This window comes from Vogesella alkaliphila, assembly GCF_014652475.1.
Taxonomy (GTDB): domain Bacteria; phylum Pseudomonadota; class Gammaproteobacteria; order Burkholderiales; family Chromobacteriaceae; genus Vogesella; species Vogesella alkaliphila.
Map to the genome: position 1 here is coordinate 318,278 of NZ_BMYW01000003.1, position 51,761 is coordinate 370,038.

The 51,761-nt window shown below is 66.6% G+C and carries 48 protein-coding genes and 4 tRNA genes (1 of these 52 cut by a window edge); 30 read left to right on the forward strand and 22 right to left on the reverse strand.

Annotated elements, in window-relative coordinates; translation table 11 throughout:
- The 3 genes from IE100_RS07020 to IE100_RS07030 all read right to left on the reverse strand — a co-directional run.
- Positions 1 to 2,522 carry the 5' portion of a bifunctional diguanylate cyclase/phosphodiesterase gene (locus IE100_RS07020; protein ID WP_189373379.1) on the reverse strand. It extends 640 nt beyond the left edge of the window, so only the first 2,522 of its 3,162 coding nucleotides appear in the window; it begins with the start codon at positions 2,520 to 2,522; its stop codon lies off the left edge, out of view.
- Positions 2,522 to 3,346, reverse strand: a complete 825-nt coding sequence (locus IE100_RS07025; protein ID WP_189373380.1) for a phosphate/phosphite/phosphonate ABC transporter substrate-binding protein — start codon at positions 3,344 to 3,346, stop codon at positions 2,522 to 2,524. Before IE100_RS07025 ends, IE100_RS07020 begins: the two co-directional genes overlap by 1 nt.
- Before the next feature lie 283 nt (positions 3,347 to 3,629).
- Entirely contained in the window at positions 3,630 to 5,651 is a 2,022-nt protein-coding gene (locus IE100_RS07030) for an NADPH-dependent 2,4-dienoyl-CoA reductase (protein WP_189373381.1), read from the reverse strand.
- Positions 5,652 to 5,963: 312 nt separating this feature from the next.
- On the opposite strand from IE100_RS07030, the gene IE100_RS07035 reads away from it, so the two are divergent.
- Complete coding sequence (locus IE100_RS07035) at positions 5,964 to 6,308, forward strand: zinc ribbon domain-containing protein YjdM (protein WP_189373382.1); 345 nt, start codon at positions 5,964 to 5,966, stop codon at positions 6,306 to 6,308.
- 52 nt (positions 6,309 to 6,360) lie between these two features.
- The gene (locus tag IE100_RS07040; RefSeq protein WP_189373383.1) at positions 6,361 to 6,930 is read left to right on the forward strand and encodes a carbonic anhydrase; all 570 of its coding nucleotides are present in this window, start codon (positions 6,361 to 6,363) and stop codon (positions 6,928 to 6,930) included.
- 139 nt (positions 6,931 to 7,069) lie between these two features.
- Here IE100_RS07040 and topA read toward each other — a convergent pair whose 3' ends face one another.
- The 4 genes from topA to IE100_RS07060 form a co-directional block, all read right to left on the reverse strand.
- Complete coding sequence (topA, locus tag IE100_RS07045) at positions 7,070 to 9,364, reverse strand: type I DNA topoisomerase (RefSeq protein ID WP_189373384.1); 2,295 nt, start codon at positions 9,362 to 9,364, stop codon at positions 7,070 to 7,072.
- Between the two features lie 135 nt (positions 9,365 to 9,499).
- A complete protein-coding gene (locus IE100_RS07050; protein ID WP_189352788.1) occupies positions 9,500 to 9,958 on the reverse strand; it encodes a Smg family protein in 459 nt (152 codons plus the stop codon).
- Positions 9,959 to 9,976: 18 nt separating this feature from the next.
- Positions 9,977 to 11,086 carry a DNA-processing protein DprA gene (gene dprA / locus IE100_RS07055; RefSeq protein WP_189373385.1) on the reverse strand — a complete coding sequence of 370 codons (1,110 nt, stop codon included), beginning with the start codon at positions 11,084 to 11,086 and terminating at the stop codon, positions 9,977 to 9,979.
- Complete coding sequence (locus IE100_RS07060) at positions 11,083 to 12,099, reverse strand: LysM peptidoglycan-binding domain-containing protein (protein WP_189373386.1); 1,017 nt, start codon at positions 12,097 to 12,099, stop codon at positions 11,083 to 11,085. Before IE100_RS07060 ends, dprA begins: the two co-directional genes overlap by 4 nt.
- A 114-nt stretch (positions 12,100 to 12,213) precedes the next feature.
- On the opposite strand from IE100_RS07060, the gene def reads away from it, so the two are divergent.
- The 8 genes from def to IE100_RS07100 all read left to right on the forward strand — a co-directional run bounded on the left by def (position 12,214) and on the right by IE100_RS07100 (position 20,725).
- Positions 12,214 to 12,717: a peptide deformylase gene (gene def, locus IE100_RS07065; RefSeq protein WP_189373387.1), complete on the forward strand. Its 504-nt coding sequence runs from the start codon at positions 12,214 to 12,216 to the stop codon at positions 12,715 to 12,717.
- A gap of 73 nt (positions 12,718 to 12,790) precedes the next feature.
- Positions 12,791 to 13,711, forward strand: a complete 921-nt coding sequence (gene fmt / locus IE100_RS07070) for a methionyl-tRNA formyltransferase (RefSeq protein ID WP_189373388.1) — start codon at positions 12,791 to 12,793, stop codon at positions 13,709 to 13,711.
- Positions 13,712 to 13,768: 57 nt separating this feature from the next.
- The gene (gene htpX, locus IE100_RS07075) at positions 13,769 to 14,623 is read left to right on the forward strand and encodes a zinc metalloprotease HtpX (RefSeq protein ID WP_189373389.1); all 855 of its coding nucleotides are present in this window, start codon (positions 13,769 to 13,771) and stop codon (positions 14,621 to 14,623) included.
- Positions 14,624 to 14,707: 84 nt separating this feature from the next.
- Positions 14,708 to 15,955 carry a 16S rRNA (cytosine(967)-C(5))-methyltransferase RsmB gene (gene rsmB, locus IE100_RS07080; protein ID WP_189373390.1) on the forward strand — a complete coding sequence of 416 codons (1,248 nt, stop codon included), beginning with the start codon at positions 14,708 to 14,710 and terminating at the stop codon, positions 15,953 to 15,955.
- Positions 15,918 to 16,529, forward strand: a complete 612-nt coding sequence (locus IE100_RS07085; protein WP_189373391.1) for a DUF4390 domain-containing protein — start codon at positions 15,918 to 15,920, stop codon at positions 16,527 to 16,529. The genes rsmB and IE100_RS07085 overlap by 38 nt, the downstream gene beginning before the upstream one ends.
- Entirely contained in the window at positions 16,529 to 18,640 is a 2,112-nt protein-coding gene (locus IE100_RS07090) for a sensor histidine kinase (RefSeq protein WP_189373392.1), read from the forward strand. Before IE100_RS07085 ends, IE100_RS07090 begins: the two co-directional genes overlap by 1 nt.
- Positions 18,640 to 19,908, forward strand: coding sequence for a sigma-54-dependent transcriptional regulator (locus tag IE100_RS07095; RefSeq protein WP_047966614.1), 1,269 nt, complete (start codon positions 18,640 to 18,642; stop codon positions 19,906 to 19,908). The genes IE100_RS07090 and IE100_RS07095 overlap by 1 nt, the downstream gene beginning before the upstream one ends.
- Positions 19,909 to 19,960: 52 nt before the next feature.
- On the forward strand, positions 19,961 to 20,725 hold the full coding sequence (locus tag IE100_RS07100; RefSeq protein WP_189373393.1) for a HesA/MoeB/ThiF family protein: 765 nt from the start codon (positions 19,961 to 19,963) through the stop codon (positions 20,723 to 20,725).
- A gap of 63 nt (positions 20,726 to 20,788) precedes the next feature.
- Here the strand turns inward: IE100_RS07100 and IE100_RS07105 are convergent, their stop codons facing one another.
- The 5 genes from IE100_RS07105 to IE100_RS07125 form a co-directional block, all read right to left on the reverse strand.
- On the reverse strand, positions 20,789 to 21,280 hold the full coding sequence (locus tag IE100_RS07105; protein WP_189373394.1) for a peroxiredoxin family protein: 492 nt from the start codon (positions 21,278 to 21,280) through the stop codon (positions 20,789 to 20,791).
- A 34-nt stretch (positions 21,281 to 21,314) separates the two neighbouring features.
- Positions 21,315 to 21,725, reverse strand: a complete 411-nt coding sequence (locus IE100_RS07110; protein WP_189373395.1) for an acyl-CoA thioesterase — start codon at positions 21,723 to 21,725, stop codon at positions 21,315 to 21,317.
- A gap of 89 nt (positions 21,726 to 21,814) precedes the next feature.
- Positions 21,815 to 22,177: a VacJ gene (locus IE100_RS07115; RefSeq protein WP_189373396.1), complete on the reverse strand. Its 363-nt coding sequence runs from the start codon at positions 22,175 to 22,177 to the stop codon at positions 21,815 to 21,817.
- Positions 22,178 to 22,190: 13 nt separating this feature from the next.
- A complete protein-coding gene (locus IE100_RS07120) occupies positions 22,191 to 23,030 on the reverse strand; it encodes an energy transducer TonB (protein ID WP_189373397.1) in 840 nt (279 codons plus the stop codon).
- 50 nt (positions 23,031 to 23,080) lie between these two features.
- Complete coding sequence (locus IE100_RS07125; protein ID WP_189373398.1) at positions 23,081 to 23,545, reverse strand: Dps family protein; 465 nt, start codon at positions 23,543 to 23,545, stop codon at positions 23,081 to 23,083.
- A 76-nt stretch (positions 23,546 to 23,621) separates the two neighbouring features.
- On the opposite strand from IE100_RS07125, the gene IE100_RS07130 reads away from it, so the two are divergent.
- The gene (locus tag IE100_RS07130; RefSeq protein WP_189373399.1) at positions 23,622 to 23,924 is read left to right on the forward strand and encodes a DUF167 domain-containing protein; all 303 of its coding nucleotides are present in this window, start codon (positions 23,622 to 23,624) and stop codon (positions 23,922 to 23,924) included.
- Here the strand turns inward: IE100_RS07130 and IE100_RS07135 are convergent.
- On the reverse strand, positions 23,910 to 24,350 hold the full coding sequence (locus tag IE100_RS07135) for an FxsA family protein (protein WP_189373400.1): 441 nt from the start codon (positions 24,348 to 24,350) through the stop codon (positions 23,910 to 23,912). The genes IE100_RS07130 and IE100_RS07135 overlap by 15 nt on opposite strands.
- Before the next feature lie 15 nt (positions 24,351 to 24,365).
- On the opposite strand from IE100_RS07135, the gene cutA reads away from it, so the two are divergent.
- The 4 genes from cutA to IE100_RS07155 all read left to right on the forward strand — a co-directional run bounded on the left by cutA (position 24,366) and on the right by IE100_RS07155 (position 25,067).
- Positions 24,366 to 24,689, forward strand: a complete 324-nt coding sequence (cutA, locus tag IE100_RS07140) for a divalent-cation tolerance protein CutA (RefSeq protein WP_047966605.1) — start codon at positions 24,366 to 24,368, stop codon at positions 24,687 to 24,689.
- Positions 24,690 to 24,811: 122 nt separating this feature from the next.
- Positions 24,812 to 24,887 (forward strand) — tRNA-Lys (locus tag IE100_RS07145).
- A 13-nt stretch (positions 24,888 to 24,900) separates the two neighbouring features.
- Positions 24,901 to 24,976: transfer RNA gene (locus IE100_RS07150), tRNA-Lys, on the forward strand.
- A gap of 15 nt (positions 24,977 to 24,991) precedes the next feature.
- Positions 24,992 to 25,067 (forward strand) — tRNA-Lys (locus IE100_RS07155).
- Between the two features lie 134 nt (positions 25,068 to 25,201).
- On the opposite strand, the gene IE100_RS07160 is transcribed toward IE100_RS07155, so the two are convergent.
- The 4 genes from IE100_RS07160 to wrbA form a co-directional block, all read right to left on the reverse strand.
- Complete coding sequence (locus IE100_RS07160) at positions 25,202 to 26,263, reverse strand: HD-GYP domain-containing protein (protein WP_189373401.1); 1,062 nt, start codon at positions 26,261 to 26,263, stop codon at positions 25,202 to 25,204.
- Positions 26,264 to 26,405: 142 nt separating this feature from the next.
- Positions 26,406 to 28,301: a sensor domain-containing diguanylate cyclase gene (locus tag IE100_RS07165; RefSeq protein WP_189373402.1), complete on the reverse strand. Its 1,896-nt coding sequence runs from the start codon at positions 28,299 to 28,301 to the stop codon at positions 26,406 to 26,408.
- A 210-nt stretch (positions 28,302 to 28,511) separates the two neighbouring features.
- Positions 28,512 to 29,483, reverse strand: a complete 972-nt coding sequence (locus IE100_RS07170) for a TerC family protein (RefSeq protein ID WP_189373403.1) — start codon at positions 29,481 to 29,483, stop codon at positions 28,512 to 28,514.
- 262 nt (positions 29,484 to 29,745) lie between these two features.
- The gene (wrbA, locus tag IE100_RS07175; RefSeq protein WP_189373404.1) at positions 29,746 to 30,339 is read right to left on the reverse strand and encodes an NAD(P)H:quinone oxidoreductase; all 594 of its coding nucleotides are present in this window, start codon (positions 30,337 to 30,339) and stop codon (positions 29,746 to 29,748) included.
- Between the two features lie 44 nt (positions 30,340 to 30,383).
- Here wrbA and IE100_RS07180 point away from each other — a divergent pair, with 44 nt between their 5' ends.
- A complete protein-coding gene (locus IE100_RS07180) occupies positions 30,384 to 31,610 on the forward strand; it encodes a YihY family inner membrane protein (protein WP_229800268.1) in 1,227 nt (408 codons plus the stop codon).
- Here IE100_RS07180 and IE100_RS07185 read toward each other — a convergent pair.
- The 4 genes from IE100_RS07185 to ispB all read right to left on the reverse strand — a co-directional run bounded on the left by IE100_RS07185 (position 31,541) and on the right by ispB (position 33,649).
- A complete protein-coding gene (locus IE100_RS07185) occupies positions 31,541 to 32,401 on the reverse strand; it encodes a DUF3025 domain-containing protein (RefSeq protein ID WP_189373405.1) in 861 nt (286 codons plus the stop codon). The genes IE100_RS07180 and IE100_RS07185 overlap by 70 nt on opposite strands.
- Positions 32,402 to 32,408: 7 nt before the next feature.
- The gene (locus tag IE100_RS16505; RefSeq protein ID WP_268245115.1) at positions 32,409 to 32,534 is read right to left on the reverse strand and encodes a hypothetical protein; all 126 of its coding nucleotides are present in this window, start codon (positions 32,532 to 32,534) and stop codon (positions 32,409 to 32,411) included.
- Positions 32,535 to 32,591: 57 nt separating this feature from the next.
- Positions 32,592 to 32,666, reverse strand: a tRNA-Arg gene (locus tag IE100_RS07190).
- A gap of 11 nt (positions 32,667 to 32,677) precedes the next feature.
- A complete protein-coding gene (ispB, locus tag IE100_RS07195; protein ID WP_189373406.1) occupies positions 32,678 to 33,649 on the reverse strand; it encodes an octaprenyl diphosphate synthase in 972 nt (323 codons plus the stop codon).
- 183 nt (positions 33,650 to 33,832) lie between these two features.
- On the opposite strand from ispB, the gene rplU reads away from it, so the two are divergent.
- The 8 genes from rplU to IE100_RS07235 all read left to right on the forward strand — a co-directional run bounded on the left by rplU (position 33,833) and on the right by IE100_RS07235 (position 42,072).
- The gene (gene rplU / locus IE100_RS07200; RefSeq protein ID WP_189373407.1) at positions 33,833 to 34,144 is read left to right on the forward strand and encodes a 50S ribosomal protein L21; all 312 of its coding nucleotides are present in this window, start codon (positions 33,833 to 33,835) and stop codon (positions 34,142 to 34,144) included.
- 13 nt (positions 34,145 to 34,157) lie between these two features.
- Complete coding sequence (gene rpmA / locus IE100_RS07205; RefSeq protein WP_047966597.1) at positions 34,158 to 34,433, forward strand: 50S ribosomal protein L27; 276 nt, start codon at positions 34,158 to 34,160, stop codon at positions 34,431 to 34,433.
- A 162-nt stretch (positions 34,434 to 34,595) separates the two neighbouring features.
- Positions 34,596 to 35,801 carry a GTPase ObgE gene (gene obgE / locus IE100_RS07210; RefSeq protein ID WP_189373408.1) on the forward strand — a complete coding sequence of 402 codons (1,206 nt, stop codon included), beginning with the start codon at positions 34,596 to 34,598 and terminating at the stop codon, positions 35,799 to 35,801.
- 42 nt (positions 35,802 to 35,843) lie between these two features.
- Positions 35,844 to 36,281 carry a hypothetical protein gene (locus IE100_RS07215; protein ID WP_189373409.1) on the forward strand — a complete coding sequence of 146 codons (438 nt, stop codon included), beginning with the start codon at positions 35,844 to 35,846 and terminating at the stop codon, positions 36,279 to 36,281.
- A 75-nt stretch (positions 36,282 to 36,356) separates the two neighbouring features.
- A complete protein-coding gene (locus IE100_RS07220) occupies positions 36,357 to 37,646 on the forward strand; it encodes a hypothetical protein (protein ID WP_189373410.1) in 1,290 nt (429 codons plus the stop codon).
- Positions 37,643 to 38,344 carry a hypothetical protein gene (locus IE100_RS07225; RefSeq protein WP_229800269.1) on the forward strand — a complete coding sequence of 234 codons (702 nt, stop codon included), beginning with the start codon at positions 37,643 to 37,645 and terminating at the stop codon, positions 38,342 to 38,344. The genes IE100_RS07220 and IE100_RS07225 overlap by 4 nt, the downstream gene beginning before the upstream one ends.
- Positions 38,344 to 41,154, forward strand: a complete 2,811-nt coding sequence (locus IE100_RS07230) for an AAA family ATPase (RefSeq protein ID WP_189373411.1) — start codon at positions 38,344 to 38,346, stop codon at positions 41,152 to 41,154. Before IE100_RS07225 ends, IE100_RS07230 begins: the two co-directional genes overlap by 1 nt.
- A 180-nt stretch (positions 41,155 to 41,334) precedes the next feature.
- Complete coding sequence (locus IE100_RS07235; protein WP_189373412.1) at positions 41,335 to 42,072, forward strand: M48 family metallopeptidase; 738 nt, start codon at positions 41,335 to 41,337, stop codon at positions 42,070 to 42,072.
- Between the two features lie 75 nt (positions 42,073 to 42,147).
- Here the strand turns inward: IE100_RS07235 and IE100_RS07240 are convergent, their stop codons facing one another.
- On the reverse strand, positions 42,148 to 43,296 hold the full coding sequence (locus tag IE100_RS07240) for a glycerate kinase (protein WP_189373413.1): 1,149 nt from the start codon (positions 43,294 to 43,296) through the stop codon (positions 42,148 to 42,150).
- A gap of 145 nt (positions 43,297 to 43,441) precedes the next feature.
- Between IE100_RS07240 and IE100_RS07245 the strand changes: the two genes are divergently transcribed.
- The 6 genes from IE100_RS07245 to IE100_RS07270 all read left to right on the forward strand — a co-directional run.
- Complete coding sequence (locus IE100_RS07245) at positions 43,442 to 44,308, forward strand: MBL fold metallo-hydrolase (protein WP_189373414.1); 867 nt, start codon at positions 43,442 to 43,444, stop codon at positions 44,306 to 44,308.
- Positions 44,309 to 44,674: 366 nt separating this feature from the next.
- Complete coding sequence (locus IE100_RS07250; protein ID WP_189373415.1) at positions 44,675 to 46,108, forward strand: high affinity choline transporter 1; 1,434 nt, start codon at positions 44,675 to 44,677, stop codon at positions 46,106 to 46,108.
- Between the two features lie 125 nt (positions 46,109 to 46,233).
- The gene (locus tag IE100_RS07255; protein ID WP_189373416.1) at positions 46,234 to 47,133 is read left to right on the forward strand and encodes a DMT family transporter; all 900 of its coding nucleotides are present in this window, start codon (positions 46,234 to 46,236) and stop codon (positions 47,131 to 47,133) included.
- A gap of 22 nt (positions 47,134 to 47,155) precedes the next feature.
- Positions 47,156 to 47,560 (forward strand): carboxymuconolactone decarboxylase family protein, encoded by a 405-nt coding sequence (locus IE100_RS07260; RefSeq protein WP_189373417.1) that lies wholly within the window; start codon positions 47,156 to 47,158, stop codon positions 47,558 to 47,560.
- Positions 47,561 to 47,674: 114 nt separating this feature from the next.
- Positions 47,675 to 48,172 carry a thiol peroxidase gene (gene tpx, locus IE100_RS07265; RefSeq protein ID WP_189373418.1) on the forward strand — a complete coding sequence of 166 codons (498 nt, stop codon included), beginning with the start codon at positions 47,675 to 47,677 and terminating at the stop codon, positions 48,170 to 48,172.
- Positions 48,173 to 48,922: 750 nt separating this feature from the next.
- A partial coding sequence (locus IE100_RS07270) for a DUF4347 domain-containing protein (protein ID WP_229800270.1) occupies positions 48,923 to 51,761 on the forward strand: 2,839 nt, incomplete at its 3' end.

Here is a 51,761-nt window from a genome sequence, read left to right on the forward strand (position 1 = left end):
TCCTCGTGCATGTCGCGGATGAAGGACTGGTCGATCTTCAGCTTGCCGGCCGGCAGGCGCTTCAGGTACAGCAGCGAGGAGTAGCCGGTGCCGAAGTCGTCGAGCGAGAACTCCACCCCCAGCTCGCGGCAGGTGGCCATCAGCGCGCCGACGCGGGTGATGTCCTGCAGCGCGGTGCTTTCCAGCACCTCGATCTCCAGCATCCCGGCCGGCAGCGCCGGGTATTCCGCCAGCAGCGCCGCCAGCCGCTCGGCGAAGTTGTCCTGCTGCAGGTGGTGGGCGGAGATGTTGACGCTGACCGGCAGCGTCATGCCCTGCGCCTGCCAGGCCTGCATCTGCGCCAGCGCGCTGCGGATCACCCATTCGCCGAGCGCGATATCCAGCGCGCTGCCTTCGGCGTCGGCCAGGAAGTGGGCCGGGGTCAGCAGGCCCTGTTCCGGGTGCTGCCAGCGCATCAGCGCCTCGGCGCCGACCACGCTGCCGTCGCGCATATTGACCTTGGGCTGGTAGTACAGGCACAGCTCGCCGTGCTGCAGCGCCTGCGCCAGCCGTCCCAGCCCTTCCTGGCGGAAGCGGCTCTGGCGGTCGTGCTCGGCGTCGAAGATCTGGTAGCCGTTGCGGCCCTTGTCCTTGGCCTGGTACATCGCCTGGTCGGCGTGGCGCAGCAGGGTGTCCGGGTCCTGCTCGTCCTGCGGATACAGGGTGACGCCGATGCTGGCCGAGATCTCGATGCGGATGTCGCCCAGCTGCACCGGGTGGGCGACGGTGTCCAGCACCCGCTGCAGGCTGTGACGGCAGGTCTGCAGGTCGGGCAGGCCGGACAGCAGCAGCACGAATTCGTCGCCGCCCAGCCGCGCCAGGGTGTCGCCGCCCTGCAGCGTGTGCTGCAGCCGCTCGGCGACCTGCACCAGCAGGCGGTCGCCGACCTCGTGGCCGTAGCGGTCGTTGACCGCCTTGAAGCCGTCCAGGTCCATGAAACAGATCGCCAGCCAGTGGCCGCTGTGCTGCGCCTGGGCGATGGCCTCCCTCATGCGGTCGGCTAGCAGCACGCGGTTGGGCAGGTGGGTGAGCGGGTCGTGGTGCGCCATCTGCGCCAGCCGGTTTTCCTGTGCCTTCATCACCGTGATGTCGGCGAACACGGCGATGTAGTGGCGCACATTGCCGGACTGGTCGTGGATCACCGACACCGACAGCAGCAGCGGCGCCACCTCGCCGTCCTTGCGCCGGTTCCAGATCTCGCCCTGCCAGTGGCCGCTGCTCTGCAGCTTGTCGCGCATGGCGAGGTAGAACACCGAGTCGTGGCGTGCCGACTGCAGCTTGCGCGGGGTATGGCCGATCAGCTCGTCGCGCTCGTAGCCGGTGATGCTGCAGCAGGCGCGGTTGACGTCCAGCAGCCGGCCGCGGGCGTCGGCAATGATGATGCCGTCGTGGGAGTGCTTGAACACGCCGGCCAGCAGCCGCAGCCGTTCTTCGGCGCGGGTCTGCTCGGTGATGTCGTTCCAGGCGCCGATGATGCCGGCGATCTCGCCGTAGTCGTCGTAGAACACGTCCTTGGACAGGATCACCTCGCGCCGCTGCTGGCGCTGGGTGACGATGCTGGCCTGGTAGTCGAGGTGGGGCTGACCGGCCAGCAGCGCGCTGTCGTGCAGGCAGTGCACGGTGGCGATGTCGGCCGGCCACAGCTCGGCCGGGGTCTTGCCGCGGATCTCGATGCGGGTGTAGCCGGTGACGCGGGTGAAGGCGGCGTTGCAGCCGAGGAAGCGCCCCTGCGCGTCCTTGTAGAACACCGGGATCGGGATCGCCATCAGCAGCATGTCGGCGAAGCGCTGGCTCTTCGCCCAGTGCTCGTCGGCGGACTGCACCGCCGCCGCCATGCGGTTGAAGGCGACGCCGAGGCGGCCGATCTCGTCATGGCGGCTCTCCGGCGCCCGCGTCAGCAGCTGGCCCTGCCCCAGTGCCTCGGCGGCCTGCGCCAGGTATTGCAGGCGCCGGCTCAGCCACAGCGTGACCCAGATCATCCAGCCGGTGGCGAGGATGATGCCGGCGACGATCAGCGGCCCGGTGCGCTGCGCGAGGCCGGCCAGCAGGCGGCTGGTCTCGCTCTGCCGCAGGCCGGCCTGGATCTGGCCCTGGCTGATGTTGAAGCGCAGGTCGAGGATGTCGTCGGCGCTGTCCTGCAGCGAACGGTCCGCCTGCGGCTGCACGCCGTCGGCGAGGCCGGCGCGGGCCAGCTCCTTGCCGCTGGAGTCGCGGATGATCAGGTAGGCGATGTCGCCGCCGTGGCTCAGCTCGCCGGCGATCTCCTGCAGCGTGATGAAGTCGCGTTCCAGCAGCGGCGCGATCAGTGCAGCCTGCAGCTCGCTGTGCAGGCTGCGGCTGCGCAGCTGCGCCTGTTCCACCGCCATGTCCTGCAGCACGCGGGCGCTTTGCCAGGCGATGCCGGCAAAGACCAGCAGCTGGATCAGCAGCAGCACCGGGATGATGGCCCATTTCAGCGAACGGGGACGCAGCGGCAGGCGCATTATCGCAGCAGCCCTTTCAGGTCGCGGACGTATGGGTCCAGCGCGCGCATGTCCGGCTCGCCGACCGGACGCAGGCCGCCGTGGTTCAGGTCGCGGCTGAACGCGCGTCCCTGCGGCGTGTCGTTGGCGAAGGTCAGCAGCTGTTGCTGCAGCCGCGCCAGCCGCGCATCGCCGAGGCGCTTGTGGCCGAGGTACAGCTGCGGCGTGGTGTGCGGCAGCCGGGCCAGGATGCGGATCTTGCCGCCGATGTCGCCGCCGAACTGGTGCAGCGCGCTGACCGAGATGATGGCGGCCGCCGACTCGCCGCTCAGCAGCGCCGCCAGCGAGTTGGCGTGGCTGCCGGTCGGCCGGATGACGATATTGTTGCCGGGGACGAAGCCGGCCCGGCTCAGGTAGCGCTGTGCCGCCAGGGTCAGGTTGGCGAGGCGGTCGCTGGTCGACACCGTCTGGCCGCGCAGCTGCGCCAGCTCGCGAATGCCGTCACGGCGGGTGACCAGCAGCGGCTCCAGGTCGGTCAGCGGTCGCGCCAGCGGCCGGTAGTCCTGTTCCAGCTGCGCTAGGCGGCCGAAGTAGGGCGAGGTGGCGATGATGTCGTAGCGCCCCTGGCGCGTGCGTTCGAGGAAAAAAGCGTAGTCGGCGGCGCTTTCCAGCGTCACCGGCTGCTGCAGGCTGCGTTCCAGCTCGGCGCGCAGCGGCTCGTACAGCGTGGCCAGCTTGCGGGCCGACATATAGGGCACCACGCCCAGCACCAGCGCGGGGGCGGCGTGCACGCTCGCCAGCAGGCACAGCCACAGCAGGCCGGCGGTCAGTAGGTTCTTGGCCATCCATCCAGTCTCGTTATCGTTGGGTCGGCGCGGCACGCCATGGACCCGATGGCATGATTGTTGATGACAATGGAATTTAATTGCGCGATTGCCCCGCTCATGATGAAGCAAATACGGGGCGGGCGCAAAAAAGGGAACTGATCTGGCGCAAACGTGGTGCGAAATCTATCGAAATGTCGCGTTGCAGCAAAATGCCTGAATCATGACGTGTTGCGGCCAACCCTGGTGCAAGGTTGGCCGCAATGGGGGGAGGGCGGCGCCGCTCACGCGCGCCAGCCGGTGCTTAGATGCGCGCCGCCAGTTGAGCGCCCTGGTCGATGGCGCGCTTGGCGTCCAGCTCGGCGGCGACGTCGGCGCCGCCGATCAGGTGCACCGTCTTGCCGGCGTCGATCAGCGGCTGCTGCAGTTCGCGCAGTGGGTCCTGCCCGGCGCAGATGATGATGTTGTCCACCGCCAGCACCTGCGCCTCGCCCTTGATGGTCACGTGCAGGCCGGCATCGTCGATGCTGTCGTAGCTGACCCCCGGAATCATGGTGACCTGCTTCATCTGCAGGCTGGCGCGGTGGATCCAGCCGGTGGTCTTGCCCAGGCCGTCGCCGACCTTGCTGCTCTTGCGCTGCAGCAGGTAGATCTCGCGCGGGCTGGGGTGCGGCTGCGGCCCCTGCGGCGCCAGGCCGCCGGCGTGCGCCAGCTGCATGTCCACGCCCCACTCGCGCATGAAGGCGGCAGGATCCAGCGAGCTGGACTTGCCCTCGTGGCTGAGGAATTCCGCGGTGTCGAAGCCGATGCCGCCGGCGCCGATGATGGCCACCCTGCGGCCAACCGGTTTGCCGTGCTTGAGCACGTCGAGGTAGCTCAGCACCTTCGGGTGCTCGATGCCGGGGATGGCCGGCAGCCGCGGCGCGATGCCGGTGGCGAGGATCACCTCGTCGAAAGCGGCCAGGTCGTCCGCCGTCACGCGCGTGTTCAGGCGCAGCGTGACGCCGGTCAGCTCGATGCGGCGCGCGAAGTAGCGCAGCGTCTCGTGGAACTCCTCCTTGCCGGGAATGCGCTTGGCGACGTTGAACTGGCCGCCGATCTCGGCGGCGGCGTCGAACAGCGTCACCGCGTGGCCACGCCCGGCGGCGATGGTGGCGAACGCCATGCCGGCCGGGCCGGCGCCGACCACCGCCAGTTTCTTCGGCGCGGCCGTCGGCAGGTAGTTGAGCTCGGTCTCGCGACAGGCGCGCGGGTTGACGAGGCAGCTGGTCAGCTTGCCCTGGAAGATGTGGTCCAGGCAGGCCTGGTTGCAGCCGATGCAGGTGTTGATCTCGTCGCCGCGACCCTGTTCGGCCTTGAGCACGAACTCCGGGTCGGCGAGGAAGGGCCGCGCCATCGACACCATGTCGGCACAGCCGCCGGCGAGGATGTCTTCCGCCACCTCGGGGGTGTTGATGCGGTTGGTGGTGATCAGCGGGATGCCGACCTGGCCCATCAGCTTTTTCGTCACCCAGGCGAAGCCGCCGCGCGGCACGCTGGTGGCGATGGTCGGCACCCGCGCCTCGTGCCAGCCGATGCCGGTGTTGATGAGGGTGGCGCCGGCTTTTTCCACTTCCTGCGCCAGCTGCACCACCTCGTCCCAGCTGCTGCCGTCGTTGACCAGGTCCAGCATCGACAGCCGGTAGATGATGATGAATTCGGCGCCGACCGCGGCACGCACCGCGCGCAGCACCTCCAGCGCGAAGCGGATGCGCTTGTCGAAGCTGCCGCCCCAGTCGTCGGTGCGCTTGTTGGTGTGGCGCACGATGAACTGGTTGATCAGGTAGCCTTCCGAGCCCATCACCTCCACGCCGTCGTAGCCGGCGTCCTGCGCCAGCTTGGCGCAGCGGGCGAAATCGGCGATGGTGCGCTGGATGTCGTCTTCCGACATCTCGCGCGGGCGGTAGAAGTTGATCGGCGCGCAGATCGGCGACGCCGACACCAGGTTTTCCTGGTAGCTGTAGCGGCCGGTGTGCAGGATCTGCAGCGCGATCTTGCCGCCGGCGGCGTGCACCGCATCGGTGACGATACGGTGCTGCGGCACCTCGTGCGCGTCGGCCAGCATCGACGCGCCCTCGGCGACGCGGCCTTCCTCGTTGGGGCCGACGCCGCCGGTGACGATCAGGCCGACGCCGCCGCGCGCGCGCTCGGCGTAGAAGGCCGCCATCTTCTCGAAGCCCTGCGGCGCCTCTTCCAGTCCGGTGTGCATCGAGCCCATCAGCACGCGGTTTTTCAGCGTGGTGAAGCCCAGATCCAGTGGTGCCAGCAGGTGCGGATAAGCCGTCATGGTGTTGCCCTCGTGTTGTTTGCGGCCTTGCGGCCAACGTTGGCCGCAAGGCAAGTTGTTGATTATTGGTATGGTGTCAGCCTTGCTGGCGAAGATACTTACTGATCAGTAAGTTGTCAAACCCGCCAGGCGCCGGTGCGGCGGGACGGGGCGTGCGCGGCGACCGGTAACGACAAGACTGCGCCTTTTGCTGGCGAAACCGGGGGCGGCTGGCGGATAATACGGCACTCGTAAAGACCGCATCGTTTGCAGGGTTGTTGTTCCTTCCCGGGCCGGCGCGGCGGCCGCCACATTCAGAAACATAGGTACAGCATGACTAATTTGCCCCAATGCCCGCAGTGCGGCTCGGAATTCACCTACCAGGACGGCGCGATGTTCGTCTGCCCCGAGTGCGCGCATGAGTGGTCCGCCGATGCCGCGGCCACGGAAGAGGCCGAGCCGCAGCGCGTGGTACGCGATGCCAACGGCAATGTGCTGCAGGACGGCGACAGCGTGACCGTGATCAAGGACCTGAAGGTCAAGGGCTCGTCGCTGGTGGTCAAGGTCGGCACCAAGGTGAAGAGCATCCGCCTGGTCGACGGCGATCACGACATCGACTGCAAGATCGACGGCATCGGCGCGATGCAGCTGAAGTCGGAATTCGTCAAGAAAGCCTGATCCGCCGCGCCGCAGACGCTGCGGCAGGGCAGGACACGAGAGAGGGGATGCGATGTGCCAGGCACAACACTCGCCGCTGGCTGACTGCCACGGCAGCGCGGCGCGGCCGGTCGGCCGGCGCCAGTTCGTGAAACTGGCGGCCATGGGTGGCGCCGCGGCGCTGCTGGGCAGCTTCCTGCCGCGCACCGCGCACGCCGCCGGCGGCACCGAGGCGCTGCTGCTGTCGTGCATGGACTACCGGCTGGTCGACGATACCGAGCGCTTCATGGCCGGCAAGGGCATGAAGGACAAGTACGACCACATCGTGCTGGCCGGCGCCTCGCTCGGCGCGCTCACCGGCAAGTTCCCGGCGTGGAATACCGCGTTCTGGGAGCACCTCGACGTCGCCATCAGCCTGCACCACATCCACAAGGTGATGCTGCTCGACCACCGCGACTGCGGTGCCTACAAGGTGGTGCTGGGCGAGGACTTCGGCCAGGCGCCGGACAAGGAAACCCGCGTCCACGCCGAGACGCTGATGGCGCTGCGCAAGGCGATCCTGCAAAAGCATCCGCAACTGCAGGTGGAGAGCTACCTGATGGCGCTGGACGGCAGCGTGCAGCAGATCGTGCCCCGCGCCTGATCCCGCGCTGATTCCGACACCGCCGCCCGGCCCTGCTTCGCGGCGGTTTTTCTTTGCGGCCAACGTTGGCCGCAGCCTGATGCCGGGCAAGAAAAAACGCCGCTGGGTGTCAGCGGCGTTGTCTCGAGGCGGAACCGGATCAGGCCTCGGCCTTGCCTTCCGGCGGCGCGATCTGTTCGGCGTAGCCGCACTCCTTCTGCGGGCACACCTTCTCGGTGCCGCGGCGCTTGGTGGTCTTGATGGTCAGGATCGGCCAGTGGCACTGCGGGCACGGCTCGGCCACCGGCGGGTTCCAGGTCGCGTACTTGCACTTCGGATAGGTGTTGCAGCTGTAGAACAGCTTGCCGTAGCGGCTCTTGCGCTCAATCAGGCTGCCGGTCTTGCATTCCGGACACTGCACGCCGGTGTCGCGCGGTTTTTCCAGCGGCTCGATGTGCTTGCACTTCGGATAGTTGGCGCAGCCGATGAACTTGCCGTAGCGGCCCTTCTTGATGTGCAGCTCGCCGCCACAGTCCGGGCAGGTGCGGTCTTCGATGATGGTCGGCGCCTCCGCCTCGGCGGCGGCCTGTTCCGCGGTTTCGCCCACGTTGCGGGTGTAGTCGCAGTCCGGGTAGCCGGTACAGGCGATGAAGCGGCCACGCTTGCCGAACTTGATCGACAGCGGCTTGCCGCATTTCGGGCAGGCTTCGTCCAGGCTTTCGGTGGTGACCTCGGCGCGGCTGATGCCCTCCTTCTCCACGATCTGCTTGTGGAAGCCCTTCCAGAAGCTGTCCATCACCGGCACCCACTGGCGCGTACCGCTGGCGATCTCGTCGAGCTGGTTTTCCAGCTTGGCGGTGAAGTTGTAGTCGACGTACTGGGCGAAGTGCTCGGTCAGGAACTTGTTGACGATGTCGCCGGTGTCGGTCGGGTAGAAGCGCTTCTTGTCCAGGATCACGTACTCGCGATCCTTCAGCGTCGAGATGATGCTGGCGTAGGTGGACGGGCGGCCGATGCCGAATTCTTCCAGCGATTTCACCAGCGAGGCTTCGGAGAAGCGCGGCGGCGGCTGGGTGAAGTGCTGCTCGCCGTACAGCTTGTCCACCGGCAGCGTGTCACCTTCGGCCAGCAGCGGCAGCTTGGCGTTTTCCTCGTCCTCGGCGTCGTCCACGTCTTCCTCGTACACCGACAGGAAGCCGGCGAACACCAGTACCTGGCCGCTGGCGCGGAAGATGCCCTCGCCGACGGTGATGTCCACGCTGGTGGTGTCGAACTTGGCCGGGGCCATCTGGCAGGCCAGGGTGCGCTTCCAGATCATGTCGTAGAGCTTGAACTGGTCGGAGGTCAGGAACGGCTTCATCGCCTCCGGCGTGCGCAGGATGGAGGTTGGCCGCACCGCCTCGTGCGCCTCCTGCGCGTTCTTGGACTTGTTCTTGTAGGCGATCGGGTTCTTCGGCAGGTGCTCGGCGTCGAAGCGCTCGCCGATGTAGCCGCGGATCTCCTCGACCGCCTCGGCCGCCAGCGCCACCGAGTCGGTACGCATATAGGTGATCAGGCCGACGGTGCCCTGGCCGATGTCCACGCCCTCGTACAGCTGCTGCGCGGTGCGCATCGCGCGGTCGGTGGTCATGCCCAGCTTGCGCACCGCCTCCTGTTGCAGTGTCGAGGTGGTGAACGGCGCGGCCGGGCTGCGCGATTTCTTTTTCTTCTCGATGCTGCTGACCACCGCGTCGTGGCCCTGCAGGCGGGCCAGCACGCCGGCCTGCTCCGCCTCGTTCGGCAAGGCGAACTGGTCGAGCCTGTTGCCGGAGAGCGTGGTCAGCTTGGCGCTGAACTTGGTGCGGCCCTTGTGGCTGTCCAGGTGTACCGACCAGTATTCCTGTTCGACGAAGGCCTTGATCTCGTTCTCGCGCTCGCAGATCAGGCGCAGCGCCGGGCTTTGCACGCGGCCGGCGGACAGGCCGCGGCGGATCTTCTTCCACAGCAGCGGCGACAGGTTGAAGCCGACCAGGTAGTCCAGCGCACGGCGCGCCTGCTGCGCGTCGACCAGGTCCTGCGCGATGGCGCGCGGGTTGGCGATGGCGTCCAGCACCGCATTCTTGGTGATCTCGTGGAATACCACGCGCTGCGCCGTCTTGTCCTTCAGCAGCTTTTTCTTGTTGAGGATTTCGACCAGGTGCCAGGAAATGGCCTCGCCTTCGCGGTCCGGGTCAGTCGCCAGATAGACGTGGTCCACCTCGCCCACTGCCTTGACGATGGCATCAACGTGCTTGCTGTTGCGCGCCACGACCTGGTATTTCATCGCGAAGTCTTTCTCCGGATCGACGGCGCCGTTCTTCGGCACCAGGTCGCGGACGTGACCGTAGGAGGCGAGGACTTCGAAGTCCGGACCCAGGTATTTTTTCAGCGTTTTCGCCTTGGACGGCGATTCGACAATCAGCAGGTTTGAGGGCATAACGGTCTGTTTTCGGTAGTGCGCCGGGGGGCACGACAATATTGTGTATTCATCAAACAAAACAAGAGCGCAAGGTTTGCGCTCTTGATCGGGCGTTTTTCCGCTGCGGCCAACCTTGAGGCGCGCAGCCGGGGCTTACTGCATCGTGGGTTCGCCGTGCAGCGCGCACAGCAGGTCTTCGCCGAGCAGGATCGGTAGTTCCGCGCCTTGCGCCCACAGCACCATCAGTGCCGCCAGCTTGGCGCTGGGCAGGGAGATCTCGTCGTCCGGCATCGCCAGCAGGCGGTCGATCAGCATTTCGCGCTGCGCCGGTGACAGCGCGCCGTTGGCTTCCAGGAACAGGATCAGGCCGCGGATCTCGCCGCTGAGGCGGGCGTTTTCTTCCGCGCTGAAGCAGCGGAAACCGCTGCCGGCATCGGCGCCGTCGTAGCTGCCGTCGTTGAGCTGGTTCAGGCCGTCCAGCCAGTCCAGTGCGTCGCTGATTTCCTCGTTTTCAAAGCCGGCCGCCGCCAGCTGGCGACCGAGGTCGTCACGTTCCGGGCAGGCTGCAGGGTCGTTGAATTCTTCGAGAAGATAGGCGAGAACATCAAACATCGTTATTTAATCATCGGGTTAGGTGGGACGGCTTGGCGCCGGTGATCGGCGCTGGTAGCGCCCGCCGTCCAGACTTTCGATGTGTCCGGCCAGCTCAAGCTCAAGAAGCATCGCGTAAAGCTCCCCTGCCGTCAACTTGAGTCGTGCCGCCAGGGTGTCGCTGTCGACCGGGTCGTAGCCGATGGCGGCCAGCAAGGGGTGGGCGGCGGCGTCGCCGGCGGCGGGCGTGGCCGCGGCGGCGGTGACGGCGGCGGAAGGCAGGCGGCCGATCTCGTCCAGCACGTCGTCGGCGCTCTCCACCAGCCGGGCGCCGTCCCGGATCAGGCGGTGGCAGCCGCGCGCCTGCGGGTTGTGGATGGAGCCGGGGATGGCCATCACGTCGCGGCCGGCTTCCAGCGCCAGCCGCGCGGTGATCAGCGAGCCGCTCTGTGGCGCGGCCTCGACCACCAGGCAGCCGCGGGCAAGGCCGGCGATGATGCGGTTGCGCTGCGGGAAGTGGCCGGCCAGCGGCGGGGTGCCGAGCGCGAACTCGGACAGGATCAGGCCGTGGCCGGCGATGCGGTGTGCCAGCTCGCGGTTGCGCGCCGGATAGACGCGGTCGATGCCGGTGCCGATCACGGCGATGGTGCTGGCCGCCTCGGGCAGCGCGCCCTCGTGCGCGGCGGCGTCGATGCCGCCGGCCAGGCCGCTGACGATGCTGTAGCCGTGTGCGGCCAACCTTTGGGCAAAGGTGCGGGCGTTGTCCGCGCCCTGCGGCGTGGCGTGGCGGCTGCCGACCACCGCCAGCATCGGCTGCGCGAGCAGGGCGCGCCGGCCGCGGGCGAACAGCAGCGGCGGGGCGCTGCCGGCCTCGGCCAGCTGGCAGGGGTAGTCGTCGTCGTTGAGCGTCAGCAGGTGGCAGTCCGCGCCTTCTGCCCACCGCAGCGCGGCGTCGGCGGCGCGGGCGCCGTCACCGGCGTCCAGTGCCGCCAGCGTCTTGCCGTCGAGGATGTCGCGCAGCTGGCCGTGGCCGGCACGGAGTACATGGCCGGCATCGCCGAAGCGCTGCAGCAGCTGCAGGAAGCGTTGCGGGCCGATGCCGGGGGTCAGCGCCAGCGTGGTCCAGTCGAGCAGGGAGTGCGGGCTCACGGTTGTGCGATGCGGTCCTTGACCAAGATAGGCTGGGTGGCGTCCAGCACCAGCGCGTAGGACGCCTTGTTGAACACGCGGAACACGATCAGGCGGCCGACTTTCTCGCTGGGCAGGGTCACCTGCTGCTTCTTGTCGACGCTGATCTGGCGCGGTGCGCGGTAGATGCCGAACACGTGGCCGACCTCGACGCCGTCGCGCGCGCCGCGGTTGATCAGCACGTTGAACTGCTGGCCGATCTCGTTGACGCCGGCGTAGCTGGTGACGATGCGGCCTTCCAGCTCCGGTGGCGGCTCGTGCGGGGTGTAGTTGAGCAGCGGCGCGGGCAGGCTCTTCAGCAGGTGGTCGCCGACCAGCACTTCTTCCGCGATCTTGCGCACGCTGAGGGTGGACACCTCGTCCAGCTTGTCGACCATCAGGTCGCCGCCGTAGGTGGCCTCATGGCCGAGCACCTCGCCGCTGTCCGGGTCGGTGATGGTGCGCCCCAGGCGGTAGGCCTGCCACAAGCCGCCGGCGTCCAGCCCCTGGCTGTAGGCGCGGTCGGTGGTGGACAGGATCACGCGGTTGTCGGGGCCGGCGATGATCTTCGGCGACCGCAGGTAGCTGGCCTCGTCCTCGATCAGCAGCGGGCGCTTGAGGAAGGGGTCGATGATCTTGGCCGGGATGGTGGGAATGGCGCCATCCAGCTGCTCGGCGCGCACCCGCGGCGACAGCTTGACCACGCGCAGCGCGCTGCTGTCGAGGCGCAGCCGCGGCTTGCCGTCGACCATCTCCAGGTACAGCACGTTGCCGGGGTAGATCCAGTGCGGGTTTTTCACCTCGTCGCGGTTCATGTTCCACAGCTGCGGCCATTTCCACGGCGCGGTCAGGTAGCGGCCGGAGATGTCCCACAGCGTGTCGCCGCGTTTGACCACGTAGCGTTGCGGCGCATCCGGCCGCAGTTGCAGGGTGTCGGCAAATGCGGCGGCGGACAGGCCCAGCGCGAGGATGAGCGGTATAATAGGTTTAAACATCGATGAATGACCCCACCTGACCGGCACTGGCTCAGTAATTTATAGTGAAACCGGATGCTGGCAACATTATCGTTGCCTGTCACGGCATCCTACAACTGGAATAACGGTTTGATTATGGCACTGCTCAACATCCTGCATTATCCCGACCCGCGTCTGCACAAGGTTGCGCGGCCGGTAACCAGCTTCGACAGCGCGCTGCAGCAGCAGATCGACAATATGTTCGAAACCATGTACGAGGCCAAGGGCATCGGCCTCGCGGCGACGCAGGTGGACTTCCACCAGCGCCTGATCGTGATCGATATCTCCGAGGACCGCAACGAGCCGCGCGTGTTCATCAACCCGGAGTTCCTGCAAAAGGACGGCGAGACGGTGTACGAGGAGGGCTGCCTGTCGGTGCCCGGCATCTACGACAAGGTGACCCGCGCCGAGCACGTGAAGGTGCGCGCGCAGGACGCCAGGGGCGAGTTCTTCGAGCTGGAAACCGGTGGCCTGCTGGCGATCTGCCTGCAGCACGAGGTGGACCACCTCGACGGCAAGGTGTTCGTCGAATACCTGTCCGACCTGAAACAGAACCGCATCCGTACCAAGCTGAAAAAGCGCGAGAAGCACACCCTGTAAGCGTGCGGCCAACCTTGGCCGCAGCCTGATGCGGGGCACGCCAGTCGTGCCCCGTTGCATTTGAGGATTCCCGATGAAACTGATTTTTGCCGGCACCCCGGTATTCGCCGCCGCCGCCTTGCAGGCGCTGATTGACGCCGGTCACGACATCGCGCTGGTGCTGACGCAGCCGGACCGTCCGGCCGGGCGCGGCATGAAGCTGAAGCCCAGCCCGGTGAAGGAACTGGCGCTCAAGCACGGCCTGCGCGTGGAGCAGCCGCTGACGCTGAAGACGCCGGAAGCGCAGGCGCTGGTGGCTGAAGTGGGGGCCGACGCGATGGTGGTGGCCGCCTACGGCCTGCTGCTGCCCAAGGCGGTGCTGGACATGCCGGCGCGCGGCTGCCTGAACATCCACGCCTCGCTGCTGCCGCGCTGGCGCGGTGCGGCGCCGATCCAGCGCGCCATCCTGGCCGGCGACGCGGAAACCGGCATCACCATCATGCAGATGGACGTCGGCCTCGATACCGGCGACATGCTGAGCGTCCACCCGCTGACTATCGCGGCCGACGACTCCGCCGCCAGCCTGCACGACAAGCTGGCCGCGCTCGGCGCCGACGCCATCGTCAGCACCCTGGCGCGGCTGGACGCCTGCGTGGCCCAGAAACAGCCGGAAGAGGGCGTCACCTACGCCGCCAAGCTGAGCAAGGACGAGGCGCGCATCGACTGGACGCAGCCGGCGGAAGACATCGCCCGCGCCATCCGCGCCTACAACCCGGCGCCGGGCGCGCACACGCTCTTGGGCGGCGAGGCGCTGAAGCTGTGGCAGGCGCACGCCGTCGCCGGCACGGCGCCGGCCGGCGAGGTGCTGCGCGCCGACGCCGATGGCGTGGTGGTCGGCACCGGTAACGGCCTGCTGGTGCTGACCCAGCTGCAGGCCGCCGGTGGCAAAAGGTTGGCCGCACGCGAGTTTGTCGCCGGTCGCAGTGCGCTGGCGGGAACCCTGCTCGGGGCTTGATATTCCAATGCCCATGGCCCCATATCGGGAGCATGGCTTTGTACAAAGGAGGACGCGATGGGCTTTAACTGGCTGAAAACCACCATCCTGATGGCGGCGATCGTGGCGCTGTTCGGCATGATCGGCGGCATGATCGGCGGCCAGAGCGGCATGCTGCTGGCGCTCTTGTTCGGCGGCGCGATGAACGTGTTTGCCTACTGGAACTCCGACAAAATGGTGTTGCGCATGTACAACGCGCAGGAGGTCGACGCCCGCACCGCGCCGGAGCTGTACAACATGGTGGCCGAGCTGGCGCAGCGCGCGCAGATGCCTATGCCGCGGGTGTACGTGATCCACGAGGAGCAGCCGAACGCGTTCGCCACCGGCCGCAATCCGGAGCACGCGGCGGTGGCGGCCACTACCGGCATCATGCGCATGCTGGACTACCGCGAGCTGCGCGGCGTGATGGCGCACGAGCTGGCCCACGTCAAGCACCGCGACACGCTGATCTCCACCATCAGCGCCACCATGGCCGGTGCCATCTCGGCGCTGGCCAACTTCGCGATGTTCTTCGGCGGTCGCGACGAGGAAGGGCGGCCGGCCAACCCAATCGCCAGCATCGCGGTGGCGCTGCTGGCGCCCTTGGCGGCCAGCCTGATCCAGATGGCGATCTCGCGCGCGCGCGAATTCGAGGCCGACCGCGGCGGCGCCGAGATCAGCGGCGACCCGCTGGCGCTGGCCAGCGCGCTGCAGAAGATCGAGTACTACGCGCAGGGCCGCATCATGCCGGCGGCCGAGGCACATCCGGAAACGGCGCAGATGATGATCATCAACCCGTTGTCCGGCGGCGGCCTCAGCAGCCTGTTCCGCACCCACCCGCACACCGAGGAGCGCATCGCCCGCCTCAATCAGATAGCGCGCAACGGTCGCTGACCGGTATCATTGCACCATTATTTAAAACGGCCACCGTTCCCTGTGCGAACGGTGGCCGGTTTCATTGGAAAGAACCAGACTGACATGCATCGAATCCAGGAGTTGGCCGCGGGCATCATCGCGCGTGTAGAAGAAGGGCGTACCCTGACCGAGGCGCTGGGCAATATCCAGCGCAGCGAGACCCTGACGCCCGGCGAGCGCGGCGCGCTGCAGGACATCGCCTACGGCAGCCTGCGCAATCTCGGCCAGTTGCGCTTCATCCTGCGGGCGCTGGTGCCCAAGCCGCTGCCGGCGGTGGATGTCGAGCGCCTGCTGCTGGTGGCGCTGTACCAGCTGATCCACACCCGTGCCGCGCCGTACGCGGTGGTCGACCAGGCGGTGACGCTGGCGCAGGACCTGGCCGCCGGCCGCCTCAAGGGGCTGGTCAACGGCGTGCTGCGCAACTTCCTGCGCAACAAGGAGCAGCTGCTGGCCGATGCCCAGGCCGACAACGAGGCGCGCTACAACCACCCGCGCTGGTGGGTGCAGAAGGTGCGCGCCGCCTATCCGACGCGCTGGACCGACATCCTGGAAAAGAGCAACCGCCATCCGCCGATGACGCTGCGCATCAACCGCCGCCACGGCACCGCCGCCGGCTACGTCGAGGCGCTACAGGCGTCCGGTCGCGGCGCCAAGGCGCTCGGCGACTACGCGGTGAAGCTGGATGCGCCGTGCAATGTGCGCGACCTGCCGGGTTTTGCCGAAGGCTGCGTGTCGGTGCAGGACTTCGGCGCGCAGCAGGCGGCGCTGCGGCTGGATATCGCCGACGGCATGCGGGTGCTGGACGCCTGCGCCGCCCCCGGCGGCAAGAGCGGCCATTTGCTGGAGTTGGCCGATATTCAGCTCACCGCGCTGGACATCGACGCGACGCGGCTGGAGCGGGTGGCCGAGAACCTGGCGCGCCTGCAGCTGACGGCAACGTTGGCCGCAGCCGACGCCGCCAAGCCGGACAGCTGGTGGGACGGCGTGCCGTTCGACCGCATCCTCGCCGACGTGCCGTGCTCGGCCAGCGGCGTGGTGCGCCGCAATCCGGACATCAAGTGGCTGCGCCGGCCGGAAGACTTCGCCGCGCTGGGCCAGCAACAGGCGGCGATGGTGGACGCGCTGTGGCCGCTGCTGGCCAAGGGCGGCAAGATGCTGTACGCCACCTGCTCGATCATGCCGGAAGAGAACCAGCAACAGCTGGACGCCTTCCTGCAGCGTCATCCGGATGCACGCCTGGCCGGCTCCGAACAACTCTTGCCTTCGGCAGACCATGACGGCTTCTACTACGCGCTGCTGGAAAAAGCTTAAGCAACAGCTGCTGCTGCTCGCCAGCCTGCTGCTGCTGGCGCAGGCCGGGCTGTGCCACGCCGCCGACGGCATCGTGGCGCAGCGGCTGCAGCTGGAGGCGCAGGACGGCGCGCTCAGCGTCGCCAGCCGTTACCGCATCACGCTGCCCGCGCAACTGCAGCAGGCGCTGCAGCAGGGCGTGCCGCTGACCTTCCGCCTGACCTTCGAGCTGACGCGACCGCGCAGCTCGGCCTACTGGCAGCAGCTGTCGCGCTGGTTCGAGCCGACCGCCAGCCTCAGCTTCAAGCTGAGCCACTACGGCCTCACCGGGCGCTACCGCGTCACCATCGGCGGCCTGTCCAAGAACTACACCTCGCTCGACGAGGCGCTGGCCGCGGTCGGCAGCATCGCCGGCTGGAAGGTGATGGACATCGCCGACTGGTCGCCGGCCGAACAGCAGCAGCTGCGCGGCCGCCTGCGGCTGGCGCTGGACCTCGGCCAGCTGCCGCGCCCGTTCCAGCTTAACGCACTGGGCGCCGACGACTGGGCGATGGATTCCGGCTGGAACGGCATCGCCCCGTCCGGAGGCAACTGATGCGCTACCCCGTCATCGCCACCGCCTTCGGCTTCGTGCTGCTGTACCTGCTGGCGATTTCCACCGGCAACACCTCCAAGCTGGCCGAGTACTACTGGTGGGTGTTCGGCCTCAACGCCTTCGGCCTGGCCGGCCTGCTGGCGGTGGTGGCACGGCAGATGCTGCGCCTGCGCCGGCGGGTGAAAAGCCGCGAGTTCGGCGCCAAACTGACGCAGAAGCTGGTGGTGATGTTCACCCTGATCGCGCTGCTGCCGGGCATGCTGGTGTTCACCGTTTCCGCGCAGTTCCTGACGCGCAGTATCGAGAGCTGGTTCAACGTCGAGGTGGAAAACGCGCTCGACCGCGGCCTGGAGCTGGGGCGCAACGCGCTCGGCTTCGTGCTGTCCGATCTGGGCCGCAAGTCGCGGCTGGTGGCGCGCGACATCGCCGACTACGGCGAGCACAGCCTCAGCAGCCAGCTGCTGCGCATGCGCGAGCAGCTGGGGGTGCAGGAGATCGCGGTCTACAACCAGCAGGGGCGGCTGCTGAGCTTTGCCGGGCCGGACGACGTGCGCTACCTGCCGCGGGCGCCGGATCCGGATGTGCTGCGCAGCCTGCGCCAGCGCAAGAGCCACGAGATCATCGACAGCGCGCCCGACGGCACGCTGGAGCTGAAGGTGCTGCTGTCCTACCGCAGCTACGTCAACGACCAGACCCAGATCATCCAGATCATCCAGCCGGCGCCGGTGGACATCGCCCGCGACGCCGAGCTGATCGAGGACGCGCGCGCCGAGTACCGGCAGCTGGTGCTGTCGCGCGACGGCCTGAAAACCTTCTACATGCTGACGCTGGCGCTGGTGTTCCTGCTGGCGCTGACCGCGGCGCTGGCGTTCGCGCTGTTCATCTCCGAGCGCCTGTCGGCGCCGCTGTCGGAGCTGGCCGCCGGTACCCGCGCGGTGGCGCAGGGAGACTTCTCCAAGCGCCATCCGGTGTATCGCAAGGACGAGCTGGGCATCCTCACCACCATGTTCAACCGAATGACGCAGCAGCTGGACGAGGCGCGGCTGACCGCCGACGAGAGCCGGCGCCAGCTGGAGTCCGGCAAGCTGTACCTGGAGAGCATCCTCGCCAACCTGTCGACCGGGGTGATTGCCTTCGACTACAACTGGCAGCTGCGTGCGGCCAACACCAGTGCCTCGCGCATTCTCGGCGTCGACTTCGGCGAGCTGTCCGGCCACGAGCTGCAGGTGTGGCCGGTGCTGCGTCCGGAGCTGTCGCCGCTGGTGGAGACCATCCTGCGCGAGGCGGCGACCACCAATCCGCACGACTGGCAGCAGCAGATCGACTACCTCGGTGCGCAGGGGCCGCGCCAGCTGGTGGCGCGCGGTGCCATCCTGCCGGAGCAACCGGCCACCGGCTACGTGGTGGTGTTCGACGACATCACCGAGCTGGGCCGCGCGCAGCGCGACGCGGCGTGGGGCGAGGTGGCGAAACGGCTGGCGCACGAGATCCGCAACCCGCTGACGCCGATCCAGCTGTCGGCGGAGCGGCTGGTGATGAAGCTGGCCGACAAGCTGCAGCCGTCGGACGCCGAGATGCTGAAGCGCGCCACCGATACCATCATCAAGCAGGTGACCGCGCTCAAGGGCATGGTCGACGCCTTCCGCGATTATGCGCGGGCGCCGAAGATCAAACTGGTCAAACTGGAGCTGAATACGCTGCTGCGCGAGGTGCTGGTCCTGTACGAAAGTAACCCCGCGCTGAAGGTGGATTTAAGCCTGCAACCCTTGCCAGTCATGGGGGACGCGGCTTTGCTGCGCCAGGTGCTGCACAATCTTTTGCAGAACGCACAAGATGCAATCCTTGACGCTGACATCCCGATGATTCAAATTAGCACCCGACTAGAAGGAAGGAACGTGCTCGTCTGCGTAGAGGACAACGGTGTTGGCTTCAGTCCGGACATCCTTCCCCGTGCGTTTGAGCCTTATGTAACCAACAAGGCCAAGGGGACAGGACTGGGACTGGCCGTGGTGAAAAAGATAGTGGAGGAACACCATGGACAGATCACCCTTGCCAATGCACAGAGCGGCGGTGCGCGCATCCTTCTCACCCTGCCCTTGCTGGAGGCTTAATGCGAAGCAGCGATATTCTGATTGTTGATGACGAGATCGGTATCCGGGAGCTTCTCTCGGAGATTTTGCAGGACGAAGGCTATACCGTCGCGCTGGCTGAAAATGCCGAAGTGGCTCGTCAATTGCGCAACCAGACCCGACCGGCGCTGGTGCTGCTGGATATCTGGATGCCGGATTGTGACGGCGTCACCCTGCTCAAGGAGTGGGCCAAGTCCGGACAACTGAACATGCCGGTGGTGATGATGTCCGGTCACGCCAGCATCGACACCGCCGTCGAGGCCACGCGCATCGGCGCCTTCGATTTCCTCGAAAAACCGATCGCCCTGCAGAAACTGCTGACCACGGTGCAGCGTGCGCTGAAATACGGCGACATGCAGGCCAATACCTCGCTCAACCTCGACAAGATGGGCAAGAGCGAAACCGTGCAGGAGCTGAAGAAACAGCTGGAACGGGTATCGAAACTGAAGTCACCGGTGCTGCTGACCGGCGAATCCGGCGCCGGCTTCGAGCTGGTGGCGCGCTTTTTCCACCAGGGCAATACGCCGTGGGTGACCCCGGCCAAGGTGGAGCAGCTGGCCGACGCGCCGCTGGAATTGCTGCAAAAGGCCAATAACGGCGTGCTGTTCCTGCCGGAAATCGGCCAGTACAGCCGCCGCACGCAGCAGGGCCTGCTGTTCCTGCTGTCCAAGCTGGACCGCTTCAACGTGCGGCTGATCTGTTCCTGCAGCCGACCGCTGCAGGAGCTGCTGGTCGATCCGGAGTGCGACAACCGCATGCTGACCGCGCTGTCCAGCGTGATCGTGCCGATTCCGGCGCTGCGCGAGCACCCGGAAGACATCACCTCGATCGCCGAGCAGATCCTGCACGAGCTGGTGGAGTCGAAGCAGGTGCCCAGCCGCAAGCTGACCACCGCGGCGCTGAACGCGCTGCGCCAGTACGACTGGCCGGGCAATCTGGAGCAGTTGCGCAGCATCATCAAGAGCCTGGCGCTGACCGCCGAATCCGGCGAGCTGGACGCGCCGGAAGTGAACAAGGTGCTGGCGCAGTTCCGCCACGACAAGCCGGCGGAAGAAACCGGTTTCGACTTCAGCCTGCCGCTGCGCGAACTGCGCGAGCAGCTGGAGCGGCGCTATTTCGAGTACCACATCGTGCTGGAAAACGGCAATATGAGCCGGGTGGCGCAAAAGGTCGGCCTGGAGCGCACCCACCTTTACCGCAAGCTGAAGCAGCTGGGTGTCAAGTTCAGCCGCAAGGGTGCGGAAGAATAAAACCTGAATCAAGATCAAGGGAGATGGCCGCGTTTGCGGCCATTTTTGCATCATGACGCAAGAACTGAACGACGCAGCCCTGCTGCGCTACAGCCGGCACATCCTGCTGCCGGAAATCGACATCGAGGGCCAGCAGCGGCTGCTGGCCGCCAGGGTGCTGGTGGTCGGCACCGGCGGTCTCGGCGCGCCGGCGCTGCTGTACCTGGCCAGTGCCGGTGTGGGGCAGCTGACGCTGGTCGACGACGACACGGTGGAGCTGACCAATCTGCAGCGGCAGATCATCCACGACATGGGCACGCTGGGGCAGCAAAAGGTGGTGTCGGCGGCGGCAAGGTTGGCCGCCATCAATCCGGACGTGCAGTTGCGCTTGCTGGCCGAGCGCCTGCAGGGCGACAGGCTGGCTGCCGAGGTGGCGGCGCACGACCTGGTGCTGGACTGCTCCGACAACTTCGCCACCCGTCACGCGATTAACCGCGCCTGCGTGGCGGCCGGGGTGCCGCTGGTGTCCGGCGCCGCGGTGCGCTTTAGCGGCCAGCTGGCGGTGTACGACACGCGCGACGACGCGTCGCCGTGCTATCACTGCCTGTTCCCGGACGAGGGCGAAGCCAGCGACGGACCGTGCGCCACCTTCGGCGTGCTGGCGCCGCTGGTCGGCGTGATCGGCAGCCTGCAGGCGGTGGAGGCGATCAAGCTGCTGGCCGGGCGCCGTCCGGCGCTGGGGCAGCTGACGCTGTACGACGCGCTGGACGGCAGCTTCCGCCAGCTGAAGGTGCCGCGCGATCCGGACTGCCCGGTATGCGGCCAACGTTGCCACTGACGGAGGCATGAAAAAAGCCGTTGCCATCCTTCGATGGCAACGGCTTTTTTGCGGGCTGCGCGATCAGGCCTTCAGGTTCTGCTCGATCAGCTGGTGCAGTTCGGTGAAGTCCGGCTCGCCGACGTAGCGCTTGATGATGTTGCCCTGCTTGTCGATCAGCACCGAGGTCGGGGTCAGCTGCACCTCGCCGAACGCCTTGGCGATGCTGCCGCTGCTGTCCAGCGTCACGAAGAAGGGCAGCGCGGTGTCCTTGACGTAGGTCTGCACGTAGTTGGGCGGGTCGTAGCTCATCGCCACGGCCACGGTTTCGTAGCCCTGCGGCGCGTACTTCTCGTGGGTGGCGCGCAGTTTCGGCATCTCGGCCATGCAGCCGCTGCAGCTGGTGGCCCAGAAATTGACCAGCACTACCTTGCCTTTCAGGCTGTCGGTGCTGGCGGTCTGGCCCGACAGGTTTGTGTAGTGGACTTGCGGCGCCTGCGGCTTGTTGAGCAGCGCGAGGTAGGCGACGATGGCGAGTACGGCGATGCCGACCAGGGCCAGTATCCATTTTTTCATGACTGAGTCTGTCCTGTTGCGAAGGCGGTGAGGATCAGGCTTGGTGTTGCAGCCCGGTCAGAAGTTCCCGCAGTTTACCCTCGATCGCCACCGCCTTGTTCTGCTTGCCGTCAAACGCGACGAAGGTGACGTCGGCCTCGGCCACCACCGTGTCGCTGCCGGCCAGCTTCACGCACTGGTGGATCACCGCGCTGCGGTTGCCGACCGACTTGACCGCGGTTTCGATCACCAGTTGGTCGTTCATGGTCGCCGGGTAGCGGTAGTCGATGTTGATGTTGACCACGATCAGCGCGATGCCGGAGCTGAGGAAGGCCGGCAGGTCGGCGCACTCCTCGAAGAAGGTCCAGCGCGCCTCTTCCAGGAACTCCAGGTAGCGCGCGTTATTGACGTGGCCGTACAGGTCGAGGTGGTAGCCGCGAACCTTGATGCCGGTGCTGTGAGTCATGATTTCCCCTTCGTGTGGAAAAGCCGTTGCCGGCAAGGTGGTGTCAGCTTGTTGTTGCCGTGCCGGCGGTGAGCGCCCGGCGCCGGGGTTTACTGACTACCGAGATCGAACGGCTGGAACGCCTCGCGCGCCAGCGGGGTGCTGACCAGGTCGGTCAGCACCGGATGAATGTCGATGTCGAACCAGTCCATGAACAGCGCCGCGCTGAGCGTCGGCGGCCACAGCGTGTCGTCCTCGCACCAGTCGGCCAGCTCGGCGCTGAACAGCGCGTGGTAGTGCTCGGCGAGGAAGTCGGCGGGGTCGACGTCGTCGACGTGCGGGATCAGCAGCGCGTTGCCGTTGCGGCGCAGCTCGTCCAAGGCCACGGCCGGGGCGCCGGGCAGGCTGGCCAGCCAGTCGGCGAACGGCTGACGCGGTTTCAGAATGACGACGCTGCGATTGACTTCAAACATGGTGGATCCTGTATCAATTGGCGGAGAGCTGGTTGGCGGTGGTGAAGCTCCATTTGCGCACCACCTCCAGGCTGCGGAACTCTGCGGCCAACGTTGGCGGGAACGGGGCGTAGGGGGCGGCCATGCGCACGATGTCCTGCGCGGCCTGGTCCAGCACCGGATGGCCGGAGCTGCGCAGCAGGCGCACGTCCTGCAGCGCACCGTCGGCGCGGATCACCACCGTCAGCTCCAGGCTGCCGTACAGGTTCTGCGCCCGCGCTTCTGCCGGGTAGTTGCGTTTGCCGATGCGTTCGATCTTCAGGCGCCAGTCTTCGACGTAGCGTGCCCAGCTGACCCCGGTGGCGTTGACGCCGAACACCGCCTTGGCCTTGTCCTGCGCTTCGCCGCCGGCGGCATTGGCGCTGCTGCCCAGCTGCCGCGCCTGGCTCAGCCAGTCCTGGGCGCTGCGTGGCGCGGGCGCAGGGGGGGGCGGTGGCGTGGTGTAGCCGGACTGTTCGCGGCTGAGTACGGCGGTGGACTCGGCCTTGGGGGCGGCCGGCGCCGGTGTGGCCCTGGTGCTGGCGGCGGCCGTGGCAGCGGCGAGCGTTGCCGGAGCAGGCTTGGCGGCCGGAGTGGCGCTGCCGGCCTGGCTGTCGTGCTGCGCCAGCTGCGTGGCCAGCGGCGGCGGGGTGCTCGCCGGCGGGGTCGCCAGCAGCGAGACTTGCAGCGCCGCCGGCTGCCATGACGGAATGCGTGGCAGGCCGTGCCGGCCGAGGGCGAGCAGCAGCAGTAAATGCAGCGCCAGCGACACCAGGATCGCGGCATGAATGAGCGATTTGTCCGGTGGCGCTGGCGTAGGTGTGAAACGTGTCATGGTGAGCGTGCGGTTACACTTTGCGGCAGTGTATCACGCGCGCCGCGGCCTCAGCTTTCCAGCAGGCTGCGCAGCATCCACGCCGTCTTTTCATGCACTTGCAGGCGCTGGGTCAGCAGGTCGGCGGTCGGCTCGTCGTTGGCCGGCTCGGCTACCGGGAACAGCGAACGCGCGGTGCGGCAGACCGTCTCGTGCGCCTGCACCAGTTCGCGGATCATGTCCTGCGCCTTGGGCACGCCCTGGCTTTCGGTGATCGAGGTCAGGCGCGCGTAGTCGCCGTAGCTGCCGGGGGCGATGTGGCCCAGCGCGCGGATGCGCTCGGCGATCTGGTCGACGGCCAGCGCCAGTTCGTTGTACTGCTGTTCGAACATCAGGTGCAGCGTCTGGAACATCGGCCCGGTGACGTTCCAGTGGAAATAGTGGGTCTTCAGATACAGGGTGTAGGTGTCGGCCAGCAGTTTCGACAGGCCTTCGGCAATGCGGGTACGATCCTGTTCGCTGATTCCAATATCCATGGTGATCTCCTGTGTTTATGGGTGTCGTTGTGGTCTACGCCCGATCTACAATAGCCTTTTTGAGGTGGGGCAGGCCATGAACCCCTGGTTAACTTCGCAGCCGGACGGAATCCGGCTGACTTTGCACCTGCAGCCCGGCGCGCGCAAGACGGCGCTGGCCGGCGAACACGGCGACGCGCTGAAGATCAGGTTGGCCGCACCGCCGGTGGAGGGCAAGGCCAATGCCGCGCTATTGCTGTGGCTGGCGCAGGCGCTGGCAGTGTCCAAGTCGTCGGTGACGCTGCTCAGCGGCGAGCGCAACCGTCACAAGATCGTCGCCATCCGCGGCATCGACGCCGCCACCGCACTGGCCCGGCTGCAGGCCTTAATGCAGCCGTGATTTTGGATCGACGGTCTTGTCCACGCGCTGGTATTCGCCTTCGATGATGTCGCCGCCGGCGCTGCCGTCCGCAGCGGGCGGAGGCGACGGCGGTACCATGTTCGCTAGCGTCGGGCCGCGCCACGGCAGCATCAGCAGCAGGGCCAGCACGTCGCTGATCAGACCGGGAATGGCGAACAGCAGGCCGGCCAGCATCACGCGCAGCGGCCACAGCAGGGCGAGCAGCGACACCTGGCCCTGTTTCAGCACCGAACCGATGGTCAGCAGGCTGGCCAGCTTGCTGTTGCGCATCATCGCCACGCCGAGCAGCACGGTGAACAGCAGCCAGGCGATGGTCCAGCCGCCGCCGATGGCGTCGGCCAGCGAGACCAGCGAGAAGATCTCGGCAAACGGGTACAGCAACAATACGATCAGAAACGCACGCATAAAACAGGTATCCAGATGGAAGTGATCATGGTGCTGTGCAATGTGCCGGATGCGGCACTGGCACAACAAATAGCGGAGACGCTGGTCGGCGAGCAACTCGCCGCCTGCGTCAATATCATGGCGCCGTGCCGCTCAGTGTATCGCTGGCAGGGCAAGCTGGAAAACGCCAGCGAGGTGCCGTTGCAGATCAAGACCACCGCGGCGGCCTATCCGGCGCTGCAGGCGCGCTTGCTGCAGCTGCATCCCTACGAGGTGCCGGAGATCGTCGCGCTGCCGCTGGCGGCCGGACTACCGGCTTATCTGACATGGGTGGCCGCGGAAGTTCTTTCAAGCCCTTGACGCAAAAATTGTTTTTGCGTGTGTTTTGCGACGGAATATTGGCGGATAGCACAAATTTCAAATTATCGGCCAAGAAAATCTTGACGCGAAAAATCGGCTTCGGTATAGTTTCGTTCTCTCGGGGGTCGTTAGCTCAGTTGGTAGAGCAGCGGACTTTTAATCCGTTTGTCGCAGGTTCGAATCCCGCACGACCCACCACCGAGACCCTGATGGGTCGTTAGCTCAGTTGGTAGAGCAGCGGACTTTTAATCCGTTTGTCGCAGGTTCGAATCCCGCACGACCCACCATCAGGACCCTCACGGGGGTCGTTAGCTCAGTTGGTAGAGCAGCGGACTTTTAATCCGTTTGTCGCAGGTTCGAATCCCGCACGACCCACCAAGAATACAGACAGCAAGCCCGGTCATCCGACCGGGCTTTTTGTTTTCCGGCCGTGCGCTTGCCGGCAAGCGTGCTCCTGCCGTCCTCCCCCTCTTTTTCAGCCTGTTGCCGCCCGGCAAGGCAATGGGCCAGCATCAGCCCTGCTGGCTGTCGATCCGGCACTGCCACAGCCTGGCCAGCGCCGGCAGGTGACGCGCTTCGACCGTCATCTGCGCCGGGCTGGCGATGCGGCTGGCTGTCGGCACGATGCTGGCGTCGCGGCCGATGCGGACGGTCAGCGGCGTGGTGATGTCGTCGCCGTGCTGCACCACGATGGCGGTGTCGCCCTGCTCCAGCTTGACGAAGCTGCCCGGCGGATACAGGCCGACCTCCTTGATCAGGCAGTCGACCAGCTTGGCGTCGGCCAGGGTGTCGCGTTGCTGGAACAGCTGCACCATCGCGCTCTTGGGCAGCTGCGAGCGGCGGTAGTGGCGGGGGTGCAGCCGCGCCATGGCGACATCGGCGACCTGCAGCAGGTGGGCGCCGGGGCTGATCTTGCCGCGGCCAAGGCCGAAGGGATAACCCTTGCCGTTCCACTTCTCGTGGTGTTCCAGCACGGCCAGATGCCAGATCTCGTCGTCGATGCCGACCTCACGCAGCATCGCGGAGCTGGCCAGCGGGTGCAGGCGCAGCTGCTTGGCCTGCAGCGAGGACAGCGCCTCGGCCTGGTGGCTGAGCTGCTGCTGCAGGGTGACCATCGCGATATTCATGGTCAGCGCGGCGCAGACCAGCGATTCGCTCTCGGCCTCGGCCAGTGCCAGCCGCTGCGCCAGCCGCGCCACCAGCAGCGCGACGTGCACGGCGTGGGCGTGCGCGTAGTGGGGGTAGGGCAGCAGCAGGCCGGCGGCCAGCGTGGCTGCCGGAGCGTGATTGGCCAGCCGGCGCAGGCTGCCGGCCAGCGTGCGCAGTTGTTGCTCGCTGTCGTCGTGGTCGAGCAGGCGGGTGGTCAGCCACGCCAGCTTGGCATAGGCCCACGGCAGCGCCAGGAACGGGTCCTGTTCGTGCGATGGCGGGCACGCCGGTTGCGGGTCGTGGAAGTGACTGCGCGCGATTTGCTGGAGAGGCTGTTTTTCTGTTGGCGTGAGCCAGAACTCCAGATCGCCGCTCTGGGTCAGGCGATTGCGAACGTAGAGGGAATCTGGCAGGTAGTGCAGCATGACAACGGCTCCGGCGGTGCTGGATCCGGCGTGGCCGGCGGATGCTGGCTGCATCGGTGGTCGGGCCGGATCGTGTGGTGCCTGCGATTATGCGCAGAAGCGCAAGTGGCGGCTAGAGGCGCGACGGCTTTCGCCGCCGCGGCTATGCGGTGCCGTCGCCGTGAAAGGCAAAGCCGTTCTTGCCGGCGCGCTTGGCCTGGTACATCGCCTGGTCGGCGGCGTTGAGCAGGGTATTGGCGCTGCTGTCGTGGCCGCCGTCGTAGAGGGCGATGCCGATGCTGCTGGACAGGGTGACCGCCACGCCTGCGATGCTGCGGATGGTGGCGATCTGCTGCAGCAGCTTGCCGGCCACCAGCGCGCTGTCCTGCTGCGGCTGCACCAGGTTTTCCAGGATGACGGTGAACTCGTCGCCGGCCAGGCGGGCGGCGCTGTCGGTCTCGCGCACCGCGCCGCGTAGTTCGCGGGCGAAGCGCTGCAGCGCCATGTCGCCGAAGTCGTGGCCGTGGTGGTCGTTCAGCGCCTTGAAGCCGTCGAGGTCGAGAAACAGCAGCGCCATGCTGTTGCCGCTGCGGCGGCTGCGGGCCATCGCCTCGCGCAGGTGCTGCATCAGCGCGCGGCGGTTGGGCAGGCCGGTCAGCGAGTCGTGGTAGGCCTCGAATTGCAGCTGGTCCTGCAGCTGCTTGCGTTCGGTGATGTCCACGCCCAGCACGTAGAAGCCCTGCTGTTGCCGCTGCGGGTTGTAGTGCGGGATCAGGGTGATGTGCACCCAGATCTTGCCGTGCAGGCTGGGCATCTGCACCTCGTATTCGCTCTGCTCGCCGCGCAGCACCTTGTCGAAGTGCGGCTGTGCCACCGCGTACACCTCGCTGCTGACGACCTCGGACACCAGGGTGCCGGTGATGGCCTCCGCCTTCCAGCCGAACCATTTCTCGTAGCCGAGGTTGACAAAGCGGTAGCGCAGCCCGGTATCGATGTAGGCGATGATGGCCGGCACATTGTCGGTGATCATCTTGATGCGGGCGCGGCTGTCGAGGATCTCGGCCTCGTCGGCCTTGCGTTGCGAGATGTCGTGCAGGAAGGCGTTGATCAGTATCCGTCCCTGGCTGTGGATCGCGCTCAGCGTCAGCTCGATCGGAAAGGTGCTGCCGTCCTTGCGGCAGGCGCTGACCTCGACGCGCTGTCCCAGCATCCGCGGCTGGCCGGTGCGCACGAAGCGGCACAGGCCGGCGTGGTGGGCGGCGCGCATCGGCGGCGGGATGATCAGCTCGGCCAGCGGCCGGCCGGCGGCTTCTTCCCGCGTCCAGCCGAAGGTGGTTTCCGCGGCGCGGTTCCAGCCGAGCACCAGCCCCTGCTCGTCGATCTCGATGAAGGCGTCGGTGGTGTTTTCCAGCGTGGCGTGGAAGTGTTCCTTCTCCGCCAGCAGCGCGCTCTCGTAGGTGCTGCGTTGCGCGATTTCCTGCTGCAGCTGCGCCAGCGTGCTCTCCAGTTGCTGCGTGCGCTGCTGCACGCGCTGCCCCAGTTCGGTTTGCAGCTGCTGCAAGTCCTGCGCCGCTTCCAGTCCCCACAGATACTGCTCCACCATGCAGGCCAGGTCCTGCAGCGTCTGTCGCTCGCTGTCGTCGAGCTGCCGCGGCTGGTCGTCGATCAGGCACAGCGTGCCCAGCGCGTGGCCCGCGCTGGAGAAGATCGGCTGCCCGGCGTAGAACACGATGTGCGGGGCCGCCGTCACCAGCGGGTTGTCGGCAAAGCGCGGATCAAGGCGGGCATCGGCGACCAGCAGCGGCTGTTGTTGCAGGATGGCGTGGCCGCAGAAGGAGATGTCGCGCGCGGTCTCGCTGACCTCCAGCCCGGCGCGCGACTTGAACCACTGCCGGCGGGCGTCGACCAGGGTCACCAGCGCGGTCTTGACCCGGAACACGCGCTGCGCCAGCCGGGTGAGGCGGTCCAGCTCGGCGGCGGGCGGCGTGTCCAGCACGCCCAGGCGCAGCAGGGCGGCCAGGCGGTCGTGCTCGTTGTCGGGCAATCGGGGCGTGTGCATGTCGGGCTCTGGCGCGGGCAAGGGGTCACGGGTTCGGGCGGTGTTCACATCCTTTGTAGGATGTCGGCATCATTTTTGCGAACAATGTTCGCTTTGCCGCAGTAAATCATACGCGAGAGCCGGCCTGCCGCGGACGGGGAATGGGCGGTGGTGGCGGGAAAAGCCTGCGGCCAACCTTGTGGTGCAAGGTTGGCCGCAGTCCGCGCCGGGTCAGGCGGCTTTTTTCGGGAACAGCAGCGAGGCGATCACCGAGCCGATGATGACCACGAACACCACCGCCAGCGACACCACCACCGGGATATGCAGGAACTCCAGTATCAGCAGCTTCACGCCGATGAAGGACAGCACGATGGCGAGGCCGTAACGCAGCAGGTGGAAGCGGTCGGCGACGTCGGCCAGCAGGAAGAACATCGCGCGCAGGCCGAGGATGGCGAAGATGTTGGAGGTCAGCACGATGAACGGGTCCATGGTCACCGCGAAGATGGCCGGGATGCTGTCCACCGCGAACACCACGTCGGACAGCTCCACCATCATCAGCACCAGGAACATCGGCGTGGCGTAGCGCAGGCCGTTCTTCACCACGAAGAAGGCTTCGCCGTGGTAGTCGTCGGTGATGCGGATGTGGCGGCGCAGGAAGCGCAGCAGCGCGTTATTGGTCAGGTCTTCCTTTTCCTCCTTTTCCGGCAGCATCATCTTCAGGCCGGTAAACAGCAGGAAGGCGCCGAACACGTACAGGATCCAGCTGAATTCCTTTACCAGCGCCGCGCCCAGGAACACCATCACCGTGCGCAGCACGATGGCGCCGAACACGCCGTACAGCAGCACGCGGCGCTGGTACTCCACCGGCACCTTGAAGAAGCCGAAGATCAGCAGGAACACGAAGATGTTGTCCACCGCCAGCGATTTTTCGATCACGTAGCCGGTGAAGTATTCCAGGGTTTTCTGGTTGGCGACGGCGGGACCGTAGGCCGGATCATTGGCCAGATACCACCACAGCCAGCCGCCGAAGCTGCAGGCGACGCCGACCCAGATCGCCGACCAGATGCCGGCTTCCTTGATCGACACCTTGTGGGCGCCGCCCTGCTTCAGCGCCAGCATGTCGACGGCGATCATGAGCAGTACGGCCACGAAAAAGACGGCGTAAAAGAAAGGCGATCCGATCGAGGGGAGGGCCTGTTCCATGGTGTTGATGACTCCTTGTGTGTAGAAAATGTCAGGCACGCGTTGACCCCGGACGCCATGCGGCGGGCGGGGCGCGGCCATTTGTTGTGGGCGCGGCCGGCGGGCTTGCCGGCGATTGCGCGTCGGTTTGACCGGAGGCGGGGGCGCGCGGTTCCGTTACGGGTGCGGCTTGCCGGGAAAGGCGGCAGGGGAAGGAGTCGTGGAGAAAGGTGTGGGTCGCCCAAGGTTGGCCGCAACGCTTGCGGCCAACCTTGACCTGCGCTCAGGCGGCCAGCTTGCGCGCGGCCTCGGCCAGGCGGCGGCCCTGGGCGATGGCGAGCTGCTTCTCGTCCTCGCTCAGCGTCACGCTGTTGTCGTGGCCGGCGACATGGCTGGCGCCGTAGGGCGTGCCGCCCGTGCGGGTGTGGCTCAGCGCCGGCTCGGTGAAGGGCAGGCCCAGCAGCAGCATGCCGTGGTGCAGCAGCGGGATCATCATCGACAGCAGCGTCGACTCCTGGCCGCCGTGCTGGGTGCTGCTGCTGGTGAACACGCAGGCCGGCTTGCCGGCGAGCGTGCCCTGCATCCATTCCGGCGCGGTGCCGTCGAGGAAGTACTTCATCGCCGCCGCCATGTTGCCGAAGCGCGTCGGGCTGCCCAGCGCCAGGCCGGCGCAGTCCTGCAGGTCCTGTTTCTCGACATAGGGCGCGCCGCTGTCCGGCACCGCCGGCGCGGTGGCCTCGCACACGGTGGAGACCTTGGGCACGGTGCGCAGCCGCGCGCGGCAGCCGTCGACGCTGTCGATGCCGCGGGCGATCATGCGGGCCAGCTCGCGGGTGGCGCCGTGCTGGCTGTAGTACAAGACCAGAATGTCGTGCATGAAGATTCCTATGGGTTAACATTGGCGAATTGCTGGATTCTAGCGTGTTTGATCGGATGATCGTGTCGTTTGCCTCTCTCCCTCTTGTCGGTTTTGCCCGTTTCGTCGCCGCGCGGCTGGCGCAGCAGCGCGTGCTGCAGGTGGCCGGCAGCCTGACCTTTACCACCCTGCTGGCGCTGGTGCCGCTGCTGACCATCGCGCTGACGGTGATGTCGGCGTTCCCGGTGTTCGGCGACTACAGCACCCGCTTCAAGGTGATGCTGCTGTCCACGCTGGTGCCGGAATTCGCCGGCAAGGTGATTACCGTCTACATGCGCCAGTTCGCCGACAACGCCGAAAAGCTCACCGCCGCCGGCATCGTGATGCTGGGCGCCACCTCGCTGATGCTGATGGCCACGGTGGAGCGCACCTTCAACAGCATCTGGGGCGTGCGCCGCTCGCGGCCGTGGCTGCAGCAGAGCATGGTGTACTGGACGGTGCTGACGCTGGGGCCGCTGGCGCTGGGCGGCGGCCTGCTCGGCTGGCGCGTGCTGTTCAAGTACACCCACATCGAGCGCTACTCCGCGCTGCTGGACGAGGCGCTGCAGTTCGGCGGCGGCCTGCTGCTGGCGACGCTGATGCTGGCGCTGCTGTTCCGCATCGTGCCCAACCGCTACGTGCCGCGCCGCCACGCGCTGCTCGGCGCGCTGTGCACCGCGCTGATGCTGGAGGTGACCAAGCTGATCTTCGGCTTCTACATCGGCGAGATCGCCAGCTACCAGCTGGTGTACGGCGCCTTCGCCAGCCTGCCGGTGCTGCTGTTGTGGCTGTTCTGCCTGTGGCTGGTGGTGCTGACCGGCGCGGTGCTGACCGCGTCGCTGTCGTACTGGGAGGGGCGCGCCTGGCAGCGGCGCAACGAGTCGCGGCGCCGTTTCCTCGACGCGGTGGAGCTGCTGGTGCTGCTGGACCAGGCGCAGGGCGAAGGCCGCGCGCTGCGGCCGGAGGCGCTGCGACAGCAGGTGCTGGTCGGCTACGACGAGCTGGGCCACGTGCTGGACCGCCTCGCCGCCGCCGGCTACGTGCAGTGCGGCCAGCGCGAGACCTGGGTGCTGACCCGGCGCGCGGAGGCGATCGCGCTGGCCGACCTGTTCCGCCTGTTCGTGTACCGGCCGGAACTGCGCGAGTGCGACGACGACATCGCCGCCGCGCTGGCCGAGGTGTTTCAGCCGATGATGGGCGAGCTGGAGGCGATCACCGTGGCCGATTTCGCGCGCCGCGTCGGGCGGAAATAGGCGGTATCGTCGTAGAACGCCGCGTCGCGGTTGGCGTCCCACCAGCCGGGGATGCCCAGCAGCGGCAGCGGCAGCAGTTCGCGCGGGCTGGCGGCAAAGCCGTCGTCGCCCGCCAGCCGTGCCGCCAGCATCCGGTCCAGCGTGTCCACCTGTGCCGCGCCATCCAGCCGGAAGAACGCCTCTTCCACCGGCAGCAGCAAGGCCTTGCCGCACCAGCCGATGTGCATCGCCAGCCCCTGTTCCAGTAGCGCGTGGCCGATGACGTGGGCGCCGATGCGGGTGCCCCACGCCGCGCGCTGCTCGACAAACAGGGTCCGCCACTGCATGTCGTGCAAGGCTTGCGCCAGCGCCGGGTCGCAGTACGGCACGATCACGCCGCTCTCGTCCAGCAGCGTGCCGGCGTCGCGACGCGGGCCGCGACGGAACTCGTCGCCGTTGATGGCGGCCACCTGGCGCGCGTTCATCGCCAGCTTGCTGCGCGGCCAGCTCAGCCAGCACAGCGCGTTGAACCAGTCGTGCCAGTTGTCGCCGCGCGTCGGCACCTCGCCGGTGCTGCCGATGTGCATCTCGTAGTACAGCTCGGGGTCGGCATCGCGCAGGAAGCGCTGCCGCGGCGGCAAGGGTTGGCCGCAGGCGCGCGCGTGTTCGATCAGGCGGTCAAAGTCGGCCTGTTGCGGCCAACCTTGGCACGCGGCGGCGTCGCGCCAGCGCGCGATGCTGTCGTACAGCGGGTGCTCTGGCCAGGGGCCGAACGCGGTCGGCAGGTGGGCGAGGGTGGTGCGGGCCTGCATCGCCGGCTTACTGCGGCTGGCTGGCGCTGTGGCCGGCGTCGCTTGGTGCCTGCGGGCGGGTGAAGTGGTTGATGGCGGTGGCCAGGATGATGCCGATGACGATCAGCAGGCCGAGGCGTTGCAGCAGGTTCATGGGAAAGCTTCCGTAATAAGCAAAACGCTACCGGTGACGGTAGCGTTGGTGGTGAGATGGTATCCCCGACAGGAATCGAACCTGTAACTGCCCCTTAGGAGGGGGCTGTTATATCCATTTAACTACGGAGACGTAAAACGGGGTCAGGCGTCGCGGCGTACCGACAGTCGCGCCAGCTCGGCCAGCGCGGTCTTGTAGTCGCTGTCCGGCAGCGGGGCCAGTACCGCGATGGCGCGTTCGGCGGCTTTTTCCGCCTCGCCGCGCGCGTAGTCCAGCGCGCCGCAGGATTGTACCGCAGCCATCACTTCGCCGAAACGCTCGCGGCTGGCGGCTTCCAGCGCCTCGCGCACGGTGGTGGCGGCCTGCTCGCTGCCCTGGCGCATGGTGTAGATCAGCGGCAGGGTGACCTTGCCCTCGGCCAGGTCGTCGCCGACGCTCTTGCCGATGGTGCCGGCGTCGCCGCTGTAGTCCAGCACGTCGTCGATGATCTGGAACGCGGTGCCCAGGTGCATGCCGTAGTCGGCCAGTGCCTGTTCCTGCTCGGCGCTGGCGCCGGCCATGATGGCGCCGACGCGGGTGGCTGCCTCGAACAGCTTGGCGGTCTTGTACTGGATCACCAGCAGGTACTGTGCTTCGGTGAGGCTGGTGTCGCCGATGTTCAGCAGCTGCAGCACCTCGCCCTCGGCGATGATGTTGGTGGCGCCGGCCATCACTTCCAGGATGCGCATATTGTTGCTGGCGACCATCATCTGGAAGGCGCGGGTGTACAGGAAGTCGCCGACCAGCACGCTGGCGGCATTGCCGAACATCGCGTTGGCGGTCTGGCGGCCGCGGCGCATGTCGGATTCGTCGACCACGTCGTCGTGCAGCAGGGTCGCGGTGTGGATGAACTCCACCATCGCCGCCAGCTCGTGCAGGTACGGCTCGCCGTAACCCATGGCACGGCCGGCCATCAGCGTCAGCACCGGGCGCAGGCGCTTGCCACCGGCAGAAATGATGTATTCCGCTACCTGGCGGATCAGGACGACGTCGGAATGCAGGCGCGTGCGGATGACCTGGTCGACAGCTTGCATATCGTCGGCGGTCAGCGTGCGAAACAGCGGAGTGGAGGACATTGCTACCGGTTCAAATGGTCGGGAAAACCGCGCGATATTAGCAGACAAGGCCGCTGTGTTGCCACGGCAAACACGTTTGCCACGCAGTGTCGACAAAAATATTGACATCTATCAGGCACTTGCGTATATTTTCGCGTTCTTCGCGCACACTGCGCGCAAGAAAGAATCTTAGGAGCTATACGAATGTATGCGGTCGTAAAAACTGGCGGTAAACAGTACAAAGTTTCCGTTGGCGAAAAACTTAAAGTAGAACAGATACCTGCAGACGTCGACAGCCAGATCGTACTTGAAGAAGTGCTGATGATTGCTGACGGTGAGCAAGTTTCCGTAGGCGCCCCTCTGGTAGCCGGCGCAACTGTCAAGGCAACCGTGGTTGCTCATGGTCGTGGCGAGAAGGTACGTATCTTCAAGATGCGTCGCCGTAAGCACTACCAGAAGCATCAGGGTCATCGTCAGAACTACACCGAAATCCGCATCGACGCGATTTCCAAGTAAGGGATAAATAGACATGGCACACAAAAAAGCAGGCGGTAGTTCCCGCAACGGTCGTGATTCCGAAGCCAAACGTCTGGGCACCAAAGCCTACGGCGGCGAGCTGATCCCGGCTGGTTCCATCATCATCCGTCAGCGTGGCACCCGTTTCCACGCTGGTGAAAACGTTGGCATGGGCAAGGATCACACCCTGTTCGCCAAGGTTGACGGCTACGTGAACTTCGCGGTTAAAGGCGCTGCCCAGCGCAAGACCGTTAGCGTTGTTCCGTACACTGGTGTTGACGCAGAGTAATTCTGTAGCCACCGGAAAAAGCCCTATCGCACGATAGGGCTTTTTTGTTTGTTCGATTATCGTATTGGCCACACGAGGTGTGAGGCGCAAGGGGCTGCGGCCAACCTTGGGCAGCCGGCGGCCGTTTGCGCCTGACTCCTCGCAAGCATTTAGGAGAGTTTCATGAAATTTATCGACGAAGCCCGCATTGAAGTGCGCTCCGGCAAGGGCGGCAACGGTTGCTGCAGCTTCCGCCGTGAAAAATTCGTACCACGCGGCGGCCCGGACGGCGGCGACGGCGGCCGTGGCGGCGACGTGATCGCGGTGGCCGATGAAAACATCAACACCCTGGTCGAATACCGCTTCGTGAAGAAATACCTCGCCGACAACGGCGAGAACGGCCGCGGCGCCGACTGCTACGGCAAGGGTGGCGACGACATCCGCCTGCGCCTGCCGGTCGGCACCCAGATCTACGACGAGCACACCGGCCAGCTGATCGCCGACCTGACCTTCCACGGCCAGGAACTGGTGCTGGCCAAGGGCGGCAAGGGCGGCCTCGGCAACATCCACTTCAAGAGCTCGCTCAACCGCGCGCCGCGCCAGTTCACCCGCGGTGAAGAGGGCGAGATCTACAACCTGCGCCTGGAGCTGAAGGTGCTGGCCGACGTCGGCCTCCTGGGCATGCCCAATGCCGGCAAGTCCACCTTCATCCGCGCGGTGTCCGCCGCCAAGCCGAAAGTGGCCGACTATCCGTTCACCACCCTGCACCCGAACCTGGGCGTGGTGCGCATGGACGACACCTCCAGCTTCGTCATCGCCGACATTCCCGGCCTGATCGAAGGCGCGGCGGAGGGCGCCGGCCTCGGCCACCGCTTCCTCAAGCACCTGTCGCGTACCGGCATCCTGCTGCACCTGGTCGACATCGCGCCGTTCGATCCGGACGTCGATCCGGTGCGCGAGGCACGCGCCATCGTCGAGGAGCTGCGCAAGTACGACGAAGCGCTGTACAACAAGCCGCGCTGGCTGGTGCTGAACAAGGTCGACATGCTGCCGGAAGAAGAGCGCGAGCTGACCGTGTCCGCCTTCCTCGAAGCCTACGGCTGGCCGAAGACGCAGGCTGACGACCGCTTCGGCTTCGACATGACCGCGCCACGCCACTTCGTGATCTCCGGCCTGACCGGCGAAGGCACCCGCGAGCTGGTGTTCGCGATCAAGGAGTACCTCGACGTGCTGCGCGCCGCCGAGAAGAAGGCACGCCTGGAAGCGGAAGAAGCCGAGCGCGCCGCCAAGCTGGCCCGCGCCGCCGCGGCCGGTGCCGCACCGGTGGCGGTGATCCAGACGCTGGCGGCGGATGATGCGCCGGCTGCGGATGCGGATAGCGCCGAGTAAGGTGCTGCGGCCAGGGTTGGCCGCAAGGTGAGATGGGAAAGGTTGGCCGCAAGCCGTAACAGGTTTGCGGCCAACCTTGTTTTTGTCCGCGGTATCCGCAGCGCGGATGCTTTTATCTGCCGCTTGCCGCGCGGCGGCAGGAAAGGGGGATACCGCATCCCCCTTTTCAATCCCCGCTCTCCCGACGGCGCAAGAATTCCCGTGCAAACTGCCGCCATCCCGGCGCCGCCCATCCGCTGCGCTAAAAAGGGGGCGGCTTGTTTCCGGGCCGGAGACAGTTTGCACGGCTTGCGCCAACGGGATCGGGCGCGTTGGTGTGGTGCTGTCTGGCGCCGAAAATGGCTTGCGGCCAACCTTTTCGTGGCCAAAGCAGCTTTTTTCCATGTTTCTGTGTTTTTCTGTGTATTTCCGTGGCTCAAAATCCAGACTTCTTACCGCGACAAGGTTGGCCGCAAGGCGCGTCGGGTGGCGTTGCACTAAGCCAGCCGGCTCCCCGCCGCCATTGACGGCACGGCCTGTCCGCTCCGACAATCCACGGCTGTTTAACGCCGCTGGATGCTTGCCTTGGATTCCCTTTCCGATTTTTTCCGCCCCGGGCTCAGCCCGGACGCGTTGCCGGCGCTGAACCGGCTGTCGGCGGCGTGGCCGTATCTGGAGGTGTTCGTCACCCTGTTTCGTGGTGGTGACGAGGAAGTGCTGATGCGCCTCCTGGTGCTGCGCGAGCTGGGCAGCCGCGCCGAGGCGCCGTACTGGACGCCGCAGGACATCGCGCAGCGCTTCGCCTATCTCAACGACACCAAGCTGAACACCATTCTCGGCCGCCTGCGCGAGGGCGAGTTGCTGGTTTACGACAGCGACGGCGGCCACTACGCGCTGTCCGAGGCGGCGCGGGTGGCGCTGTCGGCGCTGGCGACGCTGATCGACTTTGCCGGCGACGACGTCGAGCTGGGCTATCTCGCCAGCCAGGTGGCGGCGGGGCAGGCGGTGGGGCAGGTGTCGGACGAGGCGCTGCAGCACCTGCTGGCGCGCCTGAACGAGCTGCACGCCGAGTTTGCCGATGCGCTGGAATCGCAGTCCGAATTCCGCATCCGCGCCGCGCAGCACCGGCTGGAGTCGGTGTGGCGCTGGGTGGCGAAATCCACCGACGTGGTGCGTGGCCTGACCTGCGACGAGCGGCTGAGCCTGACCACGCTCGCTCAGGCGCAGGCGATCGCGCTGGCGCAGAGCCGCATGCTGGCGCTGGCCGGCACCTTCGAGCGCCGCTTGGCGCAGCTGGCGGCGCAGCGCGTGCATCTGGGCAGCTCCGGGCTGACCTCGACCGACATCGCCGACTGGCTGCGCCACCAGGGCCTGGCCCGGCTGGCGGGGCTGGCCGACGGCGTGATCGCGGCCAACGTCGAGCCGGCGTTCCTGACCACGCCGGAGCTGGCCGACGTCGCCGAGTACGAGCTGCTCGGCCGCGAGCGCGCGCGCGAGCACGATCACGCGCTGCCGGCGGCGGCCAGCGCCGAGACCGCCGACGCGGTCGAGGCCGAACGCCTGCTGGAGGCCGAGGCGCTGTACGACACGCTGGCGGCGCTGCAGCTGGCGCCTGCGGACGGCGTGCCGATCGCCGACGCGGTACTGGCCGCCAGCTACAACGAAACCGCCTACCGTCTGTCGCTGCTGTCGCTCTTGGGCGACCCGGAAAGCCGCAGCGACCGCAGCGTGATTGCCGCGCTGGCCAAGCTGCCGCTGGCGCTCAAGGGCGGCGATGCCGTGCTGGCGCTGGACCACCCCGAGGTGGCCAGCCTGTCCGACGCGCAGCTGACCGTGACCCCGACATCCCGAGACTCAACATCATGATGGAACAATCCCTCACCGTACTGGTGTCGCGCCTGCTGGCGCACCGCGTGATTCCGCGCAGCGACGCGCTGGCGCGCCGCGCGCTGCTGGACGACGCCTTCCGCGCCGAGCTGGACCAAAGGTTGGCCGCGGTCGGCCTGCGGCTGGTGGAAAACCCCTACGCCGAGCACATCGCGGTGGCGCTGCTGCCGGCGATGACCGAGCCGGTATTCGGCTCCGGCGAAGCGTGGCTGAACAACAACCTGGGCCTGCCGCGCGACGGCGTGGCGCTGTTGGTGATCGTGTGGGCGCTGATCATCCTGCCCAAGCGCGAACGCCAGATCAGCCGCGTCGAGGCCGGCCGCGAAGGCCAGCACGACATGTTCGGCGCACAGAAGCCGCTGGAAACCGGCGGCACGGTGTCGGTCGGCATCTCCGAGGACGCGCTGTACGCCGACTTCGGCAAGCAGCTCGGCGGCCGCACCCGCTTTGCGGCCAACCTTGGCCGCCTGGTCAACCTCGGTTTCCTCAACCGCCGCAACAAGTGGCTGGAAGAAGGCCCGATGCTGGACCTGATGATCGACTACGCCGCGCTTGCGCCGCGCATCATCGAAGGCGCGCTGGCCGACGTGCTCGGCCGCCGCCAGGCCCTGCTGCAGGAGGCCGCCGCGAGCGCGCCGGCCGTAGAAACCGACAACAGCCAAGTGGAGAACGCCTGATGTTCCAGATGAAATCGGTAGAAATGGTGCACTGGGACTTCTGGCAGCGGCTGACCGTGCCGCTGGACGCGCAGATCGTCACCATCATCGGCCCCAACGGCTCCGGCAAGACCACGCTGCTGGACGCGCTGCGCACGCTGCTGGCGATCAAGTGCTCCGGCAAGCGCGACTACAAGCGCTACGTGCGCAACAACCGCGAGCCGTTCGCCTTTCTCAAGGGCGTGGTCGCCAACCCGCGCCGCCTGAACGGCGGGCTGTACCCGACGCCGTTCTTCCCGCTGTTGAGCGAGGAGGTCACCCTGCTGTGCCGCATCAAGAAGCAGGGCGGCGACTGGGTGCGCCACTACGCCATCGCCGAGGGCGACGTGGCGCTGGACAGCGCGGTGGCCGATCCGGCGCTGGCGTGGCTGGGGGTGCAGGAATACCGTCGCCGCCTGGAAGCGGCCGGCCTCACCGCCGCCGTCGGCGAGGTGCTGGCGCTGGAGCAGGGCGACACCGACAAGCTCACCGAATACACGCCGAAGCAGCTGCTGGACCTGGTGTTCCAGGTGTTCGGCGACAAGGACGTGCTCGACAACTACCAGCATGCGCGTGACGAGCAGCGCGCCGCCGAGGCCGAGCTGAACGCGCTGTCGCAGCAGCAGGAGGCGCTGGAGGTGCGTGTCGAGGCGATGAAGACGCGCGCCAACCGCTATCTGGAATGGACCGGCCTGCAAAAACGCGTCAACCGCCTGCGCGACGAGGCGCTGCCGGTGCTGGGCCTGATCGACGGCCGCAGCGCCATCACCCGGCAGTGGCAGGACTACCGCCGCTTGCAACACGACTACCTGAACGTCAGCGCCGATCACCGCGCCACGCTGCAACTGATGGCCACCCTGCGTCGCGCCGAGAGCGAGGCGCAGGCCGCCCGTGCCCAGGCCGACGGCGAGCGCCACCACGCGCAGCAGGCCTTCATGCACGCCCGCGACGCGCTGCGCGACGTGCAAAGCCGGCTCAAGGAACGCGACCGGCTGCAGGCGCTGGCCGGCCAGCAGTACGGCGACGACGCCGCCACGCTGACGCAAAGGTTGGCCGCACTGCGCCACGACGCCGACAGCCTGCGCGACAGCCTGCGCGCTGCCCGGCGCGAGCGCGACGAGCACAGCGCCGAACTGGCGGCGCTGGAAAGCGGCAAGCCGCGCGCGCCGGACGAGGTGCGCCACTTCCGCGCCGCGCTGGACGAGGCCGGCATCGAGCACAGCATGCTGTGCGACATCGTCGAGGTGACCGATGCCGCGTGGCAGGGGGCGGTCGAGGCGCTGCTCAAGCCCTACCGCCACGTGGTGCTGCTGGCCGACCCCGCCGACCGCCGCGCCGCCTGGCAGCTGGGCGAGAAATTACGCTACCGCCACTTCGTGGTGCCGGATACCGCGGCCGCGCCGCGTGCGCGTGGCGGCAGCCTCTTGGAGGTGGTGCGCTTTGCCGAACCGGCGCCGGAATGGCTGTACCAGCAGATGAACCGCGTCAGCCGCGTCGCCGACGTGGCCGCCGGTGCGAAGGAAGACGGCGACTGGATCACGCCGGAAGGCTATTTCCGCGAACGGCGCGGCGCGCGCCACATCGGCGTGCCGCAGCGCGACTTCGCCTTCGGCGAGGCGGCGCGCCAGTCGCGGCTGCTGGACCTGCGCGCCACGCTGACGACGCTGAACCAGCGCATCATCGCCGGCGAGGAGCAGCTGGTGGCCGCCACCCGCGACATCGCCGCGCTGGCCGACTACCTGTCGGGCATGGATTCCATCGCCCAGCTGGCCAGCCGCGCCGACGAATTCGCCGCGCTGGAGGCGCAGCTGGCCACGCTGGAGGCCAGCGTCGCCGCGCACGGCGCGGCACTGGCCGACGCCGACAGCGCCTGTCGCGACGCCGAAAGCCGGCACAGCGACGCGCGGCTGGCGCACGACCGCGTCTGCCAGCGCGAGCAGGACAGCCTGAACCGGCAGGCCGCGCGCCGGCTGGAAGCCCAGCAGGCGCGCCGCACCCTGCGTCGCCTGCTGGCCGAGCTGCGCGACAGCCGCAGCCACCTGCCGGCCGCGGCGCAGGACGCCGCCTACGTCGCGCAGCTGACCGAGGAATTCGAAACCGCCGCCGACGTGCGCCACGAGATCCACTATCTGGAAGAGAAACTCGCCGCCGGCGACTGGGAGTGCGACGAGGCGGTGCTGCAGCTGAAGGACAAGCTGCAGGAAGACCTGAACACGCTGGCGCGCGAATGCCAGCGCCGCCAGGCGGAGGTGGAACGCGCCGCCGGCCTCACCAGCGACGCGCGCGAGGCTTACCTTGGCAAGCTGCGCGCCACGGTGCGCGCCTACGGCAGCAACATCAAGCGCCTGGGCGAGCTGGCCGGCATCGGCGTCGAGGTCGAGCTGCCGCTCTTGTCCAACGACGACACCGCGCTGGCGCAGGCCGGCCTGACGCTGAAGTTCAACTTCGACCAGAAGGGCATGATGGGCATGAACGACGGCGAGGCCTCCGGCGGCCAGCAGGTGATGAAGTCGCTGATCCTCTTGATCGGCCTGATGATGGACGAGGCCAACCCGTCCGGCTTCGTGTTCATCGACGAGCCGTTCGCGCACCTGGACATCTTCAACATCGACCGCGTCGCCGGTTTCCTCAAGGCCACCGAGGCGCAGTACCTGATCACCACGCCCAACACCCACAACATCAACATCTTCGCGCCCTCCGGCCTGACCCTGGCCACGCGCAAGAAACGCCCCGGCGAGCAGTGGGCGCCGGCGATCCTGCAGACGCGCAGAAGGCTGGAGGCGGAAAGCTGATGTCGAGCACCCCGGTACCGGTGACCGAGGTTTTTTGCGGCCAACCTTGAGCCGGTCGTCGCGCGGCCTGGCGGCCGGTCCGGTCTGGCCGCGCGGGGTGCGCCGTTTTAATGCCATGGACATTGGTAATTTATTCCAATAGAATGCTGCGCTTTGCCAACCCTAAGCGTGATTCCATCCATGAAACAGCTCGCTCTCGTTGCCGCCCTCGCGGCTTGCCTGGCCGCTCCGGCGCAGGCGTTCAACCTCAATACCGTGCTCAGCGCCGGTACCGACCTGGTGAAGTCCGCCACCCTCAGCGACGGCGAGGTGAAGGCGATGGCCGCCGAGGCCAGCAAGTCGATGGACAAGCAGAACAAGGTGGCCGCGGCCGGCAGCGCCTACGGCAAGCGCCTGGCCAAGATCGTGAAAGGTCTGGGCAATGAAGACGGCCTGCAGCTGAACTTCAAGGTGTACCAGAGCAAGGAAGTGAACGCCTTCGCGATGGCCGACGGCACCGTGCGCGTGTACAGCGGCCTGCTGGACAAGATGACTGACGACGAGGTGCGCTACGTGATCGGCCACGAGATCGGCCACGTCAAGCTGGGTCACACCAAGAAGGCGATCCAGGTCGCCTACGCCGCGTCCGCGGCGCGCAAGGCGGCGGCCGGCAGCGGCAACAACATCGCCGCCTCGCTGTCGGAGTCGGAGCTGGGCGATTTCGCCGAGCAGATCGTGCACGCGCAGTTCTCGCAATCGCAGGAAAGCGACGCCGACGCCTACTCGGTGGATTTCCTGAAGCGCCACAACTACAACCTGCAGGGCGCGCCGGCGGCGCTGCGCAAGCTGGCCGCGCTGTTCGGCAACGAAGGCAGCGTGCTGGCCAGCCACCCGGCCCCGGGCGACCGTGCCGACAAGGTGGAAAAGCTGATCAAGTAAGCTTGACCGCTTTGCATCACGCAAAACAGCCCGCCATTGGCGGGCTGTTTTGTTGTGTCCGGCCGCCGGTTTCCGCTAGCGGCGCGGCGCCTTTCGCAGCGCCAGCAGCGCGCCGACGTTGCGCGCGCAGCGTTCCAGGTTGGCCGCGGCGTGTTCTAGCGCGTCGTCGAGGGTGGTGATCTGCTGCACGCAGGCGAACACCGCGTCGATGCCGTGCTGGTGCACCGCCTCGACACCGTCGCCGAGGCTGCCGCCGATGGCGATCACCGGCAGGCCGTGCCGCTTGGCGCGGCGCGCGACGCCGATCGGGGTCTTGCCGAACACGGTCTGGCCGTCGAGGCGGCCTTCGCCGGTGATGACCAGGTCGGCGCCGGTCAGCGCCGCGTCCAGCCCGACGCTGTCGAGCACGATGTCGATGCCGCGGCGCAACTGGCAGGGCAGGAAGGCCAGCGCCGCCGCGCCCATGCCGCCGGCGGCGCCGGCGCCGGGCACCGTGGCGATGACCTGGCCGCAGTGCTGCTCCAGCTGGTGGCCGTAGTGCGCCAGCGCCTGCTCCAGCTGCGCCACCATCGAGGCATCGGCGCCTTTTTGCGGGCCGAAGACGGTGGAGGCGCCGTGGACGCCGGTCAGCGGATTGTCGACGTCGCAGGCGATGTCGAAGCGGCACTCGGCCAGCCGCGGGTCCAGCGCGCTGCTGTCGATGTGTGCCAGCTGCGCCAGCGCGGCGCCGCCGGGCGGCAAGGGTTGGCCGCAGGCATCCAGCCAGCGCACGCCGAGCGCGGCGAGCATGCCGGCGCCGCCGTCGTTGGTGGCGGAGCCGCCCAGCGCCAGGATGATGTGGCGCGCGCCGTGGTCCAGCGCGCTGCGGATCAGCTCGCCGGTGCCGTAGCTGGTGCTGGTGAGCGGATTGCGCTCAAAGCGCGGCACGTGCTCCAGCCCGCTGGCGCTGGCCATCTCGATGACGGCGCCGCGGCCGTCGCCGAGCAGGCCCCAGTTGGCGAACAAGGGCGTACCCTGCGGGCCGGTGACGCGCTGGCGGATGCGCTGGCCTGCCGTGGCGTCCAGCAGCGCGTCCAGCGTGCCCTCGCCGCCATCGGCGACCGGCAGCCGCAGCAGCTCGGTGTGCGGCAGCTGTGACGCCAGGCCGCGGGCGATGATGGTGGCGACTTCGCGCGCGGACAGGCTTTCCTTGAATGAATCCGGGGCGATCACGATTTTGCGCATGGTGGCGGTGGAGCGGCGGGTGGTAGACAGCCGATTCTATGCCATCGCCCGCGTCGCCGGGGAATGGCTGCCGGCATGACAAAACCAAGCACTTGCTCGATAATGCGGTTTTGCCACCGACCCTTCATCTCAGGAGCCTGCCGCGATGCGCACACTGACTTCCCTGCTCGGCAATTCTCAACAACTCGACGGTGGCGCGATGTTCGGCAACGCGCCGCGCGCGGTGTGGGCCGGCTGGCTGACGCCGGATGCGGCCAACCGCGTGCCGCTGGCCTGCCGCTGCCTGCTGGTGGAGGAGGGCGACGGTCGCCGCATCCTGCTGGAAACCGGTATCGGTGCCTTTTTCGAGCCGAAGCTGCGCGAGCGCTACGGCGTGCTGGAGGCGGAGCACGTGCTGCTGGACGCGCTGGCGGCGCAGGGGCTGAGCGATGCCGACATCGACGTGGTGGTGCTGTCGCACCTGCACTTCGACCACGCCGGCGGCCTGCTGGCGGCGTGGGACGGCGGCCCGGCGCGGCTGCTGTTTCCCAATGCGCAGTTCGTGGTCGGGCGCGAGGCATGGCAGCGGGCGCTGAATCCGCATCCGCGCGACAAGGCCTCGTTCGTGCCGGAGCTGATCGCGCTGTTGGAGGCCAGCGGCCGGCTGGTGCTGGTCGACGAGGCGACGCCGGCCTGCCTGCCGCCGGACTGGCGCTTCCACATCTCCAACGGCCACACCCCTGGCATGCTGCTGGCAGAAATCCCGATGCCGGGCGGGCCACTGCTGTTTGCCGCCGACCTGATCCCCGGCGCGGCGTGGGTGCACGTGCCGATCACCATGGGCTACGACCGCTTCCCGGAGCTGCTGATCGACGAGAAGCGCGCGCTGCTGCAAAGCCTGGCCGCCGCCGGCGGCCGCCTGTTCTTCACCCACGATCCGCAGCTGGCCTGCGGCGAGGTGCTGCTCGATAGCCGGACGCAGCGTTTCAGCGTGACGGCGACGCAGGCGACATTAAGCAGGCTCGCGATTTGACCTTGTCATTGTTTAACATAATTGACGACAGTAAAGCGCATGATTGAGGCACAATAGGCCACAGCCAGTGCCTTGCATGGCGCTGGCGATACGCCTGTTTTTACGTAGCGTTATCTAACTATAACTCGATGAAATCGCTGGATTTTTCCGGTGGTTTCTTGCGGTGCAGCACAAAACCCCGACGCCGTGACGGTGTCGGGGTTTTGTTTTTTGTTGTGCCGAAGTGTTTAAAAAATTGCTCATTCACGGGGTGCGCTGGCTATAATGCCCGCACAACAAAGGTGAGGTCCGGGCCTGTGTCGCACGCGCTGCGCAGGCGGGATCATCATTCTGACAACACTACCAAGGATTAAGGAGACGGAAGCAATGCTCGTCTGGTTCGTCGTTCTGTATCTGGCCGTTACTGTCGGTATCGGCCTCTATGCCTCAACCCGCGTGCACAACGCGAAGGATTTCGCCGCCGGCGGCCGCAGCATGCCGTTCCACATCGTGGCGGCGATGGTGTTTGCCACCTGGTTCGGTTCCGAGGCGGTGCTGGGCATTCCGTCCACCTTCATCGAGGAAGGCTTTGCCGGCATCGTCGAGGACCCGTTCGGCTCCTTCGGCTGCCTGATGCTGGTCGGCATCTTCTTCGCCCGCCCGCTGTACCGCCTCAACCTGCTGACCATGGGCGATTTCTTCCGCCAGCGCTACGGCTCGACGGTGGAGGTGATCACCAGTATCGCCATCATGCTGTCCTACCTGGGCTGGATCGCGGCGCAGCTGACCGCGCTGGGGGTGGTGTTCAACGTGCTGTCCGACGGCAGCATCAGCACCACGCAGGGCATGCTGATCGGCTCCGCCATCGTGCTGGTGTACACCCTGTTCGGCGGCATGTGGTCGGTGGCGCTGACCGACTTCTTCCAGATGACCATCATCGCCGGCGGCCTGATCTACCTGGTGGTGCTGTTCAGCGGCATGGCCGGCGGCGCCGACAAGGTGATCGCCAAGGCGGCCAGCGACGGCAAGTTCACCTTCATCACCAGCACCGAACCGCGCGACATCGTCGCCTTCATCGGCGCGGCGGTGACCATGATGCTGGGCTCCATCCCGCAGCAGGACGTGTTCCAGCGCGTGATGTCGGCCAAGAGCGAGAAGATCGCGGTGCGCGCCACCCTGGTCGGCGGCGTGTTCTACCTGGTGTTCTGCATGCTGCCGATCTTCCTGATCTACGCCGCGTCGATGATCAAGCCGGAACTGGTGCAGCACTGGCTGGCCGAGGACGCGCAGATGATCCTGCCGCGCATGATCCTGGAGGAAACGCCGCTGTTCGCGCAGGTGATGTTCTTCGGCGCGCTGCTGTCGGCGATCATGTCCACCGCGTCCGGCACCCTGCTGGCGCCGTCGGTGATCTTCGTCGAGAACATCTTCAAGCAGTTCCGCCCGAAGATGAGCGACCGCGAGTTCCTGCTCGCCACCCGTGCCGCCATCCTGGTGTGCGCGTTCGGCACCACGTTGTTCGCGCTGTATTCCGATGCCTCCATCTACGAGATGGTGGGCAATGCCTACAAGGTGACGCTGGTGTCGGCGGTGGTACCGCTGGCCGCCGGCCTGTTCTGGAAACGGGCGACCACGCAGGGCGCGCTGCTGGCGATCCTGCTCGGCGTCGGCAGCTGGATTCCGCTGGAACTGAGCTACAGCGACGACGCGTTCTGGCCGCCGCAGCTGGCCGGCCTGCTGCTCAGCGCGCTGGGCATGCTGCTGGGTTCGCTGACACCACAACGCTTTGCCGTGCGCCAGCTGCAGGTGCAGCGCGCCTGACGATTGCAGAAGTACTCCTGGGGAAGGGGACTGGCCGGGGCAACGCTCCGGCTTTTTTTCATGAACAGTCTGTTGCCGTGGCGCGCCTTGCCAGGCTTGCGGCCAACGTGGCAAGGTAGCGGGCCATGACGAAACCATTCCCCTCGCCGCGGCTGGCCTATCTGCTGCTGGCGCTGACCGCGCTGTTCTGGTCCGGCAACTTCGTGCTGGCGCGCGCGATGCACGCCAGCGTGGCGCCGATGACGCTCTCCTTTGCGCGCTGGAGCATCGCGCTGTGCCTGCTGCTGCCGTTCGGCGCTGCGCCGGCGTGGCGCCAGCGTGCGCTGTGGCTGCCGCACTGGCGCCGCTTGCTGCTTCTGGGACTGCTGGGCGTGACCGGTTTCAATTCGCTGGTGTACTGGGGCCTGCAGTACACCGCCGCCACCAACGGCGTGCTGCTCAATTCCTTCATCCCCATCCTGATCGTGCTCTTCGGCGCGCTGTTCTTCGGCGTGGCCATCGCCCGTCGCCAGGCGCTGGCGGTGGCGATCTCCTTTGCCGGCGTGCTGCTGGTGGTGGCGCACGGCGACTGGCAAAGGTTGGCCGCACTCGACATCAACCGCGGCGACGCGGTGGTGTTCCTGGCGATGGTGGCGTGGGCGCTGTACACGCTGCTGCTGCGCGGCCTGCCGCCGGCGCTGGACCGCATCGGCCTCTTGACGCTGCAGGTGGCGATCGGCCTCGCCGGCATCGCGCCGCTGTTCGCCTGGGAGCTGGCCGGCGGCCGCCACACGCCGCTGAACGCCGCCACGCTGGCCACCTTCGCCTACGTCGGCACCCTGCCGTCGGTGGCGGCCTACTATTTCTACAATCTCGGGGTGACGCGCGTCGGCGCGGCGCGGGCCGGCATGTTCATCCACCTGATGCCGATGTTCGGTGCGCTGCTGTCCATGCTGTTCCTCGGCGAGGCGCTGCAGCTGTACCACCTGGCCGGCATCACGCTGATCCTGGCCGGCGTCACGCTGGCGACGCGTAGTCACACCTGAAACCCCACGCAAGGAGAGCAGCATGAGCGAACAGGACAAACAGGCCGGGCTGGCACGGCGCACGCAGGTGATGGGCGAGGCCTTCGCCAGCCGCGCGATGAGCGGTCTCGACGGCTTCAACCGCCCGCTGCAGGACTGGCTCAACGAGCACGCCTGGGGCAGCACCTGGCAGCGCGACGGGCTGGAGCTGAAAACGCGCAGCCTCTTGACCTGCGCGATGCTGGCGGCGCTGGGACGCAGCCAGGAGCTGAAAGGCCACATCCGCGGCGCGATCAACAACGGCGCCAGTCTGGTGGAACTCCGCGAAACCCTGCTGCACTGCGCGGTGTACGCCGGTGCGCCGGCGGCGGTGGAGGCCTTCCGCGCCGCGCGCGAGGTGCTGGACGAGCTGGGACTGTCGCTGCCGGAACACGAGCAGGACAGTTGACGCGTAAAACAGGCGCGGCTTGCGGCCAACCTTGTTGCCAGCAGGGTTGAATTCTGCGGCACATGCCCCACACTCAGCTGATCACCCACCCTTCTTTTGAAAAGGAAGCATCCGATGGCAACCGTTACCCTGCGTGGCAATGCTGTAGACGTGGCCGGCGCCCTGCCGGTCAAAGGCGACAAGGCTCCGGCGTTCAGCCTGACCAATGGCGATCTGGCCGATGTCGGCCTGGCCGCCTTCGCCGGCAAGAAGAAGATCCTCAACATCTTCCCGTCCATCGACACCCCGACCTGCGCCACCTCGGTGCGCAAGTTCAACGAGAAGGCCGCCGGCCGCGACGGCGTGGCGGTGCTGTGCATCTCCGCCGACCTGCCGTTCGCGCAGAAGCGCTTCTGCGGCGCCGAAGGCATCGAAGGCGTTGCCAACCTGTCCACCTTCCGCCACGCCGAGTTTGCCGAAGCCTACGGCGTGAAGCTGGCCTCCGGCCCGCTGGCCGGCCTCACCGCGCGCGCGGTGGTGGTGCTGGACGAGAACGACACCGTGCTGCACAGCGAGCTGGTGGCCGAGATCGGCAGCGAGCCGGACTACGACGCGGCACTGGCGGTGCTGTAAGACACCTGTTGCCAACGTTGGCCATGGCAGCAAAAGGCTCCCTGCGGGGAGCCTTTTGCTATGGGGGCCACCGTCAAGCACGGCGGCTCCCGCTCGGCAAGACGGCCGCGCCGCACGGGCAAAACTGGCCGGCGGTTTCCTTCCGTGACGCTGATCGCGGGAAGTGCTCGATGCACCTGGCGTCGCCGCTTGGCAACCACTGCTTTTCCGCCGCGGTCCACCGGGGATCGATAAAGAACCCCCTGTTCTTCCGGTTGCGGGATACCGGTCATTTAGTGGAGAGGTGGCTTTTTATGGATTTTGGTTTATTGTTTTCGTGCTTTTTTATAGGAAATGCATGGCAATGCCTATTTGATAAATTTTCATAAAACTTTGCTCAATATTATTTAAAAGACATAATTTTTTTTGCAATGACAATGAGGTGCTAGTATGCAAAAAAGCTTTAAATGAACGTGTAATGTTGCCCCGGGTGGTGTTTGGATCGGCACCGGGTGTTGCACGGTCTACAGGCGCGTTGGCCGCTGCGATTGCTTTTCTGCGCGAGTGGCAGTGCTCATCCAAGTAAGGAGTTGCCGCATGCCCCAGCTTGACCGCTGCAAAACAGCAACCGTGTCACCACTGATGTCTTCTCTGTTGGCACTTGAACCGCGTGTGATGTTTGACGCGGCGGTAGTGAGCAGCCTGGCAGAAACCCAGCTGGCAGAAGCGCCGCCCCCGATACCTGACCATAGTGCAGATGGTACTGGGCATTTGCCGGACAGCTTGTCGCCGGGTGCCGACGCCGAGCCGGCGGCACCACCGGTGCAGGTGGTATTTGTGGCGGCGGAGTTGTCCGCCCTGTCCCCGGCACTGACAGCCTACCCAGCTGGTAGCGAGGTAGTGCAGCTCGCGGCGGGCAGCAATGCTCTGCAGCAGATGGCGGATTATCTGGCGGGGCGCAGTGGCATCACGGCCATCCATCTTCTGTCGCATGGTGTCGCAGGAACGCTACAGCTGGGGGAGTTGGTGCTGGATGCGGCCAACCTGGATCGTTACAGCAGCCAGCTGACGGCGATCGGCCAGAGCCTGGCGAGCGATGGTGACATCTTGCTGTATGGTTGCAGCATTGCTGCTGGTGCCGAGGGACAGGCACTGATCGGCAAGCTGGCCAGTCTGAGCCAAGCCGATGTGGCAGCGTCCACCGACGCCACCGGCGCGGCACGCTTAGGAGGCGACTGGGTGCTGGAGCGCAGCAGTGGCCAGATCGATGTGGACGCCCTGAGTTTCGGCTTTGACGCGTTGCTAGCGCGGCCTGTGACCGGCACCACCGATTTCACTCCATTGGATGGCTACAGCTATAACCCCTCAGGCAGCGTGGTGAACGCCGGCAATGTCCAAGGCTGGGACTTCACACTGCAACTGGGCGCCACCAATAACGGTGGTCAGTTGATCCTTATCGAGAAGCCCGGCTCGGTGACCACGGAAACGGTGGACGGCTACAGCGACGGCAATATCCCGATCTCCTATTTCAGCGTCAAGTCCAACGACAGCAGCCGCTTCACTTTGAATTCCATCGGCGTGGTGCTGAACGGCTACAATTCGGGCATCACCGGCGGCAATCTGCAACTGGTCGGCTATATCAACGGCACCGCGGTGAGCGGCGCGACGCTGACGCTGAATGTGGGTGATGCGCTGCAAGGCAGCGGCACGCTGGTGACTTTCAATGTGTCCGGTAACAGTGCCTTCCAGGGCATCGACTCCTTCCGGGTGCTGGCGACTAGCGGCAATAATGTAACTGGCATGATAGGTATCGGCGCCATCAATGCCATCAATTTCGGCTTCGCGCCCACCCTGACCGCCAGCGGTGGCTCCAGCGCCTACAGCAGCGGCACCGGCACCGCGGTGGTGGTGGATAGCGGCATCACGCTGTCCGATTTAGACAGCAGCACTCAGGCCAGCGCCACGGTGTCCATCACCGGCAACTTCCACAGTGGCGAGGACGTGCTGGCCTTCACCAACAATGGCAGCACCATGGGCAACATCACGGCCAGCTACAACAGCGGCACCGGGGTGCTGACGCTGACTTCCAGCGGCGCGACGGCCACCCTGGCGCAATGGCAGGCGGCCTTGCGCGCGGTGACCTATTCCGACAGTTCGCTGTTGCCCAACACCAGTTCTCGCACTATCAGCTTCGCTATCAATGACGGCGCGATCAACAGCAGCGCGGTGACCAAGACGGTGACGGTGGCGGCGGATTCCGTGCCGGTGCTCGGCAACCTGAACGGAGACAACCCCACCTTCACCGAGAAAGGCGGCGCGGTGAAACTGGACGTGGGCACCGTGGTCACGGTAACGGACAGCGATACTCCCAACTTCAACAGCGGCAACCTGACCGTGCACATTTCCGCCAACGGCCAGAGCGGCCAGGATGTGCTGGGCGTCGACACCAGCGGCACGGTGTCCTTGTCCAGCGGCACCAGCGTCGGCAGCGTGGTGACGGTGGGCGGGGTGAGCATAGGCGTGATCGCCAGCAACGGTGACGGCGTCGGCGGCCACGATCTGATCGTGACCTTCAACAGCAACGCCACCCCGTCGCGGGTGGCCACGTTGCTGGCGGCACTGACTTACAACAACACCAGCAATGATCCCGACACTGCCACCCGCACCATCAACGTCAGCGTCAACGACGGTCGCGGCGGCACCGGTTCCGGCAATGTGACGGTGGCGGTGGCGGCGGTGAACGACGCGCCCACCGGTAGCGCCACGGCCTCCAACCCCACCTTCGCGATGGGCGGCGCAGCGGTCCAGGTGTTCAGCGGAGCCAATATCGGCACGCTGGAGAGCAGTCAGAGCGTGATTCTGCTGATGCTGACCGTGTCTGGCCTGCAAGACGGCAGCAATGAAATTCTGTCCATAGACGGCAGCAATGTGGCACTGACCAACGGCAACTCGGTCACCACCAGCGGCAACGGCCTGAGCGTTACCGTTGCACTCTCCGGCGGCACTGCCACAGTGTCCATCAGCAGCAGTGGCATCTCTGGCAGCACCGCGGACAGCGTGATCAACGGCATCACCTATCAAGACAGTAGCGGCAGCCCCACCGCCGGCAACCGGGTGGTGGCGCTGACTGGTGTGCAGGACAACGGCGGCACCAGCAATGGCGGGGTGGACACGACCAGCTTGGCATTGACCTCCACCGTCATCGTCGCAGTGGTGCCGGTGGTGACTACCAGTGGCGGCAGCGCGGCCTTTACCGCCGGTGACAACACCACGTCTATCCCGGTGGCGATAGACAACGGTCTCTCCGTTACCGACAGCGCCAGCCCCACGCTGGTCAGTGCCACCGTGTCCATCACCGGCAACTTCCACAGCGGCGAAGACGTGCTGGCATTCAGCAACACCAACAGCAGCACCTACGGCAACATCGCCGCCAGCTACCACGCCGGCACCGGGGTGTTGACGCTGACGTCCAGCGGCGGCACCGCCACGTTGGCGCAGTGGCAGGCGGCGTTGCGAGCGGTGACCTACACCGACACGGCGATCACCCCCAATACCGCCACCCGCACCGTCAGCTTCCAGGTCAACGACGGCAGCGCCAGCAGCAGCGTGG

Coding starts and splice junctions, on each gene's coding strand:
- IE100_RS07025 (WP_189373380.1), bottom strand. CDS start 3,346: ATGGCCAAGAACCTACTGACCGCCGGCCTGCTGTGGCTGTGCCTGCTG.
- IE100_RS07030 (WP_189373381.1), bottom strand. CDS start 5,651: ATGACGGCTTATCCGCACCTGCTGGCACCACTGGATCTGGGCTTCACC.
- IE100_RS07035 (WP_189373382.1), top strand. CDS start 5,964: ATGACTAATTTGCCCCAATGCCCGCAGTGCGGCTCGGAATTCACCTAC.
- IE100_RS07040 (WP_189373383.1), top strand. CDS start 6,361: ATGTGCCAGGCACAACACTCGCCGCTGGCTGACTGCCACGGCAGCGCG.
- topA (WP_189373384.1), bottom strand. CDS start 9,364: ATGCCCTCAAACCTGCTGATTGTCGAATCGCCGTCCAAGGCGAAAACG.
- IE100_RS07050 (WP_189352788.1), bottom strand. CDS start 9,958: ATGTTTGATGTTCTCGCCTATCTTCTCGAAGAATTCAACGACCCTGCA.
- IE100_RS07060 (WP_189373386.1), bottom strand. CDS start 12,099: ATGTTTAAACCTATTATACCGCTCATCCTCGCGCTGGGCCTGTCCGCC.
- def (WP_189373387.1), top strand. CDS start 12,214: ATGGCACTGCTCAACATCCTGCATTATCCCGACCCGCGTCTGCACAAG.
- fmt (WP_189373388.1), top strand. CDS start 12,791: ATGAAACTGATTTTTGCCGGCACCCCGGTATTCGCCGCCGCCGCCTTG.
- htpX (WP_189373389.1), top strand. CDS start 13,769: ATGGGCTTTAACTGGCTGAAAACCACCATCCTGATGGCGGCGATCGTG.
- rsmB (WP_189373390.1), top strand. CDS start 14,708: ATGCATCGAATCCAGGAGTTGGCCGCGGGCATCATCGCGCGTGTAGAA.
- IE100_RS07085 (WP_189373391.1), top strand. CDS start 15,918: ATGACGGCTTCTACTACGCGCTGCTGGAAAAAGCTTAAGCAACAGCTG.
- IE100_RS07090 (WP_189373392.1), top strand. CDS start 16,529: ATGCGCTACCCCGTCATCGCCACCGCCTTCGGCTTCGTGCTGCTGTAC.
- IE100_RS07095 (WP_047966614.1), top strand. CDS start 18,640: ATGCGAAGCAGCGATATTCTGATTGTTGATGACGAGATCGGTATCCGG.
- IE100_RS07100 (WP_189373393.1), top strand. CDS start 19,961: ATGACGCAAGAACTGAACGACGCAGCCCTGCTGCGCTACAGCCGGCAC.
- IE100_RS07105 (WP_189373394.1), bottom strand. CDS start 21,280: ATGAAAAAATGGATACTGGCCCTGGTCGGCATCGCCGTACTCGCCATC.
- IE100_RS07110 (WP_189373395.1), bottom strand. CDS start 21,725: ATGACTCACAGCACCGGCATCAAGGTTCGCGGCTACCACCTCGACCTG.
- IE100_RS07115 (WP_189373396.1), bottom strand. CDS start 22,177: ATGTTTGAAGTCAATCGCAGCGTCGTCATTCTGAAACCGCGTCAGCCG.
- IE100_RS07120 (WP_189373397.1), bottom strand. CDS start 23,030: ATGACACGTTTCACACCTACGCCAGCGCCACCGGACAAATCGCTCATT.
- IE100_RS07125 (WP_189373398.1), bottom strand. CDS start 23,545: ATGGATATTGGAATCAGCGAACAGGATCGTACCCGCATTGCCGAAGGC.
- IE100_RS07130 (WP_189373399.1), top strand. CDS start 23,622: ATGAACCCCTGGTTAACTTCGCAGCCGGACGGAATCCGGCTGACTTTG.
- IE100_RS07135 (WP_189373400.1), bottom strand. CDS start 24,350: ATGCGTGCGTTTCTGATCGTATTGTTGCTGTACCCGTTTGCCGAGATC.
- cutA (WP_047966605.1), top strand. CDS start 24,366: ATGGAAGTGATCATGGTGCTGTGCAATGTGCCGGATGCGGCACTGGCA.
- IE100_RS07160 (WP_189373401.1), bottom strand. CDS start 26,263: ATGCTGCACTACCTGCCAGATTCCCTCTACGTTCGCAATCGCCTGACC.
- IE100_RS07165 (WP_189373402.1), bottom strand. CDS start 28,301: ATGCACACGCCCCGATTGCCCGACAACGAGCACGACCGCCTGGCCGCC.
- IE100_RS07170 (WP_189373403.1), bottom strand. CDS start 29,483: ATGGAACAGGCCCTCCCCTCGATCGGATCGCCTTTCTTTTACGCCGTC.
- wrbA (WP_189373404.1), bottom strand. CDS start 30,339: ATGCACGACATTCTGGTCTTGTACTACAGCCAGCACGGCGCCACCCGC.
- IE100_RS07185 (WP_189373405.1), bottom strand. CDS start 32,401: ATGCAGGCCCGCACCACCCTCGCCCACCTGCCGACCGCGTTCGGCCCC.
- IE100_RS16505 (WP_268245115.1), bottom strand. CDS start 32,534: ATGAACCTGCTGCAACGCCTCGGCCTGCTGATCGTCATCGGCATCATC.
- ispB (WP_189373406.1), bottom strand. CDS start 33,649: ATGTCCTCCACTCCGCTGTTTCGCACGCTGACCGCCGACGATATGCAA.
- rplU (WP_189373407.1), top strand. CDS start 33,833: ATGTATGCGGTCGTAAAAACTGGCGGTAAACAGTACAAAGTTTCCGTT.
- rpmA (WP_047966597.1), top strand. CDS start 34,158: ATGGCACACAAAAAAGCAGGCGGTAGTTCCCGCAACGGTCGTGATTCC.
- obgE (WP_189373408.1), top strand. CDS start 34,596: ATGAAATTTATCGACGAAGCCCGCATTGAAGTGCGCTCCGGCAAGGGC.
- IE100_RS07220 (WP_189373410.1), top strand. CDS start 36,357: ATGCTTGCCTTGGATTCCCTTTCCGATTTTTTCCGCCCCGGGCTCAGC.
- IE100_RS07225 (WP_229800269.1), top strand. CDS start 37,643: ATGATGGAACAATCCCTCACCGTACTGGTGTCGCGCCTGCTGGCGCAC.
- IE100_RS07230 (WP_189373411.1), top strand. CDS start 38,344: ATGTTCCAGATGAAATCGGTAGAAATGGTGCACTGGGACTTCTGGCAG.
- IE100_RS07235 (WP_189373412.1), top strand. CDS start 41,335: ATGAAACAGCTCGCTCTCGTTGCCGCCCTCGCGGCTTGCCTGGCCGCT.
- IE100_RS07240 (WP_189373413.1), bottom strand. CDS start 43,296: ATGCGCAAAATCGTGATCGCCCCGGATTCATTCAAGGAAAGCCTGTCC.
- IE100_RS07245 (WP_189373414.1), top strand. CDS start 43,442: ATGCGCACACTGACTTCCCTGCTCGGCAATTCTCAACAACTCGACGGT.
- IE100_RS07250 (WP_189373415.1), top strand. CDS start 44,675: ATGCTCGTCTGGTTCGTCGTTCTGTATCTGGCCGTTACTGTCGGTATC.
- IE100_RS07255 (WP_189373416.1), top strand. CDS start 46,234: ATGACGAAACCATTCCCCTCGCCGCGGCTGGCCTATCTGCTGCTGGCG.
- IE100_RS07260 (WP_189373417.1), top strand. CDS start 47,156: ATGAGCGAACAGGACAAACAGGCCGGGCTGGCACGGCGCACGCAGGTG.
- tpx (WP_189373418.1), top strand. CDS start 47,675: ATGGCAACCGTTACCCTGCGTGGCAATGCTGTAGACGTGGCCGGCGCC.